We start from the raw sequence: 43,867 nt of genomic DNA on the forward strand, positions 1-43,867 counted from the left end.
GGGCTTCATGGCAAATCCACCGTCCGCTTCCGGGTTGTTGCTCCAGAAAAGTACAAATCCGCCAAGCGAAATTGGTACAAATCTGTCAAATCGGCTGGAGATGTAGATTACATACGGCGCTATGATCAGCGCTGAGGCGAGCAGGAAGATGCCCGCAGGTTTCCATCCTTCCTTGCGCCATGTCCAGATCGCAAAGAGGGGCAGAAGCGGCAAAAGATTGGCCCGGGTCAACGCCAGAAGTCCGACCAGAATGGCCGAACGGATGCGCGACCCGTCCCACAATAGCCAAATCGACCAGACAACCAAGGGTATGACAAGGTTTTCGGTATAGAGCCAGCCGCTGAGCAAGATCAGTTGTGGGTGCAGGGCAGTGAGCCAAAACGTCCAGTGGGCGATTCGCTCGTCAAACAGTTTGCGCGCGCAAGCGGCAGCGCCAAAGGCAGAGAGTACTCCCAAAATCGCATTGACCACCCTGACGGCATCCGGCGCGTGCCCAAAAACCCAATAGACAGACGCCATTAGATAGATGTAGAGCGGCGATGTCTGGAGGCCTTTGGTAAACTCCAATCGACCTTCGCTGGCCAGAATCCATGCCATCTCGTCGTGAAAGACGGAATCGCCGTGCAAAGGGTCTTGACGCAAGTAGGGATCGATCCTCGTCGCCAACAGTGCGTAAGCGATGCGAAAGGCGACGAGCGCGATGAGGGCGATCGACCGGTTCACAGTTCGTAAACCTCGACGCCTCGCGCATCGAACAGGAGCCTAATCTCTTGGACTGCGATCGCCTGTTCCAGCTGTATTCGCCACGATTCGATCGATTCTTGTGGCCAAAATCGTCGGTTGATCAAGATGTGCGTAATGCCCTTGGACTTCAATCCCTCCACGAGGTCGCTCGATGTTGAGAAGTTCGAATAAGGGATGAGCATGTGATGGCCGGCATTAGCCCAAAGGTATTGGCGCTCCAAGTAGAAGCCGCGAGGCTCGTCATACAATCCGATTTTGGCGCTCGGCGCCGTTTGTTCGTTGATAAATCGGTACGCCTCGTAAGGCTGAAACCGCCTGGTCAGGTACTCCTCGCGCTTCTCTCGGTTCCAAATAGCGCTGGTCCAAGGCAGCAGCGCGCCGCCGAATATCCACAAGGCTGCAATCGATTGAAGCGCGACGACCAGCCACAGGGCGCGCTTGCGCAAACGGCCTTGCGCGACGGCGGCTGTGGCAGAAAGTATCGGAAATATCGGTATAAGATAGCGAGTTTGCTGCATCAGGCCAAACCAGGCTAAGAAGGAAGCGATTACAAAACCCAAAGGCAGCCCTGCGGTGGAGGAGACGAAGGGCGCCGCGGCCATCGCCGGACCGGAAGAAGCCACCGTATAGGCGCGCTCGCCTACGATCAGTCCGACCGGGTCCATAAACTTCTCCGGAAAAGAGACCATGTTGTTGGGAGCCATGATCAAACGGTCGACGCTCCGGCCCATTCCAAACTTCAGCTGGTCTCCGCGATAGGCGGCGGCATTTTCTTCGCTCCAATTGCGCCCGCCGAACAGAGAATAGGCGAACGGATAGACCGGATTGCTGGTGTAGAGGTAGGTCTTGATATACCAAGGACATCCTATTAACACGGCTAGAAGGCCAGAGAGGAGCAATGTTGGTATCATTTGAACCTGGCGGCGAACTAACAGCGTCCCAAGCGCAGTCAGACCGAGAATGGCGACGGAAACGAGCGCAAGGTACTTTGTACCGAGCGCAAAGCCCATCAGCACGCCTGCCAGCAAGATTAGTTTTCGCTCAGTTTCAACAATCCCGCGATGAATCGCCAAGACGGCGAGAAAAACGTAGAGCGCAGTCGCCAAATCGGCATAGGCAACGGTCGATTCCCAGAACACGATCGGCGACGAAGCCAAAATTAGACTGCCTAGCCAAGGCCGGTTTGCGCCAAGCCGCTGAGCAAATCCGGCCACGCCGATACAAAGATAGGACAGCGCGGCCCAGTGGAACAACTTGGCCGCGGTTGCCCCGTTCGCCCACAGGCCCCAGGTATACAACATCTCCCATAGGAACGGGAAATTGCTATGGTGCGTAAAGGCAATGTTGTGAATTCGTCCTTCCAATAAGTATAACTTTGGCACAGCCAAGTGATACGCAAGCCCGTCCCAATCGTTGCCGTCGGGCGGAAGCGAAACATAACAGAGCGCCATGCACAAGAAAAAAACGACCGCAACGCAAAGCGGATCGAAAGAGGGTTTGAAGCGCCAATAGCGGAGTCCGATCAAGCCAAGGATGCCAAAGAGAGCCGTAGCGATCGGGAGGCCGACATTGTAAACGCCCAACATGCCGACAACAAAGATCGACATGGCAAAGGCGCCCAGACCAATAGCGCCGCCAGTCGCCATTAACTCCAGCGAGTTGAGGTTCTCCCTCAATCGCCCAAGCAGCAAAGAGCCTGCGGCGCCGCACAGAACGACCATCACGAACGCCATTGCAAGCCCCATGCCGTCAGAATAGTTCGAGCGCTTCGCCTGGCTTCCTGTTCGAGGTAAAATGAGCGCCCATGGCGAGTCGCAACGTACCTAACGAACGACAGAGGGCCAAGAGGAAGCCCAGCCGCGCCCGCCGGGCGATCGGCATCATTGGCTGGCTCTTGGTCGCCGCATGCGGCCTCTGTTTTGGCGGCCTGATCGGATATATAGGCTTTGCCAGCGACGGCGTTGCCATGAGGACGATCTCCGCCATCGTAACGCGCGAAGCGACGCCCGCTCGGGCTTTTCCGGGACGAAACTCGATTACGATACTTGCACTCGGAGCCGATCAAGATCGCGATCGGCGAAAGCGCATCACTAACCGGAGCGCACGGTCGGATACCATCATGGTCGTCAAAGTGGATTTCGATCGTATGCGGGCGGATGCCGTGTCGATTCCTCGCGATACGCTGGTTCGAATCCCTGGGCACGGCTGGGGAAAGGTGAACGCGGCCCATGCATTGGGCGGCGTCGAGTTGGCGGCGAAGACCGTATCCGACCTATTGGGCGAGATTCCGATCGATCATGTAGCGGTGATCGATTATGTCGGCTTTCAGCGTCTGATCGATGCGATCGGCGGAGTCGAGCTCTATGTGGACAAGCGGCTCAAGTATGACGACAACTGGGGCGATCTGCATATCGATCTGCAGCCCGGATTTCAGCATCTCACTGGCGAACAAGCAATGGGATTCGTCCGGTATCGGCACACGGATAGCGATTTTAAGCGCATCGAACGGCAACAGGTCTTTGTGCAGGCTCTTAAAGATAAACTGAAGTCGCCCGGCGTGTGGGTGCGGGCCCCCGATGTGCTGAACAAGGCGTCCAAGATGGTGGCCAGTTCGCTCACTTACGAGCAGTTGTTGGCATTGGCCACATACGTTCGGTCGTTGCCGCAAGATGCAGTGCAGATGAAAACGCTGCCCGTGCGAGATGGACGGGGCACCTATCTGACAGTCGATAAAGAGGAATCAAAGAAGATCCTGAGGGAACTCAGCTTCTGGGAGTCCTACACCTACTCTAAACGATGAGCCGGAAAGGGCTCACCCAGGCCGAGAAAATTGCCATCGGGGTCGGTGCCGTCATCATCCTGGCCATTCTCATCCCGGTCTACCTCACCTTGCTCGACATTCGACATACCAACGCCTGCCAGAACAATCTGGGGCAGATTTCGAAAGCGTTTCAGTATTACGTGCTGGATAACGGCGGATCGTTGCCTTTGGCGCAGTTCGATGGCACGGATGGGCCGGCGCTGGACAGCAAGGGCCGTCCGGTTACTTGGATGCACTCGATCAATGCCTATCTTAGGAAAGATATAGAGCAGGTCGCCGTCTGTCCTGCGGACCCGCTGGGGGGGTCGTGCGTTCTGACGCACCCATCCGATTCGAGCAGAGAGCTGCGATCGTCGTATGGCATGGTGGCGGCGCTCAGCGGTCGAGAAGTCGCTTCCTTGCCGGCAGGAGGATCGGCTCTTATCGTAGAGAGCGTTTCGGGCGGGCAGTGGGGAACTCGCAATCATCGTCCATTGGTTGGCGGCAACGATGGATTCTTGTTGGATTATGCGGAGGATTTCGTCTCTCGCGCAGCGGTATCGAGGATTGACGAAAAAACAGGCTGGGATGAAAACAACATGCGCTCCTTTCATGGGCGGGGCCTCAACATCCTCTATGCCGATGGCCATGTTTCGGCCCAAAAGCCGTCCATTGCCAACCTATCGCGAGACGCAAAGGGCGATCCTTTGCCCCCTTGGGCGCCGCGCTTAAAAGCCGAAGATCGGTAATTTTTTGGCGACCCCTTGACAAGCCATTAAGGTTTGTGGTACAGTCAGCCAAATTAAGTCAATAGGTCAAACGGCTGGATTGACTTACAAGGCATCCAGTCCTGAGATCTAAGGAGGGAACGATGCGTGTAGTAATTGCTGGAATATTGCTCTCAATGGCCGCAGGGCTCTTTGCTCAGACGGCCACCATCACCGGAAAGGTCTCCTTTTCGGGAAAGGCGCCCGCCTCGAAGGCGATCGACATGAAGGCCGATGCCAAATGCGCGGCCATCCATGGAAACAAGCCCGTCAAGCCTGAGGATTTTATCTTAAACCCCAACGGCACGCTCCGATGGTGCTTTGTCTATGTCAAAGACGGTCCGATCCCCAAGGCGGCTCCGTCTAAGGCAACTGTCGTTCTTGACCAGCACGGTTGCACTTACGCTCCAAGGGTATTTGGAGTTGTAACCGGCCAGCCGATCGAGATTAGAAACTCCGACCCGCTGTTGCACAACGTCCACACAGTCTCCAAGGCCAACCCAACCTTCAACATTGCCCAGCCGAACAAGGGCATGAAGCGAGTGCACGTATTTATGAAGCCCGAAACGATGGTGCAATTCAAATGCGACGTGCATCCGTGGATGGGCGCCTATGCCGGCGTTGTGCCGCACGGCTTCTTCGCGGTTACGGGCGCAGATGGCAAGTTTACGATCAAAGGCCTGCCCGCCGGGACCTACACGCTAGAGGTCTGGCACGAAAAGTTGGGCAAGCAGACGATGCAGGTTACGGTCAAGGCTGGCGAGACCAAGACGGCGGACTTCGCTTACAAAAAGTAGCGCCTTAGGAGGTTTGAGATGACTCGGACATCGATAGCGTTTTTGACGAGCACGGCGATCGCCGGACTGCTGATGGTCGGCGTTGCGAGGGACAAGCCTTCGCAGGACGAGCTGATCGCGGAGGGCAAGGCGCTGTACGAGCAGTATTGCCTGACATGCCACGGGGCCGCAGGCGCCGGGGATGGCGAAATGGCCTATTTATCCCACCCGAAACCTCGCGATCTGACCGAAGGCGTTTATAAGGTTCGATCGACTCAGTCGGGCAGCGTGCCCACGGACGACGACCTGTACCGAGTCATCTCGAACGGAATGCCGGGCACGTCGATGCCCGCTTGGAAGGGCGACCTGACCAACCGACAGCGATGGGCCTTAGCCCAGTATGTCAAGAGCCTATCGCCTCGCTTCGCGACGGAAAAGCCGGAGGGCGCGCTCAGAGTGTCCGCAGTCCCCGCCGCAACGGATTCGATGCTGCAACTCGGCAAACGCATCTATGCGGCGCAGGGATGCGGCCAGTGCCACGGCGCAACGGGCAAGGGCGATGGCCCGTCCGCAAGAAACTTGCGCGATGCGAAGGGCTATCCGATCGTGCCTTACGACTTTACGCAGTCGGCGCGATTCAAGGGCGGCAGCGCTCCCAGGGACATCTACCGCACATTTATGACCGGCATGGACGGCACGCCGATGCCCAGTTATGCAGGCACGCTAACGGACAAAGAATCTTGGGCTCTGACCCATTATGTGCTTTCCTTGGTGAGCAAAGAGCCGGCGATCCCAGACTTTGGTCACGAGATTGTTGCAGCAAGAGTATCCCGACTGCCCGACATCGCTGCGCCGATGGATTCAGTCTGGAGCGGCTCTAAGGTCTCAATTATCCCAGTAAGGCCTCTTTGGGATCGGCCTGGGGCCGTGGATCGGGTGCAGGCCAAGGCTCTGCACGATGGAAGAACGCTCCAAATCTATCTGACCTGGAAAGAGCAGAACCCCAGCGACGGATATGCGCGGGTGCAAGAATTTCGAGATGCGGTCGCCGTTCAATTCCCTGTCCGGCAGGCAACCGGCACAAAGGCCTTCTATGGGATGGGCGACGCTCAAAACCCGGTCAATGTTTGGATGTGGCGGGCGGATTGGCAGGCGGATCTTGCAAGATTCAGAGACCTGTTCGCTCTCTATCCGAACATCGCCATCGATTGGTACCCGTTCGTTACCGATCCGACCTTTGTCCCTGCATTGAGAAGAGGCAATCTGAATGCGACGACCCTTCGCCTGACGTCCGTCGAGGATCTCAACGCGACCGGGCCATCCTCTATCACATCCCAGATCGCATCGAAGCAGAACGTTCGCGGCTTCGGAGCCTGGTACGAGGGCGCCTGGCATGTGGTGATTCAGCGCGATCTTCGAACGTCCGACGCTGAGGACGCCCAATTTGCTCCCGGAGCGGAGACGCCCATAGCATTCGGAGTTTGGCAAGGCGCCCAGGGAGACCGGAACGGCCAGAAGTCGATCTCGATCTGGCAAACGCTGCGCTTGGAGCCATAAGATGACTGCGACTGGTACGCGAAGAGACTTCTTGAAACTGCTGATCCCGATGGCAACATCGGCGACGGAACCGGCCGTCTACTACGATCCGGAATTGTTGGAGGCTGTCGTTGGCGAAGCCATGAGACGACAAGGCAGGCTGCCCAAGTCAATGTTGCTCGAGATCGAGCGGCTATATCAGACCATCGAGCCAGAGAACCGAGACAAGGCGTTTCAATCGCTGAATCGCGAGATGTTCGAGAATCAGGGGCATCATGCCTGGCTGCTGGAGCGACTGAGAGCATTTCCAGAAGCCCTTTCAGGCATCGAAGAGAGTTTTGTCCATCGCGCTCGAACGCCGTTCGACGCTGGCGCGGAACTGCGCGACCGAAAGGACGGCGGCAAGGCGCTCTTCATCTGTTTAGAACCGACGGTCTTTGAACAGAGGATAGATGGCTTTGTCAATCACGAGCTTCAGCACATTGAAGACATCCTGAATCCTAACTTTGGGTTCTACAAGCCGCGCCCCTTGGCAGACAGTCCTGCCCGAGAAAGCCTTGTTCGGGATCGACTGAAGGCAGTCTGGGCTGCGAGCGTTGACGGAAGATTGCAGCGCCGCGGGCTGGAGCCTCTGCGCAACGAGGCCGCCAGACGCACCGAGTTCGGCGCGTTCTATCGATCATTGCCCGATGAGGCGCTACAGACAGCGTTCGACAAACTTTGGAGCGAGAATTCGCCAAAGTTTGGCGACCTGTTGGATATGGCGCGGTCGGTTTCTGCGACGCTTGCCTGGGCGGGCATAGAGGATCGTGAGAGTTATTCAGACGATCAGATCGATCCGATTTTGTGCCCGATTTGTCGAATGCCGTCGCCGGAGAAAGAGCTTGATTTAAGCCCGGAGATGATTGTAGAAGCCATGGGCGACGACCCCGAATGGTTGCCCGCCTTTGGCATGTGTTCCCGATGTGCAGAGCATTACCGAGTCAGGACAGGGCAATGGTAACCCTTGCAAGGAGAAACTCATGAAATTTTCACGTCGTCAGTTTTTGAAGACTGCCGGTTTGACAAGCGGCGCGCTGTTGCTGGCAGATAGCACTCTGGGAGGAGGGTTGCGCACGCTTCAGCCTGCTGTCAATGTTCAGAATCCTCTGAAGCATTATCCGGACCGAGGCTGGGAGCAGGTTCTTCGCGATCAGTATCGGTATGACCGAGCGTTTACCTTTGTTTGCGCGCCCAACGATACTCACAACTGTCGGCTTCGGGCGCTGGTGCGGGACGATGTGATCGTGCGCATCGAACAAAACTATGACGCGGGCCACATAGAAGCCCTCGACGGTACCGCGACGACCGCGGCATGGAACCCCAGAGGGTGTTTGAAGGGCTTTACGTTCCATCGGCGCGTCTACAGCCCCTATCGTTTGAAGTACCCGATGATCCGTAAAGGCTGGAAAGAGTGGGCCGACGCCGGATTTCCCGAACTGACGCCAGAGCTAAAGAAGAAGTACAAGTTTGATAGCCGAGGCTCCGATCAGTTGCTCCGAGCCGGTTGGCAAGAAGCGTCGGACTATGTCGCCCGTGCGATGGTCGCGATCTCTACCCGATACAGCGGGGAAGAAGGCGCCGCACGGCTGAAGCAACAGGGCTACGAGCCGGAGATGATCGAGGACATGGGCGGAGCCGGCACGCGCACCATGAAGTTTCGCGGCGGCATGGGGCTGCTGGGCGTTATCGGCAAGTATGGCATGTGGCGCGCCGCCAACATGGTCGCGCTGCTGGATTCCCATGTTAGGAAGGTTTCGCCTGAGCAGGCTAAGGGCGGTCGCAAGTGGTCGAACTACACATGGCACGGCGACCAGGCGCCCGGGATGCCGTTTGTGCACGGGCTACAGGCCTCTGACGTAGACATGAATCAGTTGCGCTTTGCGCGGTTAAGCATCGCTTGCGGCACCAACATCATCGAGAACAAGATGCCCGAAGCGCACTTCTTTACCGAACTGATGGAGCGAGGCGGGCGATTGGTGGTCATCAAGCCCGAATACAGCCCGACGTCTCAGAAGGCCGACTACTGGATACCGATTCGTCCAAACACGGACGCTGCCCTGTTCTTAGGCATTACTCGTCTGATGATGGACAACGGATGGTACGACGAGGCGTTCGTCAAGGGCTTTACCGACTTTCCACTGTTGGTTCGTGCTGACAACTTGAAGCTGCTCCGTGCAAGCGAACTCTTTTCAGATCACAAACCCTTGCTTGCTTCTGACGGCATGTCGATGAAGCGTCAGAACTTGAAGCCCGATCAGTACGAAAAGTTAGGCGATTTTGTAGTTCGGTCGGCAGATGGCTTCAAGGCGATTTCTCGCGACGACGTGGGCGGAACGATGGCGGGACGGGGAATCGATCCGACGCTGGATTGGCAGGGAAAGGCGCGCCTGGCCAACGGTCAGGAGATCGAATGCCTGACGCTTTGGACGGCTTACAAGAGGCATTTGGAGGACTACGGGCTGGATGCGGTCGCGCAGATGACAAGCTCGCCTAAGGAGCTGATCGAGCGACTGGCCAAGGAGATTTGGGACGTTACGCTCGAAGTTCGCGAGCAGGATCCTACTGCGGGCGCCGTAGCCATTCACATTGGCGAGGGGATCAACCATTGGTTTCACGCAACGTTGGCCAATCGAGCCTTCTATCTGCCATTAATGCTGACGGGAAACATCGGCAAGGTCGGGTCGGGGTGCCATACCTGGGCCGGCAACTACAAGGGCGGTTTGTTTCAAGGGTCGCCGTGGACCGGCCCCGGCTTCCCAGGCTTCATTGCCGAAGATCCGTTCAATTTATCGCTCGATCCGGCATCGCACGGCAAAGACGTCAAGGTTCGCAAACTCTTCAAGGACGAAGAGCCTGCTTACTGGAATCATGGCGATCGACCTCTGATCGTAAACACGCCTAAGCACGGTCGAAAGGTGTTTACCGGCAAGACGCACATGCCCACGCCGACCAAGTTCCTTTGGTTCAACAACGTCAACCTGTTCAACAACGCCAAGCACGCGTACGACATGTTCTTCAACGTCAATCCAAACATCGAGTGCATCGTCTGTCAAGACGTTGAAATGAACTCGACCGTGGAGTACTCCGACGTGGTCTTTGCAGCGAACACCTGGGTCGAGTTCGAAGATTACGAAATGACCGCGTCGTGTTCGAACCCGTTTCTTCAGATATGGAACGGCGGCATCCGGCCGATCTACGACACGAAGGACGATCTAACGATCATACGCGGCGTGTTCGAGAGCTTGGCTAAGCTCACGGGCGATAGGCGTTTTGCCGATGCCTACAAGTTCAAGGCGCCGGTCTATATTCAAAGGCTGCTCGATAGCTCGACTACGACGTTCGGATATACCTTTGCCGACATCATGGCTGGCAAATACGGCGAGCCGGGCGTTTGTCTGATGATGTTCAGAACCTATCCAAGGGAGCCGTTTTACGAGCAAGTGTTCGAGAACGAACCGTTCCACACGGCGACCGGACGGTTGCAAGCCTATTGCGACATTCCCGAAGCCATCGAGGCAGGCGAGAACTTTATCGTGCATCGAGAAGGGCCGGAGGCCACGCCCTACCTGCCCAACGTGATCGTCAGTACAAATCCGTATGTACGGCCCGACGACTACGGCATCTCGGCAGAGGCGATGCATTGGGACGAGCGCACCGTGCGCAACATCAAGATGCCTTGGTCGCAGGTGAAGGAAACCACAAACCCGCTCTGGGAGAAGGGCTATCGATTCTATGGCTTGACGCCCAAGGGCAGGCACCGCGTGCACAGCGGCTGGAGCATGGTCGATTGGAACCAGATATGGGAGAGCAACTTCGGCGATGCCTATCGGTTGGATCGACGCTCGCCCGGCGTAGGGGAGACCCAAATGCACATCCACCCGGACGCGGCGAAGGAGATGGGGATCAGCGACGGCGATTATGTTTATGTCGATGCCAACCCGATGGATAGGCCGTACCGAGGCTGGAAGCCGACCGATCCGCAATATCGAGTGGCCAGGCTGATGGTGCGGGCCCGATACAACCCGGCCTTCCCAAAACAGGTCGTGATGATCCGGCACAGCCCTTCGATCGCGACCGAGCGGAGCGTGAAAGCGCACGAAACTCGGCCTGACGGTCGCGCTCAGTCCGTCGATACGGGCTATCAGTCGAATGTGCGCTACGGCGGCCATCAGGCGCTGACCAGAAACTGGCACATGCCGATGCACCAGACCGACACCTTGTTCCACAAGTCCAAGGCCATGGTTGCGTTTATCTTCGGCGGAGAGGCCGACAACCATGCGATCAACACGGTGCCCAAGGAGACGCTGGTCAAGATTACCAAGGCCGAGGACGGCGGACTGGGCGGCAAAGGCGTATGGAAACCGGCCACAACCGGCTTCTCGCCTGGGCGCGAGAGCGAGTTTATGCAGAGATACCTGGCCGGCGAGTTGGTCGAGTAGACCGAGGAGCGAATCATGATAAAGCCGTTTGAAGACGACGATCCGATGGAGTTGAAGGGCGTCGAGGTCGATGCTGAAGAAGAGTGCATGACCGAGATGACGAGGGCGTTTATGGATGAGTTCGTTCGCACAGGATACTCGGACGATGAGATTCTGCGGATGTTCCGATTACCCATCTATCATGGGCCTCACATGGTTCATCGAGCCAAGGGACCCGGCTATGTGAAGGAAATGCTGAACGAGGCGAGAGATCGCTGGCAACCGCTATCGTACGAAGGAGATCGATCATGACACAGGTGCATAATTGGCAGCTTGGACGCGAGATGTCGTATCCGTTTGAGGAGGCTCACCCCGATCGACAATTGGCCGCTGTATTTAATCTCAATCGTTGTATCGGGTGTCAGACCTGCACGATGGCCTGTAAGAGCACATGGACGTTTAGCAAAGGCCAGGAGCAGATGTGGTGGAACAACGTGGAGACCAAGCCATACGGCGGCTATCCGCAATTTTGGGACGTGAAAATTCTGAAGCTTCTTGAGGAAGAGCACGAGAAGCAGGGCGGCCAGATGGCATGGTCCGAAGACGAGGGCGGGCCGTACGGCAAGTACGAAGGGATGACGATCTTCGAAGCAGCGGACAAGCGGTATGGGCCGGAAGGACCCCAGCGCGCGCTTGGCTACCTGCCCGCCGATCACGAATGGACGGCGCCCAACATCTACGAAGACACCACTCCGAACTACGAAGGCGGCGAGTTAGGAATCAGCAAGGAGGGTTCGTCTCTTCCCGAACACAAAGCCTGGTTCTTCTATCTGGCTCGCACCTGCAATCACTGCACCTATCCGGCGTGCGTAGCGGCGTGCCCTCGCAAGGCGATCTACAAGCGCAAGGAAGACGGCATCGTGCTGATCGACCAAGATCGATGCCGCGGCTATCGAAAGTGCGTCGAAGCGTGCCCTTACAAGAAGTCGTACTACCGACCCAATACCCGAACGTCGGAAAAGTGCGTAGGATGCGTGCCATTGACCGAAGGCGCCGACCCGATCGGCGAGGGTCACCCGGTCGAATCGCGCTGCATGACGGCGTGCGTGGGAAAGATACGGCTTCAAAGCCTGGTCAAAATCAACCAAGAGACCGGCGACTGGGCCGATGACCCCGAACATCCGCTTTACTTCTTGGTCAAAAAAGAGAAGATCGCCTTGCCGCTCTACCCGCAGTTTGGGCTGGAGCCCAATCTCTACTACATTCCGCCACGATGGGCGCCGAGGCCTTACCTGCGCCAAATGTTCGGCCCTGGGGTGGACGACGCTATTGCCAAGTACACCGCGCCTTCGCGCGAACTTTTGGCAGTGCTCCAACTCTTCCGCGCGCATCGCTTGATGATCTTCAAATACGGAATCAAAAAGGGCGAGAAGCTTTATGAGACCAAGATGCCGGATGGTCGAACGGTCGAAGTGTTTAACGACACCGTGATCGGCTATGGCCAGGACGGGCGCAAGATCGTCGAAACGCCGGTGGTCGAGCCGATCCACAAGCGGACGCCCGATCGCCTAAACACAATTTAGGAGGCTGAATATGACTTCAAACGCGCAGTTGGTCGACGAGGCGCTAGGGCTGGCCGTTCTGTATCGCCTGTTGGCGTCGATGGCGCTTTATCCGGAACCTGCCAGCGTCGCTCGGTTGCGAGATGCCGATACCAAGTTGATGGTTTCCGAGGCGCTGAAAGCGATAGAGGCGGACGAACGGCTTGAACTGGAGATCTCGCGGATGTTGACAACTGCCGCGGGAATCTCGCCGATGCAGTGGCAAAGCGAGTACATATCGGTCTTCGGTCATGCAGCCAGCAAGGACTGCTCTCCCTATGCCAGCGACTACGGAGTTGGCAGCGTGTTTCAACAGGCGCAGAAGTTGGCCGATCTTAGCGCCTTTTATTCAGCGTTTGGGCTACAGACGCAACGCGAAGAACGAGCGGACCATATCGCGGTCGAATTAGAGTTCATGGGCTATCTCTGCCATCGCAAGGCGGTCTGCATCGCAGAAACGAAATCGGACGAAGATGCCGCGCAACTGGAAGCGGCGAGAGAAGCGTTCTTGCGTCAATTCTTGGCGCCGTGGGCTTTCAGCTTTTGCGGCCTGGTGGCAAAGACGGCCGAAGCGGTCGAAAGCCAATTGTTCTTGAGTTGGAGCGGGGCTGTGGAGAGTTTGCTGGCTATGGATCGCGACCGATTGGGGATAAACGCTACCGAATCGGTCGTAAATCTACAGCCCTTGCCCCCTTGGCAACCGTGCTCTACCGATTAGTCTAGCGGCCCGATCAGACGAAACTTTCCGACATCAGCCTTCCTCTGTTGCTACATCCGGCGAAATGGCTGCATACTATTCTTCGGTCAAGCGACCAAATAGAAAATCACTGGAGGCTGTAGAGATGAGCAGAAAATTTGGAGTGGTAATGAAGCTGATGGTGGCGGGGGCTTTGGCCGTTGCCGCGCTGTCCTCGTTCGCGCAGGGCGATATCCGCTGTTGCACCTATAGCGTCAGGCACAACTTTAGGATCTGTCTGCCGCAGTGCCCAGTCGTCGGGGTGGAGTGGAACTGGCACGCGCAGGCATCGGCCTGGAATCCGTTAACGACCAATATCAACAGCGGCACAGCCATATATCCCGTGCCCAGCATGGACACGAAGTGCGCTACCGCGTTCACAGCGCAGGATTGTTCGTTCGCAACCGCCTGCGCGGCTTTCCAAGTTGATCCGATCCCCGGCACCCCCTGCATTAAGGGCTACCATCAGGCTTATGGTCGCGCTTGTGTCCGTTGCCGTCAGTTTGGCGCGGCTGCCAATTCGGCGTCGCACATCAAGATCCTTTGCGGCGCTCCCAATGCGACCGGAGCGATCTCGTGGCAGCCTGTGCTTGAAGATCGCGTGGGCGGCGGATGCGAGGTTGTGAATCACGACCCGATTTACATGAAGTACGAAGGCATCGATGGATATTTGGAAGACCGGCTTTTCGATTTGCGCGCAAGCGGGTTTAGCTGGGAAACCCAGGATTTGGACGGAGACGGTTGGGGCGATGTGGCCAATCTCGTCCCGACGCGAGGCTCTGGGATCATTAACGTCTTTGTGGGCGGCCAGACGATGACAGGGCACCACGGCCAACTGCAGTTGGCTTATGAAGACGGCATGGTTACTAGCCTTGTGAAGACCGGGCTGTTCGAACCGTTGCCGATTCCTGGCGTAGGCCATCCCATTCCCGACGCGATCGAGGTACCGGCTTCGTTCGAGCTGCCGTTCGAGACTCCGCGAGGCATGCGCCTTCAGAGTATCGAGATCGGAGGGGACGGCAGAGGCGGCTGGTCCCCAGTAACGGGCGACGTCAATGGCGACGGCTGCGTGGACGACATCGACCTGGCGCGAGTTCTCCGGATGTTCGGTCAGAGCGGCGAACTGGCAGAAGACGTGAACGACGACGGCACAGTCGATGACGCGGACCTGGCCATCGTTCTCGAGAACTTTGGCATGGGTTGCTAATTAGGTAGCAAAAGCGCCCCGACCGAATGACCGGTCGGGGCGCTTTTTTTTTTGCAATCGCTGATCTACTTTCGTCGCTTGCGGAGCAAGGCAAGACCGCCCAACGCAAGCACAGCCATCGAAGAAGGCTCTGGCACGACGGTTACGTTGTCGATAAGCCCAAAGAGCAAGTGCCGAGCGTTCGGATCGGTCGACGAAGTGGCATTGATGTCGAACTGGCCGAAGAAGATGTTGTCGCCGCCAAAGGAAGGATTGGTTACGGTGGCGATCAGTAGTCCGTCTATCTGCCAGGTAACCGTGTTTCCCAGCTTCTCGATTCTCCATCGGTGCCAGGCCATGCCGAACGTCCCGACCGCGGTGTTACCGGTCTGCTGTGGAAAGAGCGTCAGTTGGGCAGCTGGGGCAGGCACATTCCCAAATCCAGCGTAATAAGCATGAGTGTTGTTAACCGCGGCCGCGGTGTTGCCGGCTGCATAGACGCCAGTAGCCGGAGCGATCGGGGCGCCCGGGCCATTGTAGGCTCTCACATCGGTGGCCGAACCGCCATCGCCTGTGCCGCCAAATCCGAGGCCTGTATAGGTCGAACCAGGAAACTGCACCTGGTTGGTCGGAGCGCCAATTCCGGCCTGCGTAACCTGAGTGGAACCGCTGCCGCCGCCGGGGAACGGGCCGTTAAAGTTCTGCCAGCAATCAAAGGTCAGGACGTAATCGCCGGTGAAGCTTTCGCCGAGCGGCGATACGCTCATGCCGCTGAAGAGGCCGGTGCCTGGCGTGTTGGCCTCCATCTTCAAACCGCGAGTGCCCGTTCCGCTCGGCGCCTGCGGAATGCCAACGGTCGAGTAATCGAAGAAGAAGTTGGCAAAGCTGCCGGTGTGCGATTGGTTGAACTGCCAATTGGCCGTCGTGTCGGTCTCAAAGTCGTTGGAGTAAAGCTGAGCGGATGCGCTCGTGATCAGCAAGACGGTTGCCGCGCCTGCCGCCAAAATGTGAGCGGTTTTCATTGGATCTCCTTTCGTCGTAAGATTTGATTCAAATCTCGAAGCGTGTTCCTAAATCATACATTACCATCGAATGCTTCCGGCCTGGCAATATTGCTTGATTCGATACCGACCAAATGCTGGCCAACTTTAACGCTCAGCGTCGAAGCGGGCCCATAGGGCCAAAAAATGTGTTAAACTGTTGCATATCTGTGGGAGGAGGTATCTCGATGTTTACAAGAGTGTCGGTGGTGGCGATCGTCGGTCTAGTCATCAGCCTTGCAAGCGCGCAGAACAGCACGTTCAACTTTCAGGCTAATCTACAGAAGTTTGGGCTCCCTGCTAATGGATCGTTCGAGATGGCGTTCCATGTCTACAGCGTTGCCACAGGCGGTGTCGCGCTACAGAGCTTTCCAACGACGGGGACCCTCTCGATCAATGTTACCAACGGACGGCTGGATGTGGAGCTTACCTACTCGACGGCCGTATTTAGCGGCCCAGATCGATTCTTAGAGATCGTAGTCGACGGAACGGTATTGTCGCCGCGAGTGAAGCTTAATCCAACGCCTTACTCGATCTTCAGTCAGAACACGAGGGGCGTTGTTGTCGATGCCAGCAATCGCGTGGGCATAGGCCAAACGGCGCCCGCCAATCGATTGCATTTGGGCGGTGGCAGCGATGCGTCTCTTACAGGCGGCGGATTCTTACAGATCGGCAACACGGGACTCACTAACGTCGTCTTCGACGATAACGAGATCATGGGGCGCAACAACGGCGCGGCCGGATTTCTGCATCTCAACAACGACGGCGGCACCTTGGTCTTGACAGGCGGAAGCGCAGGCTTTGTAGGCGTCGGTACGCCGAACCCTCAAGCCAAGTTGCACGTAAAAAGCAATGCGGACGTCTTGAACTTGGAAGGCAGCGACCATTGTTACATCCAGTTCTATCCCGATAGCTTTGGCGCAGGTCGAAAGGGGTGGCTCGGATATCCGACCGCCACGAGCAATGTACTAACCTTGGCAAACGAAATCGGTGGTACGAGCGTAGCCCTTGCGTCGAACGGCGGCGTCGGCATCTTTACCAGCACGCCGAACCGGCGGCTGACCGTATGGGACACCTTGAGCGTCGAGGCAAGCCCAGGGTTCATTCCGTTCGTAGGCGTCGTCCGACCGGGAAACGTGGCCTACGAAGCCTTCATGTACGTCGATACCAATGGCGAGGGCGTCGTCGCTGCCGATCGCAAGAGCTTCCGAGAGATCAATCCAGACGATCCTGAAACCGACATCTGGTACGTCTCGATAGAAGGCCCCGAAGCCGCTATGTATGTGCGTGGGACGGCCTGTTTGGTGAACGGTCGCGCGGTCATCGACTTGCCGCAACACTTTCGATCGTTAGCGTCCGAAAATGGGATGACCGTGCAATTGACTCCGCTCTCGATGGACTCTAAAGGCTTGGCCGTCGTTCAAAAGAGCCTCAATGGAGTTGTCGTAGGCGAACTCGGCAACGGTCAAGGCAACTATGACTTTGACTGGGAAGTAAAGGCCGTGCGCCGGAAGCACGAGAACTACGAACCAGTCAAACGATGGGACGAGTATATGCCTGCCGACGCTAAGCGCGAAATCGAGTGGGAGGAGAGACTAAGGAAAGTCAAGAATAGGCAATAAGAGACAAGGGCTCTGTGGCTAAAAGCAGGCTATACTCTGGATAGCTCTTAAGGGCTATACAGGAGGTTTATCGCTATGCGTTGCACGCTCGTTGCGCTGTTCGCGGTTATCGTCGTTTGCGCTGCTTTCTCCCAACCCTTCACTTATCAAGGCTCGTTGCGCGATGCTGGATTGCCAGCTTCAGGCGAGTACTCGATGACCTTTCGGCTCTTTGGCTCGCTAGCCGGGGCAGACCAGATCGGCGGCAATATTGTTCAGAACGTCTCGATCGCCGCAGGATTGTTTACAGCCGTACTCGACTTTGGCACGACAGCATTCAATGGGTCCGACCGGTGGCTAGAAGTTCAAGTGGGCGCTCAAGTCCTGTCGCCGCGCATTAAACTGAACGCTGTGCCCTATGCAGCGTATGCGCACAAACCGTGGGTGAAATCGGGTACTGCGGTTCATTATTCGGATGGGAACGTCGGGATTGGCACGTCTACGCCCGGTTTTCCGTTGACCTTTGCCAATCAACTGGGCGCCAAAATCTCGCTCTACGGCCAAAGCGGAAATAGTTACGGCTTTGGCGTTCAAAGCGCTCTTCTCCAGATTCACACGAACGTGCAGGCAGCCGACATTGCGTTCGGGTACGGGTCGAGCGAAGCCTTTACTGAGAGAATGCGCGTGAAAGGCAATGGCAACGTAGGCATTGGCACATCTACGCCGGTTTACAAGTTTGATGTTCTGGGCGGTGGCGGGGTTGCACGATTCAGCGACGGTACGAGGGATCTCGTTTCTTGGCTAGGCAGTTCTGAAGGCGCAGACGGAGCGTTCTTTGGAACGACTACCGCGCACTCTTTAATTCTTCAGAGCTCCAATACTGCCAGAGTAACGGTACTGCCGAATGGCGACGTTGGAATCGGCACAACGACCCCGATGGCCAAACTCGACTTGAGAGGTCCCGCCATTATCCAAGAGAGAATCGATGTGGTTGACGAGACTCTCTCTACTAAAGTCATTTTGGGCGCGCCAGGCGGCGTCGGCAGGATCAATACTTATAACGCAAATGGAATTCACATGAACTACATTAGCACGAACGGCGCTACCAACTTCCCCTTGATGGGCGTTTTGAACTCAGCTCAGACTGTCGTTGCGGGTGGAATATTGCGAGACAATGTGAGCGGCACCGTCGTGTTTGCGAACGTCAAAAACTTTGTCGAGCCCAATCAGAACGACCCGACAACCGACATTTGGTATGCGAGTCTGGAAGGTCCCGAAGCGGCCATGTACGTCCGTGGCAAGGGCCGGCTGGTCAATGGCGAGACAACGATTGTTCTTCCTGACCACTTTCTATCTATGATGTCGTCCGATACCTCGACCGTCCACTTGACGCCTCACTCGAGGAGTTCCAAGGGCCTTGGCTGTGAAATTGGTCCCAACGGCATCACGGTATTCGAACTGGCCGGCGGCAAAGGTGCATACGAGTTCTCGTGGACGGTAACTTCCGTTCGCAAGGGATTTGAGAACTATCGCGTCCTTCGACCATGGGACGAGATCGCGCCCGTAGAGACCGATCGCGAAAAGGCCTGGCAGGCTCGGCTGAAGGAGTTGGAGGAGAAAACAGACCGTAACTAAGGCTCAACTTCGGCGTCCATTATCACATGAGGCAGACTTGGGTCGCAATCGCGATTGCATTGTCGTCATGCGCCTTCGCGGATGGTTTGACTTGGCATGAAGGCATGCCCAAGGCGATACAGATCGCGAAGGCCGAAAACAAACCGATCTTGGCTTTAGACCTCTTCGGCCGTTGGGACGATGAGTTCTGCTGAACGAACGCGCGCACACTGAGAGCCGTGCTGTTCTCAAACCCAGAAGTTCAAGAGTTTCTCGAAAAAAACTTCGTGCTGACATGGAACGAGGTTCGCCCAGTGCCCAAGGTCGAGATCGATTTTGGAGACGGCAAGAAGCTAACGCGCACCTTGATGGGCAACACCGTGATCTATGTCTGCCGTCCGGACGGTACGGTGGTCGACGCATTGCCCGGCATCTACACCCCGCATGATTTTCTCAAAGAGATCAAGGTTTCTTTAGCTGCGCTTGCCGTCAGCGATGAGAATCTGGCCGACCACCACAAAGGGCTTGTGGAAGCGGATGTAACCAAGGAGAGAGCGCGGGTTTCCATGTCAAAGGCGCGCGTGGAGAGTCCGCTTTTGGCCGCGCTCGGCGTTCCACAGTACGAAAGTCCGGATGGCGAATCTAAGCCAATGGCGCTGGATGTCAGCAAGATTCCTAAGAGCCGGGCAGAGATGGAAGCGATGGGAAGCGCCGAGCAGGTCGTCGCCAAGGATTCCTCCAACAACGTGCGCTACGTAAGGCCGATCGTGCACTTCATCTTAAGCCGGCAAAATGCGGCGCAGAAGCCAGAGCAGCTGCGCGAGACGATCTTTGCTCAGGCGCTCGGCTTCGACATCAAAGACCCCTACCTAGGGCTAGCGTCCTTGCTGTTGCCCGGCACGCCTGGCGGTCGAACGAACTAACAGCCCAAGCCAAAGTTCTCAAGCACGATGGCCAGATCTTGGTCGTCTACGATGCCGTCTTCGTTGACATCGGCAAAGGGATTGACGCCTCCGAACGCTTCTAAGACCAGCGCTAAGTCCTGGTCGTCCACGCAGCCATCGCTGTTCGTATCGCCGTCTGGCACGATTGGGAAGAAGTGGAAGCTGTCGTACCCAATGTTGCAGTCGGGGAAAACGTTATTGCCATCGCTCTCCGTAATCTCGATGCGCTTGATATTCTCCGTTGCCGACACGATGCCCCAGAAGTCGGCGGCTCCGGGAGCGCCGCCTCCGCCCCCAGCGTTGTGCACGGGTATAGCGCCGTTGAACAATTGTGAGCCGGTGGACGAGACAACTCGGATCGTGGATCCGCTCACGCCATCGGCGGATTGCGAAAGATGGTCGAATCCAAACGCTCGCACTGGGTTTCGGAACTCGATAGTCATGCTGTCGTGCTCGATCGGCGGATTCGAGCCCGGCCCAAGCTCCAGACCTCCTGGCGAAACGACCATCTCGCCAGAAGTCGGGAACAGCCTATTCGTGCTCGCGTCCCGAACGCCAGAAAAGCCGCCGGGCGTAAAGGTGTCGTTGCCTCGAACGACGTGCAAGAGCGCCGCCACCGCGATGAATCGCACCCCTTTGTACGACAAGCCTGACAAGTCTACGCCATGCAGGGTCTCAAAGTCGATGGTCATAGGCGGATTGCCCGCCGCAGCCATGAAGCCCGCTTTGTTCTGCGGAAACGTCTGAATTTGCGCCAATGCGCTCAAGGCAAATGTCGCTATTGCTAAAGTCGCGGAAATCTTCACCGGTTCCTCCTGAATGGGCGAAGCATAAACCCATTGTCTATTTTGCTACATCCACGCGCCGCCTACATTCACTATATTGTACAGTCGGTTTTGCCGAAGTTCGCGACCGCCGCATCTGAACTGAGATACAATTAGACGAATAGAGCCGAGATAAGTCTTTGAGACGGCATCTGGAGGCCAGACAATGTTGCGATTTTTGAGGCTCGCAGTCGTGTTGCACTTTAGCCTGTGCTTTGCAGGCGCGGTTCTTGCTCAGGGCCTGCCGCCCATCGTTTGGGAAGGATTCCAGTCCCAAGACATCAATGCGATCGCTTTCTCGCCCGACGGCGCCCTCTTGGCTACCGCCAGTGCGGACAGAACCGCACATCTGTGGCGAGTGGAGGACGGCACAACTCTGCACAACCTCAGCGGACATTCGGGCGAAGTTCGCTCCGTCGCCTTCTCGCCGGACGGCCAACTGCTGGCCACCTCGGCCGATGACAACACCGTCCGAATCTGGCGCGTCTCGGACGGAAGTCTCAGTAGGATGTTTACGCAGCACAACGCGGGAGTCGCCTGTGTAACGTTCTCGCCCAATGGTGTTCATTTGGCCTCGGGCGACTATAGCGGCCGGGTCATCGTTTGGAACGTCTCCGACGGTTCGATCGTTCGATCGATATCGAACCTCGACATCGTCGTACAGCTTGCCTTTACCTTGTCTGGCGGCGAGCTCGTAGTCGCGTCGAGCCAGTGGGACGGTTTCAACGCCTATGGCAGGTTGCGATGGATCGCAACGGAGACGGGCGCCATTGTTCGGACGATCGCTGCCGGTTCCCCTATCACTTCTCTGGCCGTCTCGCCAGACGGACTTGCGTTGGCAACCATCCATGGCGCGTGCTTCGACTGTCTGCGAGGCGAAATCAAGATGTGGCGAGCCACCGACGGTCAACGGATCCGTATGTCCGTTAAGCGTCCGGACACGATCGGCGGACCTTTTGAGCCGTGGCTTCAAGACACGACGGAAACGCAAGCAGAGTTTGTCGCAGCGTCCGGCCACGTTTATGCGTTCTATAGTCTTGCTCGGGACAATGCCGGCAACCGCCAACTCTTGCCGGGAGACCCCAGAGCCGACGTAAACCGCGATGGCTGCGTGGACGACGTTGACTTGGCGATCGTGCTGGGGGACTTTGGCCAGGCCGGAAACCGCGACGCGGACGTTAACCTGGACGGCATAGTGGACGACACCGACCTCGCCATCGTGCTAATAAACTTCGGCAGCGGATGCTGAGCGGATACAGGATAGGCGGGCGGTCGAACGAACTAACAGCCCAAGCCAAAGTTCTCAAGCACGAGCGCAAGATCGGTGTCGTCCACTGCGCCGTCGTTGTTCAGGTCTTCTGGCAGTCCCGAACCGGTCTGACCAAATGCGGTCAGCACCAATGCGAGATCAACGTCGTCCACGCATCCGTCCAAGTTCACATCGCCGGGGATCCGAATGATCACGGGCGTGCAACGGCTGAACTCCGATGTCTCGAAGAACAGGAAGTTGACCGGGAGAAAATGGCGTCGACTCGCGGTCGTCGTTATGAGCGAGCCAACCGGCGCCAAGCCCGGATCGACATCCACACTGAAGCTGAGGATGCCGTTCGCGTCGGTCAGATCTTCTAAAATTGCCAGAGGCTGTCGTCCTTCGCCGTGGTTGCCGGGGTCGCACTGCACGTTCGAATAAAAGTAGATCGCATACCCTGTTTCAGGCAGCGCAGTCAACCTGCCGGAAATGACTGTATCCGTGCCTGTGAAAATCGCGGAAAGAACGACAGGGAAGTTGACGATGTTGTCTTCCGGCGGATCGTCGTTGGGCGTAACGCCATCGTCGCCAACGTCGATGCCGAGGTCGTCGTTGTTGTAAATGCGATTGCCAATGATGCCGTTGATGCGATTGTTCAGCGGTCTGGTTACGCCGTTGCGGTTGTTGAAAGCAATGCGGTTCCAGTGCGTCGAAAATACGCCGCCGACTGTGTTGTACTCGCTTATGCCACGGAATCGAACGCCGTTGAGGCCGTTTCCCAGGTCCATCGTGCCCGTGATGTCGGTGCCAATGCTGTTCAGAACCACGGCATTGCCTCCAGAGTTCTGGATTCCTTCAATGTCGCCCGTAATCTCAATACCGTCGAGCGTGTTTCCACTAATCACGTTGCCGCCATCAAACTGCGCGACCCCGACCGAATTGCCAGAGGAGTTGTCGATGCGAACGCCGACAAGATTAGGCATTGCGGCATTGCCAGAAATGTTGACGCCAATGTGATTGTTTCGAACCACATGGCCGCCGCCGCCCGTGATCAATACCCCGATGCCCGAATGGTTAGAGACGATATTGCGTCCCGTAACGCCTGCTCCTCCAATTTCAGACGCTCGGCTATCCTTGAGAAAGATGCCGTTCGTGGCGTTTGGAGCCGGGTCGCCGGCCTTGTTCAAGCCGATGTAATTGCCCATGATCTTGTTGCGAAGCGCCTGCGCGCCTTCGATCAGTACGCCTGACCGACCATTATTGGCAATGATGTTGCGCTCGCCGGTCTGTCCGGGCGAAACCAGACTGTCCGGCGCGTTAATGATGGCAATACCGTCAAATCCGTTGGGCCGGGAATCGACGCCGTTCGCGCCCGTCCCAACGACGTTGCCCGCAACTTGGTTGAATCCGGCGCCGTTGCCTGTAATCAAGACGCCGTACTGCTGATTGCCCGAGACGACATTGCCAGGCGGCGTTCCCGGATCGTTCGTCGATGCGCCAATAAAGTTATTAGGCGCGCCTGTAATGACTACCCCGCTCAAGTTGGCCAAGCGCGTCTGCCCATCGATCGCCACGCCGATATAGTTGCCCAATATCTGGTTTCCCGTCGCCTGAGCGCCGTTGATCGCAACGCCATGTCCAAAATTATTGCTAAGGATGTTTCTGGCATCTGCGCCGTTACCGCCGATGATGTTGTTGGGCGCATTGGTGATCTGGATCGCATTCCCCGTATTGGGCGCGCCGTTGATTCCATCGGCCACCACTCCGATGCGATTGCCCTCAACCCGATTGCCCGAGGCGCGATTGCCCGTAATCTCAACCCCATGCGCATTCATTCCGATCACATTCATTGCGCCTTCGACCGTGCCGCCCACAATGTTGTTTGCAGCATGCTCCAAGCGAACTCCGTTTCCGATATTACGGCCCAAGAACGATCCATCCGCGTTGGTGCCGATATGGTTGCCCTGAATCTGGTTGCCCGTCGCCGGTCCAAAGCCTTGGATGAAGACGCCGTGCACGCCGTTGCCGACGACCAAATTTCGAGCAGCTGGGACTGTGCCTCCTAGGGTGTTGTTCAAGGCATCGGCCATAAACACGCCGGAGAACCCGGCGCCCATCCGCTGCGATTCGTCTCGATTGCTGCCCAATAAGTTGCCCTGCACAAGGTTGCTGGCGCCGTTCAAGATTCGCACGCTGTTGAACTCGCTGCCCGCAACAACGTTTCGAGCCCCTTCGGCCAGCCCGCCAACCGTGTTGTTTCTTGCCGTCGCCCCGACGATAACGACCCCGATGGTGTTGCCCAGATCATCGGCGTTGCCAGGGACGCCGTCTGGGTTCGATACCATGCCCGTAGCATCCAAACCCAGATAGTTGCCTTGCACTCGGTTATTCTCGACCGTTCTGAAGCCGCCGTCCAGCATGACTCCCGCGTTGCCGTTGTCGGCGATCACGTTGCGAGCGGCTCCGGCCAATCCGCCGATAACATTGTTCGAACCCAGCACAACGATGCCGCCCAAGCCTTCAGTCGCACGGCCATTGCCCTTAGCGCCCGAACCGAATCGGTCTATGCCAACGTAGTTGCCCTCCACAAAAGAGTGCGAGCCGCTCAGAGTAAGCCCGGTGCGGTTGAAATTGGTTATGATCAGGCCGCGGACAACGCTGTCGGAAGGTACCGTGAGGCCGTTCCCCAAGCCCGATACAAAGTGTCCATCGATCTCGATAATGGGCGTGTTCTCGCCGCCAGGTTGAGTCGAACCGTCTATGAAAACCGGCCTAACAATATCCGGCAAGTTGGTAAACGGTTCGTACGTAAGGCCGCCCGTTACGGCAAAGTTAATCGCGTGCGAACCGGCTAGCGCATTGATCTGCATGATGGCCGCCCGGAGTGTGCAGACGCCGGTGAATCCTGACGTGGCATTGCCCGTATCGCAAATGCCGTCGGTTATATCGCCGTCCGGCAAGTCCAGCAGAAGGTTGACCGTAAACGTCGCCATCGTTCGCATACCCATCGATAGGGCCGCCACGCCAGTAGATGTCAACCCTGCGATATCGGTGAACGCGGTCGGATTCAGGCGCATCGGCAAGGCCGCGCGCAGGCCAAGCTCAAAAAGAACGTCCTCAATGACGACCTTCCCATCGTCTGCGCGAGCGACGACGATCTCTCCTGTCTCAAAATTGCAAACTACAAGGTCGTCATACTCGTTCGCGGTGATCCGTGCGCGAAAAGCGATCGACCGGTCGCCAGAGAAGGGAACTCGGCCTTTAGCGGCGATCGATCCGTCGGGCTCGACTACCCGAACATCGCCTGTAACCGAAACGGTCGCGATTTGATAATCTCCGCCGTTGGCAAAGCGCCCTGGAGCCATCGCTGTCAGCGGCATGTTTAGGACAAGTTTGCTTTGGGCAGGCAATACGCCCGACTTTCCTCCGTGCGAAAGCATCCGATCCCGGCCAAAGACGACGAACAGCCCCTCATCGGTCGCGCAGGCGATATCGATCCAGGGTTTGTCGTCAAACTGAGCAGGCGCGATTGCGTTAATTCTTCCCGGAGCTCGGACTCTCTCTGCAATCGCTCTCATCGCGCCTTCGGGCCCTTCATAGACATAAAGTTCAAAGGACTGGCCTAAGTCGATTCCGATCAGCAGGTCAGCCAAACTGTCGCGGCGGTTCGCATCGCCGGAGGCTAAAGCCGTGATCGTGCCCGACAACAGACTCCTCTGTGAGATCGCGAAGGCTCCTCCACCATTGCCGGACAACCACAACAACTCCGATCCCTTTCCGCAGACAATGTCCGTCCTTCCGTCGGCGTCAAAGTCGCCCGATGCAACGAGCTCCGGCGCAAACGGCAGGGCAGTGTCGACCGTGTGCGGCAAGAACGGATCGCTGCCGCCGCCTAAGTGCGGGAAGATCGCGCCCGGGTTCCCCAATTGAACGCGAACGGATGCGCCATGAACGAAAGCAACGTCTTGAATCCCGTCGCCGTTGAAGTCAGCCGAGGCCATTTGTTGGCTATAGGCGGGCAGAAAGTAGAGAGAGAGTAGTATGCATATCGAGAGTTTCATGTCGAGCCCTCCCGGTTCGTTTCATAGATTGTACAACAGATTTAAGCCGATTGAAGAAACCCCTCGCCCGATGCAAGAGCGAGGGGATGGCGAGTTTACTGCTTGCGCCGTCGCGAGCGCACCGCCAATGCGATCAAACCGCCGCCCAAGACGGCCATCGAGGCGGGCTCGGGCACGGGTTCGCCATAAATAAAGTCGTCCATGACGACGACATCGTGTCCGTTCAGCGGATCGTCGTTAGGGCCGCTGTTCAAACCCATTGCAGCGTTTCCGCTGAAGATTCGAACGCGGGAGACGATCCGATCGGCGAACTTGACTCCGGCAAAGGAGAAACTTTCGTGAGGATTAACGCCCGCAGGAACGAAGATGGAGTAGATCAGACTGTTGTTGGCGTCGTAATACTCCATCTTTGTGCTGTCGGGCAGGTCGATGTCGGTAAACACGGCGCCAAACCCCGTAACCGTCGCCGGGAAGTTGGTACCGGCTACGAAGAAGCGCACGTCGGTAATGACGCTGTCGAGCGCGGTGAACAGCCTTTGCTGGCTGAACACGGCGAACTCGTTCGGATAAGAAGCGTTGATCCGAGCGTACTCGACCGGGGTATTGGTCGGGTTGCTGTCGTCCGCGCTCAAGAGAAACCCAGAGCCAGGCGTTGTGAACTCGGCGCCGCGGGCGCGGGGCGCGACCGGCGCGTTGAGAAAGTTGCCGGGGAAGAGGTTAGGATCCGAGAAGGCATCGCCCACCGCGTCCCAGTTGATTTCTCTTCTACCGTTTGGATTGCCCACGCCAGGCGTGTTGGCGTTGAGCGGTCCCAGCAGGGTTCTGTACTGATTGACGACGCTGAGCACCGCGGCGTGATCGCCAGAGCCGGCCAAGACGGTTTGGCCGTGGACCGGCAGCGCGACCGCCACCATGGCCGCTACCGTCAAAAAGATGTACTTGTTCGGCATTTTGACCTCCCATTTCGACTGAATGTATGTTCAGTTTATCGATGGGAGGCCTCTTGCCGCATACGCCGTTTGGCCTATTTTGAGGCTGAAATTGTGCTACAAATTCTCAAAAAGCCGTTCAGCACCCCATGCCAAAGCCTTCTAAGACCATAGCCAGGTCGGAGTCGTCCACCACGCCGTCGCGGTTGAGGTCGGCATTGCGGCGGCCGGTTTGGCCAAACTCTTCCAGGACGATTGCCAGATCGATATCGTCCACACAGCCGTCAAAGTTAACGTCTGAATCGGGCACAGGGGTCAGCAGATAGCCGATGCCGTTGCCGTTCGCCACGATCTGGTTGTCGTTGTTGATGTCCCTGGCTTCTTGAAACACGCCCAAAAAGTCGGCCGTTACTAAGTCGTTCAGGTCCTGCATCACCCCTGAATAGAGGAAGGCCCGATCGACACCGCCGCTTCGATAGAAGCCGACGATCCATTCTGCATCGTTGATAGAATAGGCTTGAGAGACCGTTCCGCTCAAGGCGCCCAGGTCCTCGGACAGACCAAACCGCCATCGGCAGGCGCGGTTTTGGTTCAGGTGGTTGTTCGCATAGCCTACGATAACGCCCTCGTTGTTGATGGAATAGGCGCGGCCTATGCTGCCGCCGAGCAATGGCAACTCGTTTGCGATTCCGAACTCGTACACGAAAGGCTTTTGTTCGTTCGATGCATTGGTAGAGTATCCTACCACTCGGCCCGAGTCGTTTATCCCATACGCCCAGCCCAAGTTTCCGCCTAGCGACGGTATTGCGGTCATTGAGGAGCCGTCATATCTATAGGCGCGATACTGGCTGTTGGACAACTGGGCCGCTCCGGCGATGAGCCCCGATGCGTTGATCGCCCACCCGTAGCTGCGCTGACCGCCAAGAGTCGGGATTGGAGCCATGTTGCCGTTTTCATACCGGAATCCTGTCGGAAGGCCGGATGCATTGTTCGAGTAGCCGACGATAACGCCCAGCGAGTTGATGTCGTAAGCCTCGCTGCGGTTGCCGCCCAAGAAGCCAAGCCCGGTCATCGTGCCGTTTTGCCACACAAAGGCCTCGATCGCCGACCCGCCGATGTTAGACCGTCCGACGACGATGCCGCTATCGTTCAACGCGTACGCCTCGGTCGTGCCCGTGCCGAGATTGCCGAGATTAGTTACTGCAAAGCGCTGCGCGAACGCCGTACCGACAAGCAGGGCCGCGCACGAAACGAGAATCGATTTGTTTAGCATGGCTAAATAATACCTCCAGGTCAAGGAAAGAGTATTGGATTCAGTGGACTGGCAGCCGGTTCGCCCGGTTGCTGTCCCGGATGAAACGCTTGCAGATCGGCTTGGCGATGCGGGCTGTCCGGTTCCATAATCCGGGTGCCGTCGGGGTAGTAGATGACGGTCATGGCCTCTCGCATGTAACTGCTGCGATTGGGACCGGCCATGTGCAGCGTCAGGCCGGAGTGAAAGGTCGCATCGCCCGGTTGAAGCTCGTATTGCGTTGTCGGCCAGCCGCGCTCGGCCACCATCTTTTCGAATTCGACATGGTTTTCGTCGGAGATCGCTCGGTGGCCCAGGAAACCTTCTTTGTGAGAGCCATCGGCAAAACTCATGGCGCCCATTTCGGCCGTTACGGGACAGAGCGCCATCCACATCGTGATCGTGTTGTCGGTGTCCAGCGGCCAATAGTGCTGGTCTTGGTGCCACGGGGTGTTTTTACCGCCCGGTTCCTTGAACAGCGCCTGGTCGTGGTAAAGGCGAACGGACGGCGCGCCCATGAGCTGGGCCGCGATGGAGGCAAACCGTTTTGCGAATACGAACTCCCTGCATGGTGCGTTCAATTGCCAGAGGTTTGTGATTTGCACGAACCGGCGCTGCTCGCCGCCAATGCCGGGTTGAATGTGGCGCTCTTCGGCTGCAATAGCGAGGGTGTTCGCAATGGCGTCGCGATAAGGCTGCAGCGCGTCGGGGTTAAGCAGCCCTCGAATCACCGCTCGACCGGTATCCCGATACTCTTCGACAACTTCGGAAGCGACCAGGAAAGGTTCGTTCAGGTTCACACGATAGATGTTCACCTGAAAGCGATAAGAATCCTGCTAAGAAAAAAAGGCCGGCAGCCAATAAAGCAGACTGCCAGCCTTTGACCTTGACTGTTCTAAGGACTTAGTTTCGGCGTCGTCGGAGCGCCAAGGCGCCCAGTCCGCCAACCAGAGCGATCATCGATGCCGGCTCTGGCACCATGCACCACTGGCCGCGAATCTCTCCGCCAGGGAACACGTTGGTGTGAACGTTGAAGTACAGATTACCAGCCATCAACGCAGCCTCGCTAGCGATCGGATTGGTCATGCTAGCGCCCGACACTGTGTAGTGAATGACGCCGGGCGGGCTCTCCGTCCAGGTACCGGGGGCGCCCGTGTCGAACACGATTGGGCCGTTGGAACCTGCGGGCGCAACATGGTGATGCGCGCCTCGAAGGAAGTTCATGTTCAGCTGGCCGCCGGGCAACTGAATGCCCCAAACGTCAACGATCAAGGTGAACGTCTGATTGGAGTCATCATAGAACATTGTGGCGGCGCCGAACGCATTGGTATTGCGCGGCGGCACTTCCTGGAAGCCTGTTAGAGCAGCCTGAAAGTGATGGATCATGGCCTCAGCCTTGGGCGCGCCCATAGTGAGCGAACCGGCGACCAAAGCCGCTGCAACAAGCAGCTTACAATTGAACCGCATACTCATCCTCCTTTGCTTAAGATGGAGTCTTTCGACAAGGATTCTTCGCCCTCGCCGCTGAAGCAAGTTTACCCAAACGAAAGGCGATCCTTGCCTTCATTCCCTAAACATTCGCTTTCGCGGCTAAAGTTCCTGCATGGCGGCCAGAACGTTTATCATCTTTCTGCGAACGATGAGCCACTCCGCTTTTTCGGGGGTGTAGAGAACGTGATTGGTCAAGACTATAACCGCCGACTTCCGAGTTCGATCGATGACGATGGCCGTACCGGTGAATCCTGAATGCCCAACGACCTGGCGCGAAAAGAGGTCGCCCCGAGGCAGCATCTCGTTGGGCTCGGCAAACCACCCAAGGCAGTGCCAACCCAATTGGCCGTCAAGACGCACGTGCGGCGACAAAAATCGCTCTGTGGCCTGCGGGCTAAAGAGACCCTGACCCTCGTTCAACAGGCAACGAACATAGGTCATTAGATCGTCGATAGTCGAAAAGAGGCCGGCATGGCCGGCGACGCCGCCCATCCACCAGGCGTTTTCGTCGTGGACTTGGCCTTTCAAGGTGCTTTCGGGCCGGCTTCGGCTGTGCCCGGTAACGACCGCCCGTTTCTGTTGAGCTTCGTTTGGTCGATAGGTGGTTGAGTTCAACTTGAGCGGTGCAAAGATGTACTTTTTCGCAGCCTCATCCAGGCTTTGGCCATAAACTTGCGCCAAGATTTCGCCCAGCAAGATGTAGCCCAAGTCGCTATATTCGTACTCCGTGCCGGACGGTCGTTTGAGAGGCGTCGCCGCGATTTGCTCGATCGCGCTTTTGTCGGGAGTTTGGTAGAGCGCCTTCCAGGAGGGCAAGCCGCTGACATGGCCGATCAAATGGCTGACCGTAACATCTTTGAGATACTGGGCGTCCGGTATCCACTTCGTTGCCTTCTCCGCTAGGCTGATTAGGCCCAATTCCAACGCTTTCACCAACAGGGATCCGGTCGCAATGGGCTTGGTGAGCGAGGCCAGGTCGAACAGAGACGTCGAGGTCGCCTGTTCGTTCCTATCGGGATCAGAAAGCCCTCTAACTATCTTTACTTTTGCCCCGGTCGGCGTTACCAGAGCGCAGGCAGCGGCGGAGAAAACTTTAGATTCTATGGAATCGTCAACAAGATCTCTTAAGACTTCGGGGCTGCTCATTCGCGGCGAAGTTCGACAGGACTTGCTCCGTTCCTGTCGTATAATCTGAACGGGAACACGCATATGAAACGAACTGCGCTGGTGGCGTGCTTGGTTACAATGACTGCCGTCGCACAAAATACCGACTATCCGGGCGCGCGCTGGATTCCGGCCAACAGCGGCAATCAAACGGCATCGAATCGCCCGGCGACGTATCCTGTCGATTACATTGTGATCCACGTAACCCAGGGTTCCTACAACGGCGCGATCAGCTGGTTTCAGAATCCGGCCTCTCGGGTTTCAGCCCACTATGTCATTCGCTCCAGCGACGGCGAGATTACGCAGATGGTGCGCGAGAAGGACATTGGCTGGCACGCGGGCAACTGGAACTACAACACTTGGTCGGTCGGGATCGAGCACGAGGGCTGGGTCGATCAACCGCAATGGTTCACGACCGCGATGTATCAGTCGTCAGCCGCGCTCGTTCGCGACATCTGCCGCCGTCAGGACATTCCGCGCAACCGTGTTTACATCATCGGACACAACGAGGTGCCCGGAGCGACCCACTCCGATCCCGGACCTTACTGGAACTGGTCGTACTATATGCAGTTAGTGCAATTGGAAGCCCTGTACCATTCGGCGCAATATCCCATTCAGATTCGACCGGGCGAACGGATCGTGGCGACCATTAGAATGCTAAACAGCGGCGCGACCGATTGGACCCCGACCGGGTCGAGCCATGCGCGATTGGGCACGGCCAACCCGCGAGACCGCATCAGCCCGTTCTTTACTCAAGGCGATTGGGTCTCTTACAACCGTGCGACGGGAGTCGATGCCCTGACGGCGGTCAACGCTGTCGGCGACTTTTCGTTCGTGTTGACCGGCCCCAGGGAGTACGGCCAATACAGCGAGAGCTACCAATTGGTGAGGGACGGGATCACATGGTTCGGTCCTGTCGCAACCTACAATATTCTTGTGGTTCCTTGGGAAAAGCATTACGACAATCGACATGTCGATGCGACGTTTCACGGACAGTGGCGAACAAGCGAGATCGGCAACGATCGTTACGCCCAGGACTACCGATGGATACCCGTGTCGAGAGGCTCGACCGCGATTGCCCGCTGGCGGCTGAACGCGCCGATCGACGGTTGGTACGACGTATACGCTTGGTGGACGGCCGGATCCAACCGAACCGCTTCGGCACCCTACGAGATCGTCCATTCGGACGGCGTGCTGCGCAAATCGCTGGACCAGACGACGAATGGCGGGCGGTGGAACCTAATCGGCAGAGTGCGACTGGATGCAGGCGGCGGCAGCGTCTATTTGAAAGCAAACGGCACAAAGCCGGGGGTTGTGATTGCAGATGCGGTACGGATTATCGGTCCTTTTTAGTCTTGCAGGAGGCTCAAAATGAGAGCATTTGGCATTGGCCTGATAATGGTCTTGCTCGCCGTTGCACAAGCCCAGGTCGACTTGAAGACCGACTCAAGACTTTCCAAGACGATAACAGCCGAAGAGATGTTCTGGCCGCTCAGCGACTTCTGCAAATCGATGACGGAGACGACCGGCCTGCAGATTCGAGTCGCCAAGCATCTGGAGGCTCGCAAAGTCGCCGTCTTGGTCAACGATCGGCCTGCTTGGTATTTGATGGAGAAAGCGGCCGAGGTCTCCAACTGCGTTTGGAACAAGACGGACGACGGCTATACGCTGATGCAGACCCCTGCGGCGGCTGATTTGGAACGCAGGACGGTAGATGCGTTTGAGAAGGCTCGAAAGCAGGGATTGGAAGACGCTATCAACTCGGCTCTAGCCAGTCGCAACGCCGACCTGAATAAGAAGATCGCTCGATTGGTCGATCTAAGAGATAGGTACGAGGAAGCAAGGCACGACCGCGACATTGCGGCTTCTATCAGCAAAGAGATAGCGAACTTAGAATCCGAATTTCAACGAGCAATTATTCCAGGCCTGCTGTTTGGAGCCATGTCCAAAGAGCACTGGGGCAGATTTTGGGATGGCGACCCGCTCAAGGCATCATCCGACGGCGAAGCAGACATCAAACTCGGCAGCGACTTTCTAGCCGCGGTTGGCGCCATGCGAAACTTGCCCCATAGCCACGACGAACCGCGAACCGACATTCTGGGAGGCAAGGCCGACTTGGTCTATGATCCAGAACTTCACACAGTGCGTTTCCCGGTCGAGCTAAATGTAGATGGGGGAAGCTTTCGATTCTTATATGGCCTGTCAGACCATTTGGACTCAGATCGGTTCAGCGCCGCAGTAAAGACCTCGGTTTACGCCAAGTCGGTGGGGAATTGGGCTGTCGAAAAGCAGTCCAGTAGTTGGGATCTCGCTCTCGACCTGCGTCGTATCGATTCGGGAGACGACCTCATCGAGAAACCGGACCATGCGCAAATGCTTGATTGTCTAAAAGACAACGGGTTCGAGTATGTGATGGATGCCTTTCGCGCAAGGCTGACTTTCTGGCCGAAGCTCTTAGTGCGCCAAGGTACGCTGAAGGAACTTGCAGAGTCCTTCCTTATTAGCGGCCGCGTACTGAGAATCGAGGGGAAGGCGATCGTTGGTCGTCGCATCGATGCGCCTGTGCTTGGCAGATATGAAATCGCGGAACGCCAGATCTCCCCGTATGAAGCGATCGTCGCCGAAACAAAGGGGCTAGAGCTCGACCAGTTGGCCAACTTTGCCCAACCGCTCTCAAAAATCCAGTATTCCTCATTGAGCGCTGACACATTCATCGCTTCGTGGCACCGCCTGGGTGAGATACCGCAAGACATGTGGCCTGCCCTCCGACTATGGGCGCTTTTGACTGAGTTCCAAAAGGATCGAGCCAAGTCAGAGGAAGGGCTTCGAAAGTCACAAATGACTCCGGTTCAACAAGCCAACTTCAATCGCGCCGCGCTTGGCGGCAGCGAGGGCATATTGCAGGCGCTAGACATTCAAATCTTGCCGGTGGCGAGAACTTCTACAGAGCCAATGATAAAAGCATTGCGCGATGAGTACCAAGGCTTTGAACCTCAAACCGTCAGCGGGATGGCCACGATCCCGCAAGGCGATCCTAACGAAGAGAACGACCCTCGACCGAAATTACCGATTAAAGTCATATCTTGGACGCTAGAAATTTTGCACCAAGATGGAACTGCAAAGTACGTCTATTCGATCGAGCGGCCACAAAAAGAGAAGGCGAAGCCATGAAACTCATTCCAATTCTAGTCCTCTTGCTCGCCGTTGCACAAGCCCAGGTCGACTTGAAGACCGACTCAAGACTTTCCAAGACGATAACAGCCGAGGAGATGTTCTGGCCGCTCAGCGACTTCTGCAAATCGATGACGGAGACGACCGGCCTGCAGATTCGCGTCGCCAAGCATCTGGAGGATCGCAAAGTCGCCGTACTGGTCAACCAACGGCCTGCTTGGTACTTGATGAACATAGTAGCTGATGTCTCCAACTGCGCTTGGAACAAGACGGACGACGGCTATACGCTGATGCAATCGCCCGCAGCGGCTGATTTGGAACGCAGGACGGTAGATGCCTTTGTCCGATTGCGCCGCGAGAGAGCGGAAAAAGCGATTCTGGACGCGATCGAGGCCGCTAAGACAGATGTCAACGAGGCATTGACGAAAATAATGGCGTATAGGCAGAACTTGGCGCAAAGGGTCGAAGGCGAACCGTACGATTGGAAAGAACATGAAGAGGGCGCTCGGCTGCAAACCAAAATTTCGCAGGGATACCTGCCCGGCCGTCTGTTCGCCATGTTTGCCCCCCAACACTGGGAGCGTTTTTGGAGAGGCGATCGGATTACGGCTTCATCGACCAGCGCGGCCGACTTGAAGCTCGATAAAGCCACGATGGCAGCGATCGCCGCTATCATGGGCGACGATCTGATGCCCGGCGAGAGTCTGGGCGCCGCCATCGAACTGCGTTCGTTCGTGCGATACGACCTCGATACGAGCACGATTCATTGCCCCTTGGTCGTCATGACCGATAACTCGGCCTCTATGAGGCACAACGAGTTGGGCGGCGGGCTCGACATGCACAATATGGGCGAGTGGCTGAGCAAGTCGCCTTACGGCGCCGCCGTTGATAAATGGGCGATGACATTAGACGATAAGGCTCTGGACGGCGAACTGCCGCCGAAAGAGGTCAACCGGTTTAACGCTCGTCGAGCCGTTCCAAGGGCTCCCGACGTCATGGCTCTCTTCGATATGGCCAAGGCGCACAAGATCGAACTGGTGATGGACTCGTACCGAAGCTCGATCAACGATTGGAGCCGACACTTAGGCTCTATCGAGCATTGGCGCCACATGGCACAGGCGCTGCGAAACATGGGACGATTCGTGAGGGTTGACGATAACCTCCTTTTAGGACGCCGCATCGACGCGCCCATACTGCATCTTCACGATATTCCCGAACGACTGATCAAACCTTTCGAGAAGATCGCGGCAGAGCAGGGAGGGTTGGAACTGGACCAGATGGCCGACTTCGTCAAGCCGCTGACGGACCGACAGTATCGCGGATTGATCAGCTATCAGGGCATAGTAACCTGGCACCAAGTCGACAGCCTGAGCGAGATGTCCTTACCCATCTTGCGATTGTGGGCAGAACTGACCGCTGTTCAACGCCAAAAAGCGCACGAGGAAGGCGGATTGAAATGGTCGCAACTGACTCCGGCGCAGCAAGCCCTGTTCGAGAAAGCCGCCCAACCGGACGACGCTGGTTTTGGCTTCTTTAGACCGGACGAATCGGCTGAAGCAGAAGTCGTCGAATCCCGATTGGTCGTGCTCAAACAGAGCCACAGGGGTTACCGATTGGACTGGGAAAACAGTTCGATCACATTCCCGAACAAGGAAGAACTGGAAAGGCACATGTCTCAAATGGAGATTCCAGGCGGCTCGGTCGCTTCGGAGGTCGACACCCAGACCTACACAATATCTATCTATCACAAAGGGGTCCATGTGGACCAGCACCACCAATTCAACCGTCCGCGCAAACCGCCTAAGAAAGAGGCATCCCCCGCCGATAATCCTATCTGAGACCCGACATTGGGACGGCCAAAGGATTGGCCAATCAACTCGGCACGGACGCGCTCATCGGAGCGTAACAATGCCGGACAATTCAGTAAGACGAACATTCTGGGATACGCCCACGCTCAATAGCGTTTCGAACGGACTTGACCGAGCGGCCGCCAGGCATCGAGCCTTGGCAGGCAATATCGCCAACGTCAACACGCCCAGCTACAAGCGTCAGGACGTTCAGTTCGAGACTGCGCTCAACAAAGCCCTTTTACCCATAAAGGCCGACAATCCGCGCCATATCGCCGTCTTGCCCGCGCATGGCCCGTCGCCCGCACAGGCCGCTATGACGACCATGCGCCTGGACGGCAATACCGTCGATCCAGACCTCGAAATGGCCATGCTGGCCGAGAACGAGGTCCGCTACGCCACGTTGACCCAAGTCGCCGGACGGCAGTTCCGAGGGCTTGCGTCGGCTATCACGGGCGGACGATAAGGAGGGAATCGATGAGCCTACTCGGTTCGATGAAGGTTAGTTCGTCCGCGCTCACCGCCGAGCGAATGAGAATGGACTTGATCGCGGATAACATTTCCAACGCTGGCACAACCCGAACGCCCCAGGGCGGAGCCTATAGGCGGAAACTGGCCGTATTGGAGGCAATGGCGGACGGCGGCGTGCGAGTGGCCAATGTCGCCCAAGACCCTGCGCCGCTCAAAGAAATCCACGACCCCTCTCACCCTCACGCCGACGCCAGAGGCATGGTGCAAATGCCCAACGTCGAGATCGTCAAAGAGATGGTCGATCTGATCACCGCCAGCCGGTCTTACGAAGCGAACATAACAGCGTTCAATGCGGCAAAAGGCATGGCCATGCGAGCTTTAGACATCGGAAGGGCAGGCTAAACGATGAGAATTGATCCGAAGCCAGTCGCGATACCCCCAGTACAGATTGTCGAGACGCCGCCGAAGCCTGAACAGAGCTTTGGCGAGATGTTTAGCAACTACATCAACGACGTGAACGACTTGCAGATGGCGGCTGGCGAGATGGCGCAAAGATACGCTCAGGGCGAACCGATCGACGAGCACGCGCTACTGATCGCGATGGAGCGCGCGGGGATTGCGTTTCAGCTGACTCTGCACGCTCGCAACAAAGTTCTAGAGGCCTATCAGGAAGTCATGAGGATGCAGGTGTAAGGTTAGAAGATGCCCATCAGACAGCACTTAGGGAGATTACAAGCGTGGTGGTCGAGCGCGGAAAGCTCGACGAAAGTAACCGCCGTCCTCGCGACCATCGTCCTGTTCGCAGTCATTGTCGGCACGGCATTCTGGGCGGCAACGCCGGACTTCCAGCCCGTTTTTACCGGCGTGAGCGAGAGCGATTCGGCCAAGATCGCAACTCTGCTCAAAGAGCGCGGCATCCCAGTGCAAGTTTCGTCCAGCGGCTCGGTCGTCTCGGTGCCCAGCGGACAGGTTCAACAGGCCCGAATTGAAATGCATCAAAAGGGCCTGCCTTCATCGGGCGCCCCCGGATATTCGAGGCTGGGACAGACGGGCATCGGCCAGACGCAGCTCCAAGAACAGACCACGTTGCGCATTGCGATGGAAGAGGAAATCCAGAACACGATCGAACGGCTGGATCCGGTCGAAAGCGCGCGAGTGCACATCAGCGTACCCAAGGAGGCCGTCTTCGCCGCCGACAAGCAAGAGCCGTCGGCGGGCATTACCTTGAAGCTTTCTCCCGGCGCAAGGCTCTCTTCCGAACAGGTGCAGGGCATCGTTCATTTGGTCAGTTATAGCGTCGATGGCCTGAAGCCCGAACGAGTTTCGATAGTCGATTCCGAAGCCAACCCTATTTGGGAGAGCGGACATTCGACGACGACCGGAGTGGGCACGGTCGGCGCTCGCAGAAAGGCCGAACTGGAATACGCCGAACGAATGCGCCGGACGCTCCAACAGAGCGCGGACGAGGCTGCAGGGCAAGGCAAGACAAAAGTTTTGGTGCACGCCGAACTGAACTTCGATTCGGTCGAGCGCAAGTCGGTCGAGTACACGCCGCTAGGAGAACGGACGGGCGCAAAGGTCAGCGAAGCGTCGAGCGTTGAACGATACGGACCTCCGGCGGGCGGCGGCTCGGCGCCTACCTATCCGGCGGGCGGTATCGATTCCAGCGGCCGCGCCTACCAAAACGAAAACAAAGTCGCAAACTACAACATCAACGAAGAGAGGAGGACGATAACGGAAGCGCCCGGGGATGTCGAGCGCCTAAACGTCAGCGTGCTGATCGATAAAGCCGTTCCGCCAGAGACCGTCGCTAAGATCAAATCGGCCATATCCGGGCTGATCGGCGCGGACAATCAGGTGCGCAACGTCATCTGCGAGCAGGTCGAGTTCGACAAAAGCGAGGAGAAAACCGCCGAGGCCGAACGTGCAAAGCTGGCGACCGCCAAAAGGTTCGAAGCCGCCCTAAAGTATTCGCCGTTGCTGCTATTGCTGGTAGTGGCGGTCGTTCTCGCTCGAATCTTGGGTCGAAACATCGGACAGTCCGCAGCGCTGCCTCAGCCGGCTCTGGCGGCAATTGGATCTGGCTACAGCGGTAGCGAAAGCGGAAGCGGAAGCGAAAGCGGAATGGCCGTAACCATAGGCGAAGACGGCATCCAGCGCTACGCGCCCTCGCCTAAGGCGCCCGATCCCGTACTGTCCCTGCTCCCAGCGCTAGGCGATCACGAGCCCGAGCCGGAACTGATCAACATCATCCAATTCACCATCGACAAGCCAGACAAAATGGCCGCGCTTCTGAAACAGTGGTTGAAGCGCGAATGAGCATGGCTAAACAATTCAATCGGAAGCTGACGCCCAAGCAGAAGGCGGCGATCATCATGGTCGCTATTGGCCCCGACGCCGGCTCCAAGATTATGCCGTTCCTCACCCCGACAGAAATCGAAGAACTCACGGTCGAGGTGGCTCGCACGGGCAGCGTGCAAAACGAGGTTCGTTTGGCCGTACTGCGCGAATTTCACGAGCTGTGCGCCGAGCACCAAGGCATTGCAGAAGGCGGTCTTGGGTCGGCGCAAAAACTGCTTCAGGCCGCATTTGGAGACAACGAAGGCGAAGAGATTCTGAACCGTGTCAGCCATGTGATCCAGATGTTGCCTTTCGACGCCATCAAAAACGTCGATCCCACTCAGTTGGCCAGCTTCCTGCAAGACGAGCACCCGCAGACCATCGCGCTGGTGCTGGCCTATCTCGATCCTCCTTCCGCAGCCGCAGTCATCAATGCGCTGCAAGGCGACCTGGCGCCAGAAGTCGCCGAAAGGCTCGCTATGATGGGAAGCACCCCGCCCGAAGTCATCCGCCGAGTGGAAGAAGTCTTGGAGAAGAAACTCTCGTCCGTTACCACGCATGATTTTAGCGCGGCGGGCGGCATCAAAGCGCTGGTCGACGTTCTGGGATGGGTCGACCGGAACACAGAACGGCAGATCATGGAGACTCTTGCCGAGACCAATCCCGAACTGTTGGAAGAAGTCCGTAAGATGATGTTCACCTTCGACGATCTGGTCCAACTGGACGACCGAGCCATGCAGCAAGTGCTGAAGGAAGTCGACCTGAAGGAACTGGCCCTTGCGCTCAAGGCGTGCAGCGAGGCCGTGCGCGATAAAGTTTTCAAATCGATGTCTGAGCGAGCCGTCAACATGCTCAAAGAAGAGATCGAGTACATGGGCCGCGTGCGCATGAGAGTGGTCGAAGAAGCCCAACAGCGCGTGGTCAGCGTCGTGCGCAGACTGGAAGACGCGGGCGAGATCGTGCTGGCGCACGGAGCCGAAGAGGAGATGGTGTAGGCGATGACCGTACCGTTCGAAACTCTGGATGCGGATGCGCAGCCGCCTATCGAGCCGTTCGTGCCGTTAGACGATACGGTCGAGCGTTCTGCAAGCCCGGCGGCAACGACGGAATCGCCTTTTATGGAAGCGCCTTCGAGCGCAATTGCGTTGAATCCATCGGATCTGTATGCCAAAGCGCTCTCGACGCTCCAACAGGCAAACACCGAGGCGGAACGCATTTTCAAGGCGGCCCATTCGGAGGGCTACTCAGCTGGATACAAGGCCGGACAAGAGGCTAGCATCGAGGAAGCCGCGCGCATTAGCCGAGAGGGCCATGCCCGCCTGTCCGAGCAGGTCGATCAATTCTTGGCCGATGTTGCAGCCCAGATCGAGAACTATTTTGAGCAGGGCGCGCAGCAGATTACCGAGCTGGCGCTGGCCATTGCACAAAAGGTGATCAAAGAGCGCGCCGAAGCCGAAAGGGACATGGCGCTGCGCGTGGCTAAAGACGCCATCCGTAGGCTCGGCTCGGTCGAACGGCTCACCATCCGAGTCAATCCGGCCGATTTGGAGCACGTCCGCTCCGAAAAGCGCAACCTGCTCAGCGTTATGGACAGCGCAAGGCAGATCGACGTGATCGAGGATCGGCGAGTGGAGCCAGGCGGCGCAGTCATCGAATGCGAAAACGGAATCGTCGATGCGCGCATTTCGGTTCAAGTCGGCGAACTAGAACGCGCATTGAGCGACAGGGAGGCGGCATGATGCCCAAGGTCAGCATCCCGACGCCTTCCGCCAAAAGGCAGTTAGAAAGGGTGCGAACCTGCGACCCGGTCAAGGTCAACGGCCGCGTCGTAACCGCGATAGGATCGCTAATCGAATCGGTCGGTCCGCCGGCCGAGATCGGCGAGATTTGCGATATATCAAGAGGCAGAATCTCTCGCCCTTTGCAAGCCGAGGTCGTCGGATTTCGCGCAGAGCGGACTCTGCTGGCCCCGATAGGCGATCCGTCCGGAATTCGTCCTGGCGCAGAGGTCGTCGCGACAAGGCGGCGAGCCGAAGTCTCGGTCGGTCGAGAGATGTTAGGCCGAGTGGTCAACGGGCTTGCCGAACCCGTAGACGGCAAAGGACCGTTGAATGCTGAGGCAAAAATGAGGCTACAGCGATCGGCGCCGCCCGCAATGGAAAGACGACCCATCCGCGAACCGATCTCGCTGGGCATCCGAGCGATCGACGGCCTGATAACCTGCGGATTAGGGCAGAGAATGGGCATCTTTGCCGGAAGCGGCGTCGGCAAAAGCGTGCTGATGGGCATGATCGCGCGGAACACCTCGGCCGATGTGAACGTCATCGCGCTAGTAGGCGAACGAGGCCGCGAACTGCGCGAATTCATAGAAGACAGCCTGGGCGAAGAGGGCCTGGCGCGCAGCGTGATCGTGGTGGCGACTTCCGACGAACCGGCCATCCTGCGCCAACGGTCGGCCTTTGTCGCAACGGCCATCGCCGAGTTCTTTCGCGATCAAGGCAATCACGTGCTCTTGATGATGGACTCCATCACGCGGCTGGCCATGGCTCAGCGCGAAATCAGCCTGGCCGCGGGCGAGCATCCTTCTGCGCGAGGCTATACGCCCAGCGTCTTCAGCCTGCTGCCCAGGCTGTTGGAGCGCGCTGGATGCGCCGCGCACGGATCGATCACGGGCGTCTACACCGTCTTGGTCGATGCGGACGATGTGAACGACCCGATCGGCGATGCGGTGCGGGCGATTCTCGACGGCCACATCGTCTTAGACCGTCGCTTGACCTCGCGCGGGCACTACCCGCCCATCGATTGCCTGCAAAGCCTTTCGCGGGTGATGGACCATGTCGTCTCGCCCGATCATCTGGCGCTGGCGCGCAAAATGAGATCGCTGATGGCCGCCTACAAAGAGACCGAAGACCTGATCCAGATCGGAGCCTACAAAGCCGGATCGAATCCGCTGGTGGACGAAGCCATCGCCAAACGAGAACGCATCGACCGGTTCCTGCAACAGCGAATCGACGAATCGGCCTCGTTTCACGATACATTAGAAACAATGGGGAGGACGCTCGAATAATGGTTCCGTTTAAATTTCGATTGCAAAAAGCGCTAGAACACCGCGAAAGCCTGGAAGAGGAAGCAAAGAAGCAGTTACAATTTGCCGTAACCAAGCGAGCCGCCCAAGAGGAGGCCATCCGCGAAAGGCAAGAACAATGGATCGCCTATGCCGCGCGCAGACGACCGAACAACCCGCAAGAACTTACAGAGCGCGAACGCTTTCTAACCGGACTGGAGCGCGAAATCGAACGGCTGAAGAACGAGCTGGACATCTTGTTAGGCGAAGAGAGGGAAGCTAGAGACGCCTACTTGGAGAGGCGGCGAGACTGCGAGACGCTAGAAAAACTAAAAGAGCGCGAACAGGAGGCTCACGCGGTTGCCGCGAGGCGGTGGGAGCATCGGCAAAGCGATGAGGCCATAGCGCAACGGAGGGCGGCCTGATGAGTATCGGAGGCCCAAACGCGGTTCAGCATCGCATCCGACAGATCGAGGCGAGAATCGCCGAGATCGAAGGGGAGACGGTCCAACAGGAAGAGATATTGCCTCTTGGCTTTCCCAGCGGCGGCCCCATCCCCAGCGGTCTAACCTTGAGACGCGCAGGCGACTTCGATTCTATCATCGAATCCGCGGCGACCCGATACAATTTGAGCTCAGAACTTCTGAAGGCCGTGATCGACGCAGAATCGAGCGGCGACCCAAGCGCCGTATCGCCAAAAGGCGCGATGGGACTGATGCAACTGATGCCGGGCACGGCCAAAGCGCTGGGCGTCAGCGACCCGTTCGACCCCGAACAGAACATTGACGGCGGCGCAAGGTATCTAAGAAGATTGATGGATCAGTTCGGAGAACCTTCGCTCGCGCTGGCCGCCTACAACGCCGGCCCCGGAGCGGTCAAAAAGTATGGGGGCGTGCCGCCCTATCCAGAAACGCAGAACTACATCCAAAAGATTTTGTCGAACGTTCGATAACGGAGGAATAGAGATGAAGAGAGTGTGGTTTGTGGGTCTTAGCATGATGCTGGCCGCGGTCGTCGCCATGACGGCGGGTATTTCGATTGTGGGCGCGCAGGACGAAGGCGCAGTGGATGCGCCCAAGTTGCGCGAGATGCTGGTCAACCTCGGCTACGAGGTCAAGGACCTCAACTCGAAGGTTGGCGAAGAGAAGTACGAGTTTAAGATCACTAAGAACGATCTGGACGTGCCCATTGCGGCCGAGGTCAGCAAGAGCAAGAATTTCATTTGGCTGACGGCTTTTTTAGGCGAATACACGCGGCAGACGCCCGAGAAACTGGAGAAGATTTTGAAGGCGAACGGCTCCATCCAGCCGTGCATGTTCTATCTGACGAGCAAGGAGCGCCTTATGGTCGCCTTGGCCGTGGATAACCGAACGCTAACGCCGGCCGTGCTTCGGCGCCGAATTGATAAGATAGCGACCGACGTAGCCACCAATCAGGAAGTGTGGAATTTGGACTAGAATAGTGCGGGGTTTGGATTAGAATCTTATTGAATGCGCCGTTTTCGGAACCTTCCGCCTGGCCCCGTCTCGAAAAGTACCGCCGGCGTCCCCGCCTGGCCCCCCAAGTACCGCCGGCGTCCCCGCCGGCCCCCCAAGTACCGCCGGCGTCCCCGCCGGCCCCCCAAGTACCGCCGGCGTCCCCGCCTGGCCCCGTCTCGAAAAGTACCGCCGGCGTCCCCGCCGGCCTCGTTCGCTCGTTCAGGGTTCGATTCGTACTCAATTTTGTGCTACATTTTCGAAGATTCCCGTTCGCGCATGATGTTCCGATCCCTTCGCGCCCGCAGATGCGGAAGGATTAGATCGCTCTTCCCCCTAAAATCGCTCGGGAGGGCGAGCGGCCCCGCGAGCCGAAAGAACGGGACAGAACCCAAGCCGCCCCTCCCCTATATCCCCTCCCCAATCGCGGAGCGATTGGGGAGGGGACTGAATCTAAGAGGGCCGGTCAGATTCCCTCTGGCGCGATTGGGGAGGGGAACGAAAACGAACAGCCAAACCCCACAAACGGCCTTTACTGGCCGCCCAAAAACGAACCCAAGCCCAAACCCGCGACCGAGCCCAAGCCAGCCCAAACCCGCGACCGAGACCCAAAGCGAACCGGACGAAACCGAGCGACCCGCAAAATCCGCCTACGAAATCCTGGCCGAAGTCCTCGACGTCGACC

37 protein-coding genes (1 of these 37 only partly in view) are annotated in these 43,867 nt (G+C 57.4%); 27 read left to right on the forward strand and 10 right to left on the reverse strand.

What is annotated here, in order from left to right:
- Positions 1-723, reverse strand: the 5' portion of a protein-coding gene (locus tag HUU60_03565) for a glycosyltransferase family 39 protein (GenBank protein NUL81786.1). Its footprint begins 465 nt before the window's first position; 723 of the gene's 1,188 nt are visible here — the first part of the coding sequence; it begins with the start codon at positions 721-723; its stop codon lies off the left edge, out of view.
- Entirely contained in the window at positions 720-2,489 is a 1,770-nt protein-coding gene (locus HUU60_03570; GenBank protein ID NUL81787.1) for a hypothetical protein, read from the reverse strand. Before HUU60_03570 ends, HUU60_03565 begins: the two co-directional genes overlap by 4 nt.
- A gap of 59 nt (positions 2,490-2,548) precedes the next feature.
- Between HUU60_03570 and HUU60_03575 the strand changes: the two genes are divergently transcribed.
- The 10 genes from HUU60_03575 (at position 2,549) to HUU60_03620 (ending at position 14,627) form a co-directional block, all read left to right on the forward strand.
- A complete protein-coding gene (locus tag HUU60_03575) occupies positions 2,549-3,544 on the forward strand; it encodes an LCP family protein (protein ID NUL81788.1) in 996 nt (331 codons plus the stop codon).
- Positions 3,541-4,293, forward strand: coding sequence for a hypothetical protein (locus HUU60_03580; GenBank protein ID NUL81789.1), 753 nt, complete (start codon positions 3,541-3,543; stop codon positions 4,291-4,293). The genes HUU60_03575 and HUU60_03580 overlap by 4 nt, the downstream gene beginning before the upstream one ends.
- A gap of 122 nt (positions 4,294-4,415) precedes the next feature.
- A complete protein-coding gene (locus tag HUU60_03585) occupies positions 4,416-5,108 on the forward strand; it encodes a carboxypeptidase regulatory-like domain-containing protein (GenBank protein NUL81790.1) in 693 nt (230 codons plus the stop codon).
- A gap of 18 nt (positions 5,109-5,126) precedes the next feature.
- Positions 5,127-6,644 carry a c-type cytochrome gene (locus HUU60_03590; GenBank protein ID NUL81791.1) on the forward strand — a complete coding sequence of 506 codons (1,518 nt, stop codon included), beginning with the start codon at positions 5,127-5,129 and terminating at the stop codon, positions 6,642-6,644.
- Positions 6,645-6,675: 31 nt separating this feature from the next.
- Entirely contained in the window at positions 6,676-7,626 is a 951-nt protein-coding gene (locus tag HUU60_03595; GenBank protein ID NUL81792.1) for a hypothetical protein, read from the forward strand.
- Between the two features lie 19 nt (positions 7,627-7,645).
- Entirely contained in the window at positions 7,646-11,104 is a 3,459-nt protein-coding gene (locus HUU60_03600) for a molybdopterin-dependent oxidoreductase (GenBank protein ID NUL81793.1), read from the forward strand.
- A 15-nt stretch (positions 11,105-11,119) separates the two neighbouring features.
- A complete protein-coding gene (locus HUU60_03605; GenBank protein ID NUL81794.1) occupies positions 11,120-11,395 on the forward strand; it encodes a hypothetical protein in 276 nt (91 codons plus the stop codon).
- A complete protein-coding gene (locus HUU60_03610) occupies positions 11,392-12,666 on the forward strand; it encodes a 4Fe-4S dicluster domain-containing protein (GenBank protein ID NUL81795.1) in 1,275 nt (424 codons plus the stop codon). Before HUU60_03605 ends, HUU60_03610 begins: the two co-directional genes overlap by 4 nt.
- A 10-nt stretch (positions 12,667-12,676) precedes the next feature.
- Positions 12,677-13,402 (forward strand): molecular chaperone TorD family protein, encoded by a 726-nt coding sequence (locus tag HUU60_03615; protein NUL81796.1) that lies wholly within the window; start codon positions 12,677-12,679, stop codon positions 13,400-13,402.
- 124 nt (positions 13,403-13,526) lie between these two features.
- Positions 13,527-14,627 carry a hypothetical protein gene (locus tag HUU60_03620; protein ID NUL81797.1) on the forward strand — a complete coding sequence of 367 codons (1,101 nt, stop codon included), beginning with the start codon at positions 13,527-13,529 and terminating at the stop codon, positions 14,625-14,627.
- Between the two features lie 65 nt (positions 14,628-14,692).
- Here HUU60_03620 and HUU60_03625 read toward each other — a convergent pair whose 3' ends face one another.
- Complete coding sequence (locus HUU60_03625) at positions 14,693-15,628, reverse strand: PEP-CTERM sorting domain-containing protein (GenBank protein ID NUL81798.1); 936 nt, start codon at positions 15,626-15,628, stop codon at positions 14,693-14,695.
- Between the two features lie 206 nt (positions 15,629-15,834).
- Here HUU60_03625 and HUU60_03630 point away from each other — a divergent pair, with 206 nt between their 5' ends.
- From HUU60_03630 to HUU60_03640, 3 genes are all read left to right on the forward strand, one after another.
- Positions 15,835-17,268, forward strand: a complete 1,434-nt coding sequence (locus HUU60_03630; protein NUL81799.1) for a hypothetical protein — start codon at positions 15,835-15,837, stop codon at positions 17,266-17,268.
- Between the two features lie 75 nt (positions 17,269-17,343).
- The gene (locus HUU60_03635) at positions 17,344-18,882 is read left to right on the forward strand and encodes a hypothetical protein (protein NUL81800.1); all 1,539 of its coding nucleotides are present in this window, start codon (positions 17,344-17,346) and stop codon (positions 18,880-18,882) included.
- A 218-nt stretch (positions 18,883-19,100) separates the two neighbouring features.
- Positions 19,101-19,784: a hypothetical protein gene (locus HUU60_03640; protein NUL81801.1), complete on the forward strand. Its 684-nt coding sequence runs from the start codon at positions 19,101-19,103 to the stop codon at positions 19,782-19,784.
- Here HUU60_03640 and HUU60_03645 read toward each other — a convergent pair.
- Positions 19,781-20,611 (reverse strand): hypothetical protein, encoded by an 831-nt coding sequence (locus HUU60_03645; GenBank protein NUL81802.1) that lies wholly within the window; start codon positions 20,609-20,611, stop codon positions 19,781-19,783. The genes HUU60_03640 and HUU60_03645 overlap by 4 nt on opposite strands.
- Positions 20,612-20,795: 184 nt before the next feature.
- Between HUU60_03645 and HUU60_03650 the strand changes: the two genes are divergently transcribed.
- On the forward strand, positions 20,796-21,878 hold the full coding sequence (locus tag HUU60_03650) for a hypothetical protein (GenBank protein NUL81803.1): 1,083 nt from the start codon (positions 20,796-20,798) through the stop codon (positions 21,876-21,878).
- A 32-nt stretch (positions 21,879-21,910) separates the two neighbouring features.
- Here the strand turns inward: HUU60_03650 and HUU60_03655 are convergent, their stop codons facing one another.
- The 6 genes from HUU60_03655 to HUU60_03680 form a co-directional block, all read right to left on the reverse strand.
- Positions 21,911-25,939 (reverse strand): hypothetical protein, encoded by a 4,029-nt coding sequence (locus tag HUU60_03655; GenBank protein ID NUL81804.1) that lies wholly within the window; start codon positions 25,937-25,939, stop codon positions 21,911-21,913.
- Between the two features lie 95 nt (positions 25,940-26,034).
- Complete coding sequence (locus HUU60_03660; GenBank protein NUL81805.1) at positions 26,035-26,889, reverse strand: PEP-CTERM sorting domain-containing protein; 855 nt, start codon at positions 26,887-26,889, stop codon at positions 26,035-26,037.
- Between the two features lie 118 nt (positions 26,890-27,007).
- The gene (locus HUU60_03665) at positions 27,008-28,141 is read right to left on the reverse strand and encodes a hypothetical protein (protein ID NUL81806.1); all 1,134 of its coding nucleotides are present in this window, start codon (positions 28,139-28,141) and stop codon (positions 27,008-27,010) included.
- A gap of 20 nt (positions 28,142-28,161) precedes the next feature.
- Complete coding sequence (locus tag HUU60_03670; GenBank protein NUL81807.1) at positions 28,162-28,974, reverse strand: phytanoyl-CoA dioxygenase family protein; 813 nt, start codon at positions 28,972-28,974, stop codon at positions 28,162-28,164.
- A gap of 88 nt (positions 28,975-29,062) precedes the next feature.
- A complete protein-coding gene (locus HUU60_03675; protein NUL81808.1) occupies positions 29,063-29,626 on the reverse strand; it encodes a CHRD domain-containing protein in 564 nt (187 codons plus the stop codon).
- Between the two features lie 123 nt (positions 29,627-29,749).
- Entirely contained in the window at positions 29,750-30,796 is a 1,047-nt protein-coding gene (locus HUU60_03680; GenBank protein NUL81809.1) for a serine hydrolase, read from the reverse strand.
- Between the two features lie 63 nt (positions 30,797-30,859).
- Here HUU60_03680 and HUU60_03685 point away from each other — a divergent pair, with 63 nt between their 5' ends.
- The 13 genes from HUU60_03685 to HUU60_03745 all read left to right on the forward strand — a co-directional run bounded on the left by HUU60_03685 (position 30,860) and on the right by HUU60_03745 (position 43,164).
- A complete protein-coding gene (locus HUU60_03685; GenBank protein ID NUL81810.1) occupies positions 30,860-32,167 on the forward strand; it encodes an N-acetylmuramoyl-L-alanine amidase in 1,308 nt (435 codons plus the stop codon).
- Positions 32,168-32,185: 18 nt separating this feature from the next.
- Positions 32,186-33,985, forward strand: coding sequence for a hypothetical protein (locus HUU60_03690; GenBank protein ID NUL81811.1), 1,800 nt, complete (start codon positions 32,186-32,188; stop codon positions 33,983-33,985).
- Complete coding sequence (locus tag HUU60_03695) at positions 33,982-35,823, forward strand: hypothetical protein (protein ID NUL81812.1); 1,842 nt, start codon at positions 33,982-33,984, stop codon at positions 35,821-35,823. Before HUU60_03690 ends, HUU60_03695 begins: the two co-directional genes overlap by 4 nt.
- 70 nt (positions 35,824-35,893) lie before the next feature.
- The gene (gene flgB, locus HUU60_03700; GenBank protein NUL81813.1) at positions 35,894-36,298 is read left to right on the forward strand and encodes a flagellar basal body rod protein FlgB; all 405 of its coding nucleotides are present in this window, start codon (positions 35,894-35,896) and stop codon (positions 36,296-36,298) included.
- 11 nt (positions 36,299-36,309) lie between these two features.
- Complete coding sequence (gene flgC / locus HUU60_03705) at positions 36,310-36,705, forward strand: flagellar basal body rod protein FlgC (protein NUL81814.1); 396 nt, start codon at positions 36,310-36,312, stop codon at positions 36,703-36,705.
- Between the two features lie 3 nt (positions 36,706-36,708).
- On the forward strand, positions 36,709-36,996 hold the full coding sequence (fliE, locus tag HUU60_03710; GenBank protein ID NUL81815.1) for a flagellar hook-basal body complex protein FliE: 288 nt from the start codon (positions 36,709-36,711) through the stop codon (positions 36,994-36,996).
- A gap of 9 nt (positions 36,997-37,005) precedes the next feature.
- Positions 37,006-38,622 carry a flagellar M-ring protein FliF gene (gene fliF / locus HUU60_03715; GenBank protein ID NUL81816.1) on the forward strand — a complete coding sequence of 539 codons (1,617 nt, stop codon included), beginning with the start codon at positions 37,006-37,008 and terminating at the stop codon, positions 38,620-38,622.
- Positions 38,623-38,624: 2 nt separating this feature from the next.
- Positions 38,625-39,638, forward strand: a complete 1,014-nt coding sequence (gene fliG, locus HUU60_03720) for a flagellar motor switch protein FliG (GenBank protein NUL81817.1) — start codon at positions 38,625-38,627, stop codon at positions 39,636-39,638.
- Positions 39,639-39,641: 3 nt separating this feature from the next.
- Positions 39,642-40,382, forward strand: a complete 741-nt coding sequence (locus HUU60_03725; protein NUL81818.1) for a hypothetical protein — start codon at positions 39,642-39,644, stop codon at positions 40,380-40,382.
- Complete coding sequence (locus tag HUU60_03730) at positions 40,382-41,710, forward strand: FliI/YscN family ATPase (protein NUL81819.1); 1,329 nt, start codon at positions 40,382-40,384, stop codon at positions 41,708-41,710. Before HUU60_03725 ends, HUU60_03730 begins: the two co-directional genes overlap by 1 nt.
- Positions 41,710-42,132, forward strand: coding sequence for a flagellar FliJ family protein (locus HUU60_03735; protein NUL81820.1), 423 nt, complete (start codon positions 41,710-41,712; stop codon positions 42,130-42,132). Before HUU60_03730 ends, HUU60_03735 begins: the two co-directional genes overlap by 1 nt.
- Entirely contained in the window at positions 42,132-42,659 is a 528-nt protein-coding gene (locus HUU60_03740; GenBank protein NUL81821.1) for a lytic transglycosylase domain-containing protein, read from the forward strand. Before HUU60_03735 ends, HUU60_03740 begins: the two co-directional genes overlap by 1 nt.
- A gap of 13 nt (positions 42,660-42,672) precedes the next feature.
- Positions 42,673-43,164 carry a hypothetical protein gene (locus HUU60_03745; GenBank protein NUL81822.1) on the forward strand — a complete coding sequence of 164 codons (492 nt, stop codon included), beginning with the start codon at positions 42,673-42,675 and terminating at the stop codon, positions 43,162-43,164.
- Positions 43,165-43,867 lie beyond the last annotated feature (703 nt).

Source organism: Armatimonadota bacterium (genome assembly GCA_013359125.1).
Lineage (GTDB): Bacteria > Armatimonadota > Fimbriimonadia > Fimbriimonadales > GBS-DC > JABWCR01.

Excerpts from the sequence above, each read along its gene's own strand:
- HUU60_03570 (NUL81787.1), bottom strand. The coding sequence starts at position 2,489 with ATGGGGCTTGCAATGGCGTTCGTGATGGTCGTTCTGTGCGGCGCCGCA.
- HUU60_03575 (NUL81788.1), top strand. The coding sequence starts at position 2,549 with ATGGCGAGTCGCAACGTACCTAACGAACGACAGAGGGCCAAGAGGAAG.
- HUU60_03580 (NUL81789.1), top strand. The coding sequence starts at position 3,541 with ATGAGCCGGAAAGGGCTCACCCAGGCCGAGAAAATTGCCATCGGGGTC.
- HUU60_03585 (NUL81790.1), top strand. The coding sequence starts at position 4,416 with ATGCGTGTAGTAATTGCTGGAATATTGCTCTCAATGGCCGCAGGGCTC.
- HUU60_03590 (NUL81791.1), top strand. The coding sequence starts at position 5,127 with ATGACTCGGACATCGATAGCGTTTTTGACGAGCACGGCGATCGCCGGA.
- HUU60_03600 (NUL81793.1), top strand. The coding sequence starts at position 7,646 with ATGAAATTTTCACGTCGTCAGTTTTTGAAGACTGCCGGTTTGACAAGC.
- HUU60_03605 (NUL81794.1), top strand. The coding sequence starts at position 11,120 with ATGATAAAGCCGTTTGAAGACGACGATCCGATGGAGTTGAAGGGCGTC.
- HUU60_03610 (NUL81795.1), top strand. The coding sequence starts at position 11,392 with ATGACACAGGTGCATAATTGGCAGCTTGGACGCGAGATGTCGTATCCG.
- HUU60_03615 (NUL81796.1), top strand. The coding sequence starts at position 12,677 with ATGACTTCAAACGCGCAGTTGGTCGACGAGGCGCTAGGGCTGGCCGTT.
- HUU60_03620 (NUL81797.1), top strand. The coding sequence starts at position 13,527 with ATGAGCAGAAAATTTGGAGTGGTAATGAAGCTGATGGTGGCGGGGGCT.
- HUU60_03625 (NUL81798.1), bottom strand. The coding sequence starts at position 15,628 with ATGAAAACCGCTCACATTTTGGCGGCAGGCGCGGCAACCGTCTTGCTG.
- HUU60_03630 (NUL81799.1), top strand. The coding sequence starts at position 15,835 with ATGTTTACAAGAGTGTCGGTGGTGGCGATCGTCGGTCTAGTCATCAGC.
- HUU60_03635 (NUL81800.1), top strand. The coding sequence starts at position 17,344 with ATGCGTTGCACGCTCGTTGCGCTGTTCGCGGTTATCGTCGTTTGCGCT.
- HUU60_03650 (NUL81803.1), top strand. The coding sequence starts at position 20,796 with ATGTTGCGATTTTTGAGGCTCGCAGTCGTGTTGCACTTTAGCCTGTGC.
- HUU60_03655 (NUL81804.1), bottom strand. The coding sequence starts at position 25,939 with ATGAAACTCTCGATATGCATACTACTCTCTCTCTACTTTCTGCCCGCC.
- HUU60_03660 (NUL81805.1), bottom strand. The coding sequence starts at position 26,889 with ATGCCGAACAAGTACATCTTTTTGACGGTAGCGGCCATGGTGGCGGTC.
- HUU60_03665 (NUL81806.1), bottom strand. The coding sequence starts at position 28,141 with ATGCTAAACAAATCGATTCTCGTTTCGTGCGCGGCCCTGCTTGTCGGT.
- HUU60_03675 (NUL81808.1), bottom strand. The coding sequence starts at position 29,626 with ATGCGGTTCAATTGTAAGCTGCTTGTTGCAGCGGCTTTGGTCGCCGGT.
- HUU60_03680 (NUL81809.1), bottom strand. The coding sequence starts at position 30,796 with ATGAGCAGCCCCGAAGTCTTAAGAGATCTTGTTGACGATTCCATAGAA.
- HUU60_03685 (NUL81810.1), top strand. The coding sequence starts at position 30,860 with ATGAAACGAACTGCGCTGGTGGCGTGCTTGGTTACAATGACTGCCGTC.
- HUU60_03690 (NUL81811.1), top strand. The coding sequence starts at position 32,186 with ATGAGAGCATTTGGCATTGGCCTGATAATGGTCTTGCTCGCCGTTGCA.
- HUU60_03695 (NUL81812.1), top strand. The coding sequence starts at position 33,982 with ATGAAACTCATTCCAATTCTAGTCCTCTTGCTCGCCGTTGCACAAGCC.
- flgB (NUL81813.1), top strand. The coding sequence starts at position 35,894 with ATGCCGGACAATTCAGTAAGACGAACATTCTGGGATACGCCCACGCTC.
- flgC (NUL81814.1), top strand. The coding sequence starts at position 36,310 with ATGAGCCTACTCGGTTCGATGAAGGTTAGTTCGTCCGCGCTCACCGCC.
- fliE (NUL81815.1), top strand. The coding sequence starts at position 36,709 with ATGAGAATTGATCCGAAGCCAGTCGCGATACCCCCAGTACAGATTGTC.
- fliF (NUL81816.1), top strand. The coding sequence starts at position 37,006 with ATGCCCATCAGACAGCACTTAGGGAGATTACAAGCGTGGTGGTCGAGC.
- fliG (NUL81817.1), top strand. The coding sequence starts at position 38,625 with ATGGCTAAACAATTCAATCGGAAGCTGACGCCCAAGCAGAAGGCGGCG.
- HUU60_03725 (NUL81818.1), top strand. The coding sequence starts at position 39,642 with ATGACCGTACCGTTCGAAACTCTGGATGCGGATGCGCAGCCGCCTATC.
- HUU60_03730 (NUL81819.1), top strand. The coding sequence starts at position 40,382 with ATGCCCAAGGTCAGCATCCCGACGCCTTCCGCCAAAAGGCAGTTAGAA.
- HUU60_03735 (NUL81820.1), top strand. The coding sequence starts at position 41,710 with ATGGTTCCGTTTAAATTTCGATTGCAAAAAGCGCTAGAACACCGCGAA.
- HUU60_03740 (NUL81821.1), top strand. The coding sequence starts at position 42,132 with ATGAGTATCGGAGGCCCAAACGCGGTTCAGCATCGCATCCGACAGATC.
- HUU60_03745 (NUL81822.1), top strand. The coding sequence starts at position 42,673 with ATGAAGAGAGTGTGGTTTGTGGGTCTTAGCATGATGCTGGCCGCGGTC.